The 55,878-nt window shown below is 70.7% G+C and carries 52 protein-coding genes (1 of these 52 running past the window's edge); 34 read left to right on the top strand and 18 right to left on the bottom strand.

The window, feature by feature from the left end:
- Positions 1 to 211, bottom strand: a 211-nt coding sequence (locus tag ABFX55_RS08300; RefSeq protein WP_346119205.1) for a hypothetical protein, incomplete at its 3' end; no start/stop codon positions are given.
- Positions 212 to 2,053: 1,842 nt separating this feature from the next.
- On the opposite strand from ABFX55_RS08300, the gene ABFX55_RS08295 reads away from it, so the two are divergent.
- Both ABFX55_RS08295 and ABFX55_RS08290 read left to right on the top strand, forming a co-directional pair.
- A complete protein-coding gene (locus tag ABFX55_RS08295; RefSeq protein ID WP_346119203.1) occupies positions 2,054 to 2,356 on the top strand; it encodes a hypothetical protein in 303 nt (100 codons plus the stop codon).
- 640 nt (positions 2,357 to 2,996) lie between these two features.
- Positions 2,997 to 3,314, top strand: coding sequence for a hypothetical protein (locus ABFX55_RS08290; protein ID WP_346119201.1), 318 nt, complete (start codon positions 2,997 to 2,999; stop codon positions 3,312 to 3,314).
- Between the two features lie 2,461 nt (positions 3,315 to 5,775).
- On the opposite strand, the gene sepH is transcribed toward ABFX55_RS08290, so the two are convergent.
- Positions 5,776 to 6,453: a septation protein SepH gene (gene sepH, locus ABFX55_RS49725; protein WP_428834757.1), complete on the bottom strand. Its 678-nt coding sequence runs from the start codon at positions 6,451 to 6,453 to the stop codon at positions 5,776 to 5,778.
- A gap of 2,431 nt (positions 6,454 to 8,884) precedes the next feature.
- Here sepH and ABFX55_RS08285 point away from each other — a divergent pair.
- Both ABFX55_RS08285 and ABFX55_RS08280 read left to right on the top strand, forming a co-directional pair.
- Entirely contained in the window at positions 8,885 to 9,052 is a 168-nt protein-coding gene (locus tag ABFX55_RS08285; RefSeq protein WP_346119199.1) for a hypothetical protein, read from the top strand.
- Positions 9,030 to 9,527, top strand: coding sequence for a sigma factor-like helix-turn-helix DNA-binding protein (locus ABFX55_RS08280; protein ID WP_346119197.1), 498 nt, complete (start codon positions 9,030 to 9,032; stop codon positions 9,525 to 9,527). Before ABFX55_RS08285 ends, ABFX55_RS08280 begins: the two co-directional genes overlap by 23 nt.
- A gap of 148 nt (positions 9,528 to 9,675) precedes the next feature.
- Here the strand turns inward: ABFX55_RS08280 and ABFX55_RS08275 are convergent, their stop codons facing one another.
- From ABFX55_RS08275 to ABFX55_RS08265, 3 genes are read right to left on the bottom strand one after another with little or no spacing between them, the layout of a single operon-like run.
- Complete coding sequence (locus ABFX55_RS08275; RefSeq protein WP_346119195.1) at positions 9,676 to 10,968, bottom strand: D-arabinono-1,4-lactone oxidase; 1,293 nt, start codon at positions 10,966 to 10,968, stop codon at positions 9,676 to 9,678.
- Between the two features lie 43 nt (positions 10,969 to 11,011).
- Complete coding sequence (locus ABFX55_RS08270; protein WP_346119194.1) at positions 11,012 to 11,731, bottom strand: polysaccharide deacetylase family protein; 720 nt, start codon at positions 11,729 to 11,731, stop codon at positions 11,012 to 11,014.
- A 55-nt stretch (positions 11,732 to 11,786) separates the two neighbouring features.
- Complete coding sequence (locus ABFX55_RS08265) at positions 11,787 to 12,989, bottom strand: MFS transporter (protein WP_346119192.1); 1,203 nt, start codon at positions 12,987 to 12,989, stop codon at positions 11,787 to 11,789.
- Positions 12,990 to 13,081: 92 nt separating this feature from the next.
- Here ABFX55_RS08265 and ABFX55_RS08260 point away from each other — a divergent pair, with 92 nt between their 5' ends.
- Positions 13,082 to 14,245 (top strand): lytic transglycosylase domain-containing protein, encoded by a 1,164-nt coding sequence (locus ABFX55_RS08260; RefSeq protein ID WP_346119190.1) that lies wholly within the window; start codon positions 13,082 to 13,084, stop codon positions 14,243 to 14,245.
- A gap of 54 nt (positions 14,246 to 14,299) precedes the next feature.
- Here the strand turns inward: ABFX55_RS08260 and ABFX55_RS08255 are convergent, their stop codons facing one another.
- The gene (locus ABFX55_RS08255; RefSeq protein ID WP_346119188.1) at positions 14,300 to 15,247 is read right to left on the bottom strand and encodes a ferrochelatase; all 948 of its coding nucleotides are present in this window, start codon (positions 15,245 to 15,247) and stop codon (positions 14,300 to 14,302) included.
- 39 nt (positions 15,248 to 15,286) lie between these two features.
- Between ABFX55_RS08255 and ABFX55_RS08250 the strand changes: the two genes are divergently transcribed.
- Positions 15,287 to 17,266, top strand: coding sequence for a S9 family peptidase (locus ABFX55_RS08250; RefSeq protein ID WP_346119186.1), 1,980 nt, complete (start codon positions 15,287 to 15,289; stop codon positions 17,264 to 17,266).
- Positions 17,263 to 18,066 carry an inositol monophosphatase family protein gene (locus tag ABFX55_RS08245; protein WP_346119184.1) on the top strand — a complete coding sequence of 268 codons (804 nt, stop codon included), beginning with the start codon at positions 17,263 to 17,265 and terminating at the stop codon, positions 18,064 to 18,066. The genes ABFX55_RS08250 and ABFX55_RS08245 overlap by 4 nt, the downstream gene beginning before the upstream one ends.
- A gap of 73 nt (positions 18,067 to 18,139) precedes the next feature.
- On the opposite strand, the gene ABFX55_RS08240 is transcribed toward ABFX55_RS08245, so the two are convergent.
- Positions 18,140 to 18,304, bottom strand: a complete 165-nt coding sequence (locus tag ABFX55_RS08240) for a hypothetical protein (RefSeq protein WP_183646425.1) — start codon at positions 18,302 to 18,304, stop codon at positions 18,140 to 18,142.
- Positions 18,305 to 18,536: 232 nt separating this feature from the next.
- Between ABFX55_RS08240 and ABFX55_RS08235 the strand changes: the two genes are divergently transcribed.
- From ABFX55_RS08235 to ABFX55_RS08220, 4 genes are all read left to right on the top strand, one after another.
- A complete protein-coding gene (locus ABFX55_RS08235; RefSeq protein ID WP_183646423.1) occupies positions 18,537 to 19,190 on the top strand; it encodes a response regulator transcription factor in 654 nt (217 codons plus the stop codon).
- Between the two features lie 68 nt (positions 19,191 to 19,258).
- Entirely contained in the window at positions 19,259 to 20,497 is a 1,239-nt protein-coding gene (locus tag ABFX55_RS08230) for a sensor histidine kinase (RefSeq protein ID WP_346119182.1), read from the top strand.
- A gap of 284 nt (positions 20,498 to 20,781) precedes the next feature.
- A complete protein-coding gene (locus ABFX55_RS08225; RefSeq protein ID WP_090929286.1) occupies positions 20,782 to 21,081 on the top strand; it encodes a DUF4193 domain-containing protein in 300 nt (99 codons plus the stop codon).
- Positions 21,082 to 21,132: 51 nt separating this feature from the next.
- The gene (locus tag ABFX55_RS08220; protein ID WP_346119180.1) at positions 21,133 to 21,945 is read left to right on the top strand and encodes a hypothetical protein; all 813 of its coding nucleotides are present in this window, start codon (positions 21,133 to 21,135) and stop codon (positions 21,943 to 21,945) included.
- Positions 21,946 to 21,986: 41 nt separating this feature from the next.
- On the opposite strand, the gene ABFX55_RS08215 is transcribed toward ABFX55_RS08220, so the two are convergent.
- Both ABFX55_RS08215 and paaI read right to left on the bottom strand, forming a co-directional pair.
- Entirely contained in the window at positions 21,987 to 22,583 is a 597-nt protein-coding gene (locus ABFX55_RS08215; protein ID WP_346119178.1) for a TetR/AcrR family transcriptional regulator, read from the bottom strand.
- 94 nt (positions 22,584 to 22,677) lie between these two features.
- Positions 22,678 to 23,055 (bottom strand): hydroxyphenylacetyl-CoA thioesterase PaaI, encoded by a 378-nt coding sequence (gene paaI, locus ABFX55_RS08210; RefSeq protein ID WP_346119236.1) that lies wholly within the window; start codon positions 23,053 to 23,055, stop codon positions 22,678 to 22,680.
- A gap of 96 nt (positions 23,056 to 23,151) precedes the next feature.
- On the opposite strand from paaI, the gene paaN reads away from it, so the two are divergent.
- The 3 genes from paaN to ABFX55_RS08195 all read left to right on the top strand — a co-directional run bounded on the left by paaN (position 23,152) and on the right by ABFX55_RS08195 (position 27,112).
- Positions 23,152 to 24,798 carry a phenylacetic acid degradation protein PaaN gene (paaN, locus tag ABFX55_RS08205; RefSeq protein ID WP_346119176.1) on the top strand — a complete coding sequence of 549 codons (1,647 nt, stop codon included), beginning with the start codon at positions 23,152 to 23,154 and terminating at the stop codon, positions 24,796 to 24,798.
- A gap of 21 nt (positions 24,799 to 24,819) precedes the next feature.
- Positions 24,820 to 25,653 carry a 3-hydroxyacyl-CoA dehydrogenase family protein gene (locus tag ABFX55_RS08200; RefSeq protein ID WP_346119174.1) on the top strand — a complete coding sequence of 278 codons (834 nt, stop codon included), beginning with the start codon at positions 24,820 to 24,822 and terminating at the stop codon, positions 25,651 to 25,653.
- 70 nt (positions 25,654 to 25,723) lie between these two features.
- Complete coding sequence (locus ABFX55_RS08195) at positions 25,724 to 27,112, top strand: alpha,alpha-trehalose-phosphate synthase (UDP-forming) (RefSeq protein WP_346119172.1); 1,389 nt, start codon at positions 25,724 to 25,726, stop codon at positions 27,110 to 27,112.
- On the opposite strand, the gene ABFX55_RS08190 is transcribed toward ABFX55_RS08195, so the two are convergent.
- A complete protein-coding gene (locus ABFX55_RS08190) occupies positions 27,093 to 27,374 on the bottom strand; it encodes a DUF4235 domain-containing protein (RefSeq protein WP_346119170.1) in 282 nt (93 codons plus the stop codon). The two genes, ABFX55_RS08195 and ABFX55_RS08190, sit on opposite strands and share 20 nt — an antisense overlap.
- Positions 27,375 to 27,416: 42 nt before the next feature.
- On the opposite strand from ABFX55_RS08190, the gene valS reads away from it, so the two are divergent.
- The 7 genes from valS (at position 27,417) to ABFX55_RS08155 (ending at position 35,681) form a co-directional block, all read left to right on the top strand.
- Positions 27,417 to 29,903: a valine--tRNA ligase gene (gene valS, locus ABFX55_RS08185; RefSeq protein WP_346119169.1), complete on the top strand. Its 2,487-nt coding sequence runs from the start codon at positions 27,417 to 27,419 to the stop codon at positions 29,901 to 29,903.
- Positions 29,904 to 30,001: 98 nt separating this feature from the next.
- On the top strand, positions 30,002 to 31,129 hold the full coding sequence (locus ABFX55_RS08180) for an AI-2E family transporter (RefSeq protein WP_346119168.1): 1,128 nt from the start codon (positions 30,002 to 30,004) through the stop codon (positions 31,127 to 31,129).
- A gap of 46 nt (positions 31,130 to 31,175) precedes the next feature.
- Positions 31,176 to 31,613 (top strand): dUTP diphosphatase, encoded by a 438-nt coding sequence (gene dut / locus ABFX55_RS08175; RefSeq protein WP_346119167.1) that lies wholly within the window; start codon positions 31,176 to 31,178, stop codon positions 31,611 to 31,613.
- A gap of 14 nt (positions 31,614 to 31,627) precedes the next feature.
- Positions 31,628 to 32,281, top strand: a complete 654-nt coding sequence (locus ABFX55_RS08170; protein WP_346119165.1) for a DUF3710 domain-containing protein — start codon at positions 31,628 to 31,630, stop codon at positions 32,279 to 32,281.
- 27 nt (positions 32,282 to 32,308) lie between these two features.
- On the top strand, positions 32,309 to 32,698 hold the full coding sequence (locus tag ABFX55_RS08165) for an OB-fold nucleic acid binding domain-containing protein (protein ID WP_183646395.1): 390 nt from the start codon (positions 32,309 to 32,311) through the stop codon (positions 32,696 to 32,698).
- Positions 32,699 to 32,715: 17 nt separating this feature from the next.
- Positions 32,716 to 33,375, top strand: coding sequence for a DUF3159 domain-containing protein (locus tag ABFX55_RS08160; RefSeq protein WP_346119163.1), 660 nt, complete (start codon positions 32,716 to 32,718; stop codon positions 33,373 to 33,375).
- A gap of 230 nt (positions 33,376 to 33,605) precedes the next feature.
- Complete coding sequence (locus ABFX55_RS08155) at positions 33,606 to 35,681, top strand: serine/threonine protein kinase (protein ID WP_346119161.1); 2,076 nt, start codon at positions 33,606 to 33,608, stop codon at positions 35,679 to 35,681.
- Here the strand turns inward: ABFX55_RS08155 and ABFX55_RS08150 are convergent.
- Complete coding sequence (locus ABFX55_RS08150; RefSeq protein WP_346119159.1) at positions 35,678 to 36,337, bottom strand: potassium channel family protein; 660 nt, start codon at positions 36,335 to 36,337, stop codon at positions 35,678 to 35,680. The two genes, ABFX55_RS08155 and ABFX55_RS08150, sit on opposite strands and share 4 nt — an antisense overlap.
- Positions 36,337 to 37,002, bottom strand: coding sequence for a potassium channel family protein (locus ABFX55_RS08145; protein ID WP_346119157.1), 666 nt, complete (start codon positions 37,000 to 37,002; stop codon positions 36,337 to 36,339). The genes ABFX55_RS08150 and ABFX55_RS08145 overlap by 1 nt, the downstream gene beginning before the upstream one ends.
- Before the next feature lie 92 nt (positions 37,003 to 37,094).
- Here ABFX55_RS08145 and ABFX55_RS08140 point away from each other — a divergent pair, with 92 nt between their 5' ends.
- Together ABFX55_RS08140 and ABFX55_RS08135 are read left to right on the top strand one after the other, a co-directional pair.
- Complete coding sequence (locus tag ABFX55_RS08140; protein WP_346119155.1) at positions 37,095 to 39,131, top strand: APC family permease; 2,037 nt, start codon at positions 37,095 to 37,097, stop codon at positions 39,129 to 39,131.
- 9 nt (positions 39,132 to 39,140) lie between these two features.
- Positions 39,141 to 40,376 (top strand): class I SAM-dependent RNA methyltransferase, encoded by a 1,236-nt coding sequence (locus ABFX55_RS08135; RefSeq protein ID WP_346119153.1) that lies wholly within the window; start codon positions 39,141 to 39,143, stop codon positions 40,374 to 40,376.
- Positions 40,377 to 40,549: 173 nt separating this feature from the next.
- Here the strand turns inward: ABFX55_RS08135 and ABFX55_RS49720 are convergent, their stop codons facing one another.
- Positions 40,550 to 40,888, bottom strand: coding sequence for a GntR family transcriptional regulator (locus ABFX55_RS49720; protein WP_379479004.1), 339 nt, complete (start codon positions 40,886 to 40,888; stop codon positions 40,550 to 40,552).
- A 157-nt stretch (positions 40,889 to 41,045) separates the two neighbouring features.
- Between ABFX55_RS49720 and ABFX55_RS08130 the strand changes: the two genes are divergently transcribed.
- Positions 41,046 to 41,429, top strand: coding sequence for a hypothetical protein (locus tag ABFX55_RS08130; protein ID WP_346119151.1), 384 nt, complete (start codon positions 41,046 to 41,048; stop codon positions 41,427 to 41,429).
- A 459-nt stretch (positions 41,430 to 41,888) separates the two neighbouring features.
- Here the strand turns inward: ABFX55_RS08130 and ABFX55_RS08125 are convergent, their stop codons facing one another.
- Positions 41,889 to 42,095, bottom strand: a complete 207-nt coding sequence (locus ABFX55_RS08125; RefSeq protein ID WP_346119149.1) for a hypothetical protein — start codon at positions 42,093 to 42,095, stop codon at positions 41,889 to 41,891.
- A 108-nt stretch (positions 42,096 to 42,203) separates the two neighbouring features.
- On the opposite strand from ABFX55_RS08125, the gene ABFX55_RS08120 reads away from it, so the two are divergent.
- The 4 genes from ABFX55_RS08120 (at position 42,204) to ABFX55_RS08110 (ending at position 44,591) form a co-directional block, all read left to right on the top strand.
- Positions 42,204 to 42,644 (top strand): alpha/beta fold hydrolase, encoded by a 441-nt coding sequence (locus ABFX55_RS08120; protein WP_346119234.1) that lies wholly within the window; start codon positions 42,204 to 42,206, stop codon positions 42,642 to 42,644.
- Positions 42,645 to 42,709: 65 nt separating this feature from the next.
- Positions 42,710 to 43,120 (top strand): class I SAM-dependent methyltransferase, encoded by a 411-nt coding sequence (locus ABFX55_RS49715; RefSeq protein WP_379479000.1) that lies wholly within the window; start codon positions 42,710 to 42,712, stop codon positions 43,118 to 43,120.
- Entirely contained in the window at positions 43,117 to 43,650 is a 534-nt protein-coding gene (locus tag ABFX55_RS08115) for a peptidase inhibitor family I36 protein (protein WP_346119147.1), read from the top strand. The genes ABFX55_RS49715 and ABFX55_RS08115 overlap by 4 nt, the downstream gene beginning before the upstream one ends.
- A gap of 110 nt (positions 43,651 to 43,760) precedes the next feature.
- Complete coding sequence (locus ABFX55_RS08110; protein ID WP_346119145.1) at positions 43,761 to 44,591, top strand: SDR family NAD(P)-dependent oxidoreductase; 831 nt, start codon at positions 43,761 to 43,763, stop codon at positions 44,589 to 44,591.
- Positions 44,592 to 44,650: 59 nt separating this feature from the next.
- Here the strand turns inward: ABFX55_RS08110 and ABFX55_RS08105 are convergent, their stop codons facing one another.
- On the bottom strand, positions 44,651 to 45,292 hold the full coding sequence (locus ABFX55_RS08105) for a DUF1579 family protein (protein ID WP_346119143.1): 642 nt from the start codon (positions 45,290 to 45,292) through the stop codon (positions 44,651 to 44,653).
- Between the two features lie 218 nt (positions 45,293 to 45,510).
- Positions 45,511 to 46,524: a glycoside hydrolase family 18 protein gene (locus ABFX55_RS08100; protein ID WP_346119141.1), complete on the bottom strand. Its 1,014-nt coding sequence runs from the start codon at positions 46,522 to 46,524 to the stop codon at positions 45,511 to 45,513.
- A gap of 78 nt (positions 46,525 to 46,602) precedes the next feature.
- Here ABFX55_RS08100 and ABFX55_RS08095 point away from each other — a divergent pair, with 78 nt between their 5' ends.
- The 6 genes from ABFX55_RS08095 to ABFX55_RS08070 all read left to right on the top strand — a co-directional run bounded on the left by ABFX55_RS08095 (position 46,603) and on the right by ABFX55_RS08070 (position 54,944).
- Positions 46,603 to 47,508, top strand: coding sequence for an LLM class F420-dependent oxidoreductase (locus ABFX55_RS08095; RefSeq protein ID WP_346119139.1), 906 nt, complete (start codon positions 46,603 to 46,605; stop codon positions 47,506 to 47,508).
- Positions 47,509 to 47,549: 41 nt separating this feature from the next.
- A complete protein-coding gene (locus tag ABFX55_RS08090) occupies positions 47,550 to 48,938 on the top strand; it encodes a 3' terminal RNA ribose 2'-O-methyltransferase Hen1 (RefSeq protein WP_346119137.1) in 1,389 nt (462 codons plus the stop codon).
- A complete protein-coding gene (locus tag ABFX55_RS08085) occupies positions 48,928 to 51,420 on the top strand; it encodes a polynucleotide kinase-phosphatase (RefSeq protein WP_346119135.1) in 2,493 nt (830 codons plus the stop codon). Before ABFX55_RS08090 ends, ABFX55_RS08085 begins: the two co-directional genes overlap by 11 nt.
- Before the next feature lie 57 nt (positions 51,421 to 51,477).
- Positions 51,478 to 52,878, top strand: a complete 1,401-nt coding sequence (locus tag ABFX55_RS08080; protein ID WP_346119133.1) for a sugar porter family MFS transporter — start codon at positions 51,478 to 51,480, stop codon at positions 52,876 to 52,878.
- Positions 52,879 to 52,938: 60 nt separating this feature from the next.
- A complete protein-coding gene (locus tag ABFX55_RS08075) occupies positions 52,939 to 53,427 on the top strand; it encodes a MarR family winged helix-turn-helix transcriptional regulator (protein ID WP_346119132.1) in 489 nt (162 codons plus the stop codon).
- 71 nt (positions 53,428 to 53,498) lie between these two features.
- On the top strand, positions 53,499 to 54,944 hold the full coding sequence (locus ABFX55_RS08070) for an MFS transporter (protein ID WP_346119130.1): 1,446 nt from the start codon (positions 53,499 to 53,501) through the stop codon (positions 54,942 to 54,944).
- A gap of 88 nt (positions 54,945 to 55,032) precedes the next feature.
- Here ABFX55_RS08070 and ABFX55_RS08065 read toward each other — a convergent pair whose 3' ends face one another.
- Complete coding sequence (locus ABFX55_RS08065; RefSeq protein ID WP_346119128.1) at positions 55,033 to 55,518, bottom strand: DUF1707 SHOCT-like domain-containing protein; 486 nt, start codon at positions 55,516 to 55,518, stop codon at positions 55,033 to 55,035.
- Positions 55,519 to 55,527: 9 nt separating this feature from the next.
- Positions 55,528 to 55,878: the 3' portion of a PadR family transcriptional regulator gene (locus tag ABFX55_RS08060; protein WP_346119126.1), read on the bottom strand. Its footprint extends 381 nt past the window's final position; the window shows 351 of its 732 coding nt (coding positions 382-732); its start codon lies off the right edge, out of view; its stop codon occupies positions 55,528 to 55,530.

Below are 55,878 nucleotides of genomic sequence, written 5' to 3'. Positions count from 1 at the left end.
GCCGGCTCGGCTGCTGTGCTCGTCTATGGGGCTGAAGTCGGGGCTGAAGTTGACCATCCTGGCGCTCGTGCGCGGCGAACTCGTCGGTCGACCGAGCCTGGGTCATCTCCCCTTCCTCGGCCATTGCTTTGAGCCGCTCCGGCGGGAGCGAGCTCTCTCGCTTGTTCATCGAACGCATGCCCAGTGCCACGACTACGAGCACGAGGAGCACGACGCGACGAGAACCAGTACGACCGCAGTCATTGCACCACCCTCAAGGGCCATGGCCTGCCAGCGGGCGCCGGGAGATCGCGCGGCCATCGACGCGTCTGCCCCCTGATCACCAACGCACAGCGAAACGGATCTGATGTGTCGGCCACTATGAGCGTTGTCACACCCTAAGTGAAGAATATGTGGTAACCACTACTACCAGCAGCGTTGCGGCCATCACTCGATGTGCACCGCCGTCAGGCGGCCACGCGCGATGGGTCTGGTCGGCGATCATCTTCAGGACGTCGGGGAGGAGGCGCTCGCCCGTGCCCTTGAGCGCCCGCTCAACGCGTAGACGCTGAAACGATAGCTGCCTTCTCTGTCGCAGGGTGGCTCGTAGCCGACCTCGCCGATGGTCACCGCCGCCTGCCCGGCCTCCTTGGGAGGGTCGGAGGCGGCGTCTTCGCCGATCTCGTCGTGCGCGGGTCGATGTTGTAGGACACCACTGCACGGCGGGGTTGGAGGAGCTGGTGTCGTCGACCACGATCGCGATCGACTTGGCACGTGAGAGCACGTCGCTCGACCAGCGCAGCGGCGGGCTCATCTTCGTGCCCGTGACAGGAGTATTCCGACGGAAGGGGGGTCTTGTCGCGCAGACTCGAGCTGCTGACGTTGATCCCCTGATCTCCCTCGCGGGGCGCTCAGGACGCCGCAGCCGGACACGCCGAGCGACAAGCGCGGCCACCGCCGTCAGGACGGTGGCGCGCCGCACGCGCGTGTACGAGTTCGGTGCCATGCCGAGAATGCTACGCGCCTGTCGGTGATGCGCCGACCGGTTCGGGAGGTTCGGTCGCGGGGAAAGCCGTTGAAAACTGGAATAATCGGGCATGAAAGGGTGACGTTGGACACAACCATGACCTTCGTCAGCCCTATTCGGAGTCGTCAGGGGCGATCTTTCTCCCGGTGCGGCCGAGGCGGTCAGAAAGCCGACGCTCCCTTCTAAGCTGGGCACTGTGACTGAGGCGCCCGACCCGGCAGCGGGTCCACTGCGTGACCCCCATCATCGCGTCTCGCCAAGGCCGTCCGCCTGTGGCTGCTGAGGCGGTTGGTCGCCCTCGTGCCTGTCGCCGCGGGGTCGTTCTGCTGCGCCGCCTGGATACCGAGCTGGTCGTGGCTGCCGCTTGGCTGTCGGGCAACTCGTGGCTGGTGCGGTCGTGGTGCTCGTGACCGCCACGCCGTTCCTGTGGTGGAGCCATTCGTGCGCTTCGCCGTCCATCGGTGGGAGCTGTCGGGAGACGTTCGTCTACGCCAGTCGGGCTCCTGACCAGGGAGGGGTTCTTCGTCCCCGTGAGCCGCATCCAACCGTCGACAAGGCCCAGGGCTGGTTCGAGCGCATGTCGCCTGGCCACGCTGGAGATCCGCACCGCCTCGCACGCGGGCTCGTCCACGATCCAGGGCCTCGACCACAACCGTCGCCGCCGGGCTCGCCGAGCACTGGCCAGGCGGGCCGAGGAGCTCAGGGACGACGCACATGAGCGAGCAGGGCGCCACGAAGCTGAGCCCCAAGGGGTGCTCATCGATCCGGTGCGCATGCTGCCGTCCCTGCTGATCCCCCTGTCGGGCGGCTCTGCTGTTCGTGGGCGGGTTCTCGCCGCGCTCCTTCGGCTGGGCCGCCTTCGGCGTCCTCGGCACACGTCGTCTTCGCCGTGGTGCGCTGGGCGACCTTCAGCTACCGCCTCGTCGGGGACCGGCTCGAGATCAAGCGGTTTTTTCGGTTTTTTTTCTTTTATTTTCGCCTCATCAGCAGGTCGGTACGGACCATCCCGCTGGAGCGGGTGCGAGGCGTGGACATCTCACGCCTCCCATGCACCGGCTGCTCGGGATGGCCGTACTCAAGATCGACACAGGTGCCAGCGGGGGAGGCGAGCAGGAGGGCGAGTCGACGGGGGTGAGCGTGGCGGAGGCCGAGCGGCTCAAGGACGTCCTGCTGCGCAGCGTCAGGGCGGCCAGGCCGCCGGAGCCGCCACCGGCCTCGACGGCGGCCCCGAGGGGCACGGGAGCGTCGCAGCGACCCCACTCCCCGAGGGCCAGGCCGTGCACCGGCCAGGGGGAGCCTCCCCTGACGCCTCGCTCGAGCGGCCCTTCGAGGAGCCGCAGGAGCACGTGATCGTGAAGGTGCCGCGCAGGTGGCCCTGTACGGCGCTGTCCGGCGCCTTCCTCTTCACCCCCTTCGCCGTCGCGGGCGGCCGCCATCGGCCTGCTCTTCCAGTGGGCGACCAGCTCGGGCTCGGCCGCGACGCGGCGTGGTGGAACGCGGGCCGCTGGTGGGGACCACCCGATCCTCATCGTGGTGGTGGTCCTCGCGCTGATCGTGGCCATGCCGTTCGTGGCGGCGGTGATGTACGCGGTGTTAACTGGGACTTCACGCTCAAGGAGCGCGAAGGCTACCTCGTCGCCGAACGCGGCCTCGTCACCAGGCGGCGCGTCTCGCTCGAGGCCCGCCGTACCCGGCGGCTACGAGACGTCGACGCGCTGGCCGAGCGGAGGGCCGGAGTCGTCAGGATGTGGGCCATCGTGACCCGGCCTCGGCGATCGGAGACCAGGGGGCAGCTGCTGCCCGACGTCCCGAGGCCCGTCGCTCTGAGGTCCCTCCCAGTCCGTCGGCCCGTCACCGCGCCGCTGCGCCCGCACTCTCCGGTCGCCCGCACCCGCGCCTGTTCAGGGCGATCGTCCGTGGCTCGTGCTGGCGGCGGTGCCCGCCGTCCTCGCGGTGGCGACCGCCACGCCGGCCTGGTGGATCCGGTGCCGTGGCGCTCGTGCTGGCCGGGCTGGGCGTTCCTCCTCGGCAACGACGTTACCGCTCGCTCGGGCACGGCTACGACGGCGTCAGGCTGCTGTCGGTGCGCTCGGGGTCGCTGCGGCGCTCCCAGGCGGTCATCGAACGGCGGGCGGTAGCGTCGGCTGGCCGCTGCGCCAGACGTGGTTCAGCGCAGGGGCGGGGTGCTCACGCTCGTCGCGGGGGTGGCGGCGGCAAGGGCGGCTACGAGGCGATGGACGTCTCCGAGGAACAGGGCGTCGCCTTCCCCGCCGAAGTCACCCCCGAGTGGCTGACGCCCCGTTCCTGACACGCGACTGAGGGACGCTCCCTGTCCGGCAGCGCCCTCGGTCTCCCATGTCCGTCAGCCCCGGCCCGGTGTCCCGGGGTCTGGCCAGTTCTTGCGGCAGCTCCGGTGAGGTAGGTCCTGAGACGGCCTTCCAGACGTGGCCAGCCCTGACGGCGGCCCGCGTGGTCAGAACTGACGGTCTTCCGAGCGGTGTCAGTCCTGACGGCGGGTCGTTCTGACGCGGTCTTTCGGGTGGGCTCAGTCCGGCGGCGGGCGCCGAACATGATCTCGTCCCAGGTCGGCACCGAGGCCCTGCGGCCTCTGGCGTTCTTCTTGGGCTGGCGCGCGGCCGGCGCGCGGCGCGGCGACGGCCGGGCACAGGGGTCGGGTCGGCGGGCGGCTTCTTGGGGACGGGCGGCTTGGGTGCTTCTCCTGCGCGCCGCGTCCTCCTCGGCGCTCGGACGCGCCGCGGGGACCGCGGCGGGCCTCATCCTTTACGGCGGACGCCTTGGCGCCACGGGCTCCTCGGCCTGGCCCCTGCGAGGACACCTCCGGCTCGGATCCCTGCTGCCGCTCCTCGGCCTCCGCTCCTCGCCGGGTCTTCGGGCTTGGGGCTCTTGCGGCCCTCTCGGCGAGGCCGCCTGGGTGGGCGCTCGGTCTTGGTCTGAGTCTCGGGCTTCGAGGGCGTCTCGACCGTGTGTGCCTCGACCGGGGCAGCGCTGCCTTGAGGGCCTCGGCCTTCGGCTCCTCGGGCTTCTCCTGAGGGGCCTCCTTGGGCGCGTCGCTCGCGGTGGCCCGCTCGTCGGCCTTCGCCGGTGGGCGTCGGCGACGGTCGGCGGGGCTTCCGGCGTGGTGGCGGCGGCCGCAGGAGCCTCGGCCGTCTCGATGGACGCTGCTTGGCGGACCCCGTCTCGACGAATACCTGCTTGGCGGACGCCGTCTCGACCATTGCCTGCTCGGACGCGGCCTGCTCCGTGGCGGTCTTTTCCGTGCGACGGGTGATGTGACCGACGTGGGCTCGCGGTGTCAGCCGGCTTGCCGACCTCGCCGCCCTCACCGGTCTGCTGGGCCGCGACCCTGTCGACGGCCTTAGGTGCGGCGTCGGCTTCGGGGGCGGGCGTCGGGTGCGGCGACGGCCTTCGGTGCGGCGCTGGTCTGGGCCTCGGCGGTGGTGCCGGGGCCGGGGGGGCTGTCGGCTCCCGCGCGACGACGGTGTCCGGCGTGGCCACCGATTCGGACTTCGGCGCGGGCCACGACCTCGGGTGCCGCCTCCGGGCGCGGTCACGGCAGCGCGTGCGGCTTCGGGTGCGGATGCGGCACGTCCCGGGCGCGCCCTCGTGCGCTGGCCCGACTGCGCGTTGATGCGGCCCGACTTCCGGGTGCGGCGGCCTGCCGTGACACTGTGCCTCGGTGTGCGGCGGTCTGCTCGGGCGTGGCTGGAGCCTCCGGGACGGTGGCGGCGTCGTGTGGTCGAGGCGACGGCTCGCGAGACGGTGACCGCTCGAGGCGTCGCGTCGCCTCGGATGCCTGGGCAGCCTCGGACGTCTCATGGATGCTTCGGGCGCCCTGGATGCTCAGGTGTGTGCGAGCGCCGGAGGTCGGGCGCGCGATCGTCTCGGATGCTCGCGGCGTCTGGCAGCCTCGGAGGCTGCGAGCGCCTCGGTGAGTCTCGGGCGGCTGCGAAGCGCTCTCAGAGGTCTTCGGGTGGGGCTGCGGGTGCCTTAGGCGGATCGGTTGCGCGATGGCTCGGCGAGACGACGGCTTCGGAGGTGCTTCGGACGCCACGCCGCCGCATGCGGGCGCGGCGACCTCAGGGTGTGGGCGCGCGGCTCGACGGAAGCGGCGGACGCGTAGTGCAGGCAACGAAGGGTGTCACCTCAGGGGCAAGACGCCCTCGCGGTCGAAGGTGTGACGATGACTCATGCGGTGGCGGACGCGACAAAGCTAGGAGCGCAACGTGACGCGCGGGCGTGGCGGACGAGGACGCGGGCGTCGAAAGGCTCAGAGGACGCCGGTGCGGCAGACAGACGTGGGCGCGGATGGCCCGGGCTCACCGGCGAAGGCTCCTGCGACGACGGCGCGGCGAACTGAGGGCGCGGGCCGGCGCGGGCACCGTGGTGAGTCGAGGCGGCGTCGGCGACGAGAGTGCGAACGGCGCGGGCGCGCGCGCTCGGAGGCAGCGCTGGCGGACGGAGTGGGGGCAGGGAGGGAGCGGCGCTGCAGGAGGATGCGGCGTCAGCTCGCGCGACTCGTGGGGCAGCAAAACAAAAACGACGGCTCCACCGCGGGTCGAGGAGGCAGCGGGAGTGCGCTAGATCGACTCGGGCCCGCGCCGCGGCGGCCCGCGCACGGCGGCTCGGCCGATACGGGAGAAGCCTGGACTCAGGCGCGGCTCCGGACGAGGAGGCCGGCGGCTGCGCGTACACGGCGGGTCCTGGCGTCGGCGACCGAGGGGAGGGCACGTGGCGGCTGCAACAACGGCTCAGGGCAGCCAGCGGAGGCACCGGCTGCGAGCTTGGCACCCGCCAGGCGGCGCAACGGCGTGACGATGGTGTCCCTCGACCGGCGGGTTCGGAGTCGAAGTCAGGCCGACGACAAAGCCGCAGCGACTCGTCGTCGTGGCGGGGTCACGTGCCTGCGGCGCGGCGGTTCGAAACAGCCACTCGGCGTGCCGGGTGTGACCGTTCCAGACGTAGCCGAGCTTGACCCGCCACAGGCCGTCGTCGCGCTTGGCGGAGTCCAGTCGATCTCGTCGGCAGCACGCCGCGGCGGGTGAGAGCCGCTCGGCGACCAGCTCGCCGAGCGTCGGACCTATGCGGATCGCGGGCATGCGCACGCGACGCGCTGCGCCTGCTGGGCCACGTACTCTCTCTCTGCGAGCCACGGGGCCCTCGAACCACCGGACCGCTCGACGGGGATTCCCGCGGTCGCGGCGATCTCCTCCGCGGTCTCCCCGGCGCGTATGCGGGCCTGGATCTCCTTGGGGCGCAACGGACTCGCCACTCGATCTCGTACTGGCGAGACGAGGAGAAGTTTCGCGGACGGCAGCGCGGAGCCGGTCGTCCACGGAAGCGTGAAGCGGGTCCCTACTCCCGGCCGTAGCAGCCACGAGATAGGTGCCGTCCTCGCTCACACCGCTGACGAGTCGGAGCTCCTGCATGCGCGTCCCTTCGTCATGCGTCGTGCTCAATCTTCCCCGGACCCTTGAGTCTCTCGCGCTGCTTTTGCGTGCGCGCGTCTAGCCTGCCAGCACCGTACCGGCATGTCCGAACCTCGCCTTCATGCGATGGGCCAGGTCGATGTGACGCCGGTCACATGTGCGATTCATCCGAATACAGCCGCCACGTGCAGCAGCGAGGTTACGTTCCTCGACGCGCACATTCTGGCGAATCGCGTCGTGCGTCGTTGTGAGACTCAGCCAAGACGCGAGAGTCGATGGGGCGGAGGCCGGATGGAGGACTCAGGTGGCGGGCCCCACCGATACCGGCCGCGAGGGGGAGGTCACGACGAGCACACCGACTGGCAGGCGGCGCGCGGCGGCGCCCAGCGTACGACGGCGGGGGATGTCCGCGGCGGAGACGGACGGACGGCCACGGCGGTGACGTCTCGCGTGCCCCGCACCCAGTCGAGCCCCACGCGACACGTCGCGACAGCGGCCCCGAGCGTCGCAGCGAGCCCCTGAGCGAGGCGACCGCGCGACGCGGGCGCGCCGCGCGGACCTCCTGCCCGCGGCGAGCGCGGCGGCTCTCTCGTGCCGTGACTGCGCCACAGGCCCGCCCGCGTAGAGCCGGCGATGCCGGGGCGCGCGCTCACGACGCCGCGTGGCGTCGGGCCCTGCCCGCGACTCCCGGTGGCGGAGCTCCTGCCCGGCTAGACACGCGCCATGGGTGGCGGAGCCCTGTCCGTGATGGCCGGCGTCCGGCCCCTGCCCTGTGACCCCCGGCAGCTGGCGGCAGCCCTAGCACCGCGACCGCCGGTGGTCGTCCGGGCCTGCATCGTGATCGCCGGGCGGCGTCGGAGGGCGCCCATGTAGGCGCCGGTGGCGTCGAAGGCGCGCCACGCCCTGTCGCCGAACTGCTTGCGGGTAGACGATCGACGCGGTGTCAAGGACATAGACGTGACGCCTTGCGACCGTGCGAGCGCATGGTGGACTGGACGGCTCGCCCAGCGGGGTGAAGGTTCAGTCGAGCGCGCGGACCCTCGCGGTCGGGCTCACCGATCGCACCCTCGGGGTCGGTGACGCAGGGCGCGCGCCTCGTGGATCGGTCTCAAGCCAGAGGTCGCGAAACCGGGCAGGGCGAGTGACTGTAGTAGCGGCGACACGGCAGGTGACCGTCGGGTCAGTACCCAGCAGGGCGCGGGCCTCGGCCCTGCCGCGCGGCGCGTCACGAGATAGGGCCGACGGAGGGCAGGTCGGAGACGGGACGCTGGAAAACAGGCGGACGCGATGATACGGAGGCCACCACGGAGCGCGACTGTTTCGATCACACGCGGCCGTCGCCAGGGCCGCGGGGCGTACACGGAGGAAAGGGAGACGAATCGGCGGGGCGCACGGCTGTCACGAATCTGCCTGTCACGCAGGTCACAGGAACATCAAGACACGCGCCGCGCGCGTATATTGTACGAGAAGCTCTTGTACCGAACGCGTGACAAGAGGGAATGATCCGGGGGATGAGCGGCGGAGCAGCCCAGGTTGCGAGCTGAGCGGCCGCAGATCGCAGCAGCACTGGCCGTCGGTGACCGCGGCGGCTGGCGGCGTCGATACCTCGGGTGCGGGCGTTCGTGGGAGCGGCGGTGGCGAGCATCGCCAGCACCATTCGGCGCGCGGTGCTACACGCACTACTGAGCGGGCAACGAGCAGATCAAGCAGCACACGTGATCGCGTGGTAAGGACAGGCGAGGACACGGCGCCGTCACTGTGACGGTAGATAGGGTAGAGCTGGCCACGGCCGTGCAGGCCACACGTCGCCCCGCCCGGACGAGCCCCACTCGACACGCGTGTGATGGCCCCGAGCGAGCTGAGAGCAGGCGCTCCGCGTGGGCGCGGCTGCTGGCGGGCAGTCCGCCCTCGTCTTTCACGATCAGCACCGGCGTGATCCTCGCCTACCAGGGCGTCTCGGGTTCACGGGTGGACGAGCAGACGAGGGGCGCGCGCGGACGTGCCGGCGGTCGAGCACCACAGGGCGCCCCAGACGAGCGGGAGGACGACGCGCCGTCGCGCCGTCCACGTCGAAGAGTCCCGAGTCGCCGAGCGAGACGCCCACTCACGCCGACCCCGACGCCCAGCGGCACGCCGACCCCGGCACCGACCACCGAGGAGCCCACGGCGACCCCCACTCCGGCGAGAGCGCTCCGGGCGAGGAGCCCACGGGGAGCGAGGAGCCCACGCAGGACCAGGGCGACAGGGGCCCCGACCCCGATCAGAGCGCTCCCGCGCAGGACCGGCTCGAGAGCGTCCCCGAAGCTCCCTGACTTCGTAGGATGCCGAACGTGAGCGCACGTGAGGCAGAGGAGTTCGAGAGCTTCAGGCCGCGCCTGTTTCTCGCTGGCCTACCGGCTCCTCGCGGTCGGCCGCCGCGGCCGAGGACGCGGTGCAGGACGCCTACCTGCGATGGCACGCCGCCGACAGGGCCGCGATCGAGATCCCCGCGGCCTGGCTGACCAGGGTCGTCACGAACCTGTGCCTCAACCGCACGGCCCTCGGCCAGAGTCAGGCGCGAGGCCTAACGTGGGCCCGTGGCTGCCCGAGCCCGTCATGACCGAGGGCGCGCGGCTCGGGCCGGCATGGAGAGCGCCGAGCAGCTGCGCGAGGCCGTCTCCATGGCGATGCTGCTGCTCCTCGAACGCCTCACCCCCGCCGAGCGGGCGGCGTTCGTGCTGAGGGAGGCCTTCGGCCACAGCCATCGTGAGATCGCCGCCGTCCTGGGGGTCTCGGAGGCCGGCGCGCAGCAGCTCTGCCATCGCGCCAGGGAGCGGGTCGCCGAGGACCGTCCCCGCTTCCGCGCCACCCGCGCGGAGGGCCGCGCCATCGCCGAACGCTTCCTGCGCGCCGCCGCGGTCGGCGACCTGCGGAGCCTGGAGTCGCTGCTGGCCGCCGACGTGGCGGCATGGGCCGACGGCGGCGGCAGGTCCACCGCCGCCCGCCGCGTCATCGTGGGCGCGGCCAAGGTCGCCCGCTACCTGGGCTCGTTGGGGGAGAAACGGCGCGGCCGAGGTGGGCGTCGCCATCGGTGAGATCAACGGCCAGCCCGCCCTGTACGGCGTGGCCGAGGGCCGTCTGCTCGGCGTCATGGTGCTGGAGATCACCGGACGGCCTGGTCAGCGCGGTCAGGACGGTGGTCAACCCCGACAAGCTCGTCCACATGAGCGCGCGGCTGCGCTCTCAGGGACCGAGCACGGTGTCCAGGTAGGGGTTGGCGAACAGCCTCGCGGGATCGAGCCTGTCGCGAAGCGCCACGAAGTCGGCGAAGCGCGGATAGACCTTGCCCAGGTAGGCGGCGTCGCGGCTGTGGAGCTTGCCCCAGTGAGGCCGCCCGTCCAGGCGGGTCATGATCTCCTCGACGCCCTCGAAGTAGGCGGGGTTCGGGGTCGGCCGGTAGACGTGGCAGGCGATGTAGGCCGACGGCCTGCCGTGCGCGGTCGACAGCCACGCCTCGCTCGGCGGCGTCACCCGCACCTCGATCGGGAAGGTGATCTTCCAGTCCATGCGCTCGACGAGGTCGCGGGTCTCCCTCAGCGCCTGGCCGAGACGCTCGCGGGGGACGGCGTACTCCATCTCGAGGAAGCGCACGTCACGGACCGAGGTGAAGATCTTGTAGGAGGTGTTCACCGACTCCGAGTCGCCGAGGAAGGCCGCGGAGACGGCGTTCAGCCTGGGAATGGCGGCGGGAAAGCGGCCGCCCACCCCGCACAGCGCCCCGAACAGGGTGTTCTCCAGGAAGACGTTGTCGAGCCAGTGCTTCAGCGCGGCCGGCGGCCTGGCCGGGCCAGGATGCCGGTTGTTGGTCTTGACCAGGCAGGCGTCGGTGTGCGGCAGCCAGAAGAAGTCCAGGTGCTCGTTGGCCGAGGTCATCGCGTCGAGCCTGTCGAGGATCTCGCTCAGCGGCATCGCCTGGCGCCTGTTGTGCAGCAGGAAGGAGGGCTCCACCCGCAGCGTGACGGCCGTCAGCACGCCCAGCGCGCCGAGCCCGACCCTGGCCGCGTCGAACAGGTCCTCCCCGGGCGCGGCGGTCACGACCGAGCCGTCGGCGAGCACCATCTCCAGCTTGAGCACCTGGTCGGCCAGGCCGCCTGTGTCGCGCCCCGTGCCGTGCGTGCCGGTCTGGATCGCGCCGGCGACGGTCTGCGCGGTGATGTCGCCCATGTTGGCCAGGGCCAGGCCGCGCCTGTCGAGCTCCTCGTTGAGCACGCTGAGCGGGGTGCCTGCCAGCACGCAGACCGAACTGGAGCCGTTGTCCTTGGTGATGGAGCGGATGCCGGTCAGGCCGTGGGGGCGCAGCATGATCCCGTCGGTGAGGGCCACCCCCGTGAAGGAGTGACCCGTGCCGACCATGCGGACGCGGCGCCCGCTCCCGGCGGCCTCCCGCACGGCCAGCGCCACGTCCTCCACCGAGGTCGGGGTGCGTACCTCGGCAGGGGTGCCCGACTGGTTACGGGCCCAGTTCGTGAAGGCCATGCACCCCTCCTGCGAATGACGTTCGGTTAAACGCGAACGATACTCACTTCTCCCAGCCTTCGGGAACAGGGAAGATGTCGCCGGGCTCGAGCTTCTGGTCCTTGATCAGCTCGGAGACGGTCACCAGATGGTAGCCCTTGTTCTGCAGCGTCTTGATGAGCGAGGGCATCGAGTCGACCGTCTGCTTCACCCAGTCGTGCATGAGGACGATGCTGCCCTGCTTGGCCACCGCGAGCGTCTGCTTCTTGATGGCCTCCTCGTTCTTGGACTCCCAGTCGCGCGAGCCGCCCGTCCACAGGATCATCGGCATCCCGAACTCCGCGGCGATGTCGGAGACCTGCAGGTCGGCCATGCCGTACGGCGGGCGCAGCAGCTTGGGCTCGACGCCCGTGACCTGCTTGACGATGTCCTGCGTCTTCTGGATCTCGCTCCGGATGGCCGCCGGACCGATCGTGGTGAAGTTCGGGTGGCTGTAGCTGTGGTTGCCGAGCTCGTGCCCCTCGACCGCCATGCGCTTGGCGAAGGCGGGGCGCGACTTCACGTACTGACCCTCGAGGAAGAAGGTCGCCTTGGCGTTGTGCTTCTTCAGTGTGTCGAGCAGCACGCCCGCGTACTTGCCCGGCCCGTCGTCGAAGGTCAGGGCGACGCACTTGACCTGCGTGCAGTCGACCTCCTTCTCCTTCGGAGCAGCGGACGCGCCCCCTGGGGTCAGAGTGACGGCAACAACCGCAATAGCCAGAAGTGAAGCAAAATGTCGGGACATAACAGACTTTCCTGTGTGGAGGGTGTGTCTGAGGGGATCTCCCGACCGTAGCGGATCACCCTTTGGCGGGTGAAGGAGCCTCGGGAAGTCTCAGCAAACCCGAACCTCCGATGCCCACGATCGCCGCCAGCAGCGCGCACGCGAGCGAGAAGGCGTAGGCGTTGGAGGCGCCGAAAGCCTCGGTGAGCCGCCCGCCCGCCCACGCGCCGACCGCCACGCCGAACCCGATGGAGGTGGAGATCCACGCCATGCCCTCGGTGAGCAGGGACGCGGGCACCAGGCGCTCGGTGAGCGAGAAGCCGGTGATGAGGGTCGGCGAGATCGCCAGCCCCGCGACGAACAGGCCGATCGCCATGACGGGCGCGCTGCCGATGAAGGCGATCGGCAGCAGTCCCACCGCGAACACGATGATCGCCCTGACGAACCTGGTGCGCAGGGAGAGCTGCCACGCTCGCGAGCCGAACCACAGGCCCGACACCATCGAGCCGCCGGCGAAGGCCGCGAGCAGGAAGCCCGCGGCGCCCTTGACGCCCTGTTCCTCCGCGAAGGCGACGGTGATCAGGTCGACGGAGCCGAAGACCGCGCCGAGCGCGAGGTAGACGCACGACAGCAGGGCGATGGCGGGGATGGTGATCGGGCTGCCGCCGGCGTGCCGTACGCCGGTGATGGGGGGTTCGGTGCCGCGCTGCATCGCGAAGACCAGCGAGCCGCCCAGCATGAACACCAGCGCCACGATCAGACCCGCGTACGGGTTGATGGCCGTCGCCAGCACTGTCACCATCGCGGGGCCTGTGACGAAGATGACCTCGTCGGCCACCGACTCGAAGGCGAAGGCGGTGTGCAGCTTGGCCGAGCCCCCCAGCAGGTTCGACCAGCGGGCGCGCACCATCGAGCCGAGCGAGACGGAGGTGGCGCCCACGACGAACCCGGTGGCGTAGAGGGTCCAGTGCGGCAGGCCCCACAGCGCGCACAGCATGAGCGCGACCAGCGCGGCGCCGTTGACGAGGGCGAGCGGCGTGACGACCCTGGCCTGCCCGAACCTGTCGACCAGGCGGCCCGACAGCGGGGCGGCGACGGCGTAGGAGACGTTCGTGGTGGCGGCGACCGCGCCTGCCGTGGCGTACGAGCCGGTGATCATCGAGATAAGGAGGATGATCCCGATACCGAGCATGGACATCGGCATCCTGCCGATGAATCCCGCGACGACGAATCCCTTAGCCCCAGGCGTGTCGAACAGCCCTCGGTACGGCCCTACCACTGCGTCTCCCCACTCTTCAAGCGCACAACCTTTGCGCACCGTCTGTCCGGACAGCAAGTGATTTTTCCGCGCGATCGTCTAACGTGTGCCGAGTGTCTGCTCTTCCCTCTGTCCGCGGGTTCCTGATCGTCACGGCCGTCGTGGTGTCGGTGGGCGCGGCGGGCGCGTTCGCTCTCGTGCTGAACGAGGAGAAGACCTCCGCCTCCGCCTCCACGCCCACCGTCGAGCTCAAGGACGAGACTCCCCGGCTGGAGACGATCGAGCCGGTGCGGCGGTTCGGGCAGGGCGGCCCGGGGGTCACGGTCACCCCGCCGCGCCTGTTGGCCATCGCCCCGGCCACGGTGCCGAAGAAGACCCGCTACGCGCTGTCGCGGCTCAAGCACGTGCAGAAGGTCATCGTGGTCGACGCGGGCTCGGTCAAGGTGGCGGGCACGGCGGTGAACCTGCTGGCGGTCGAGCCGTCGGAGTACCGCTCGTGGACACCGCAGGCGGTCGCCGACCAGCCCGAGGTGTGGAGCGCGCTGGCCAGGGGCGAACTGGTCGCCGACACCACCGCCGCGCGCAGGTTCGGCATGGTGCTCGGCGCCTCCTACCAGGTCGACGGCGGGCCCAGGCTGCGGGTGGCGGCCTCGGCCACGCTCGGGCTGCCCGGCGTGGACGGCATCGTCAGCGCCGAGGTCGGCCGCTCGCTCGGCCTGATGCAGGGCGTCGCCGTGCTCCTGCACGGCAAGGAGGGCAAGATCCGCGAGGCGGCCGTGCGCAAGCTGCTGGGCAAGCAGGTCCAGGTGCTTTCGGTCGGCGCCCGCGCCGCCGACCCGCAGCCCGTGGCGGGAGAGCAGCAGGCGGGAAACCCGCAGGCCGAGAAGCAGGTCGTACGGCAGGGCAGCTACCTGGAGCTGTACAAGGCCGCCGCCACCCGCTGCCCCGGCCTGTCATGGACGGTGCTGGCAGCGATCGGCCAGGTGGAGAGCTCGCACGGGCGCAACAACGGCCCTTCGAGCGCGGGCGCGCTCGGCCCCATGCAGTTCATGCCCGCCACCTGGAAGGCCTACGGCGTGGACGGCGACGGCGACGGCATCAAGGACATCTGGAGCCCCTACGACGCCGTGCCGGGCGCCGCCAACTATCTGTGCGCCAACGGCGCGGGCCAGGGCGGGCAGAAGCTGCGCAAGGCCGTGTGGTTCTACAACCACTCGTGGGAGTACGTGAACAAGGTCCTCGGGCTCTCGGAGGCCTACGCCCGCACCTACGCCTGACCCCTACGCCCGCACCTACGCCTGACCCCTGCGCCCGATCCCGTAGCCCGGCCCCTAAGCCTGGCGCCGCACGGGGGCGGGGCAGCAGGTCAGGGCGCACGGCACCGGCTCGGGCTCGGCCATCAGCTCGCCCACCATCCGCACGAAGGCCGGGTGCGTGCCCGCCGTGGCCGCCCGCTCCAGCGGCAGGCCCAGCTCGGCGGCCAGCTGCCTGGCCTCCACGTCGAGGTCGAAGACGACCTCCATGTGGTCGGAGACGAACCCGATAGGCACCAGCACCACCGCGGGAGCGCTGGTCTTCCTGAGGTGGTCGAGCACGTCGGGCTCCAGCCACGGCACCTGGGGAGGGCCGCTGCGCGACTGCCAGACCAGCTCCCACGGCTGGTCGCGGCCGAGCGCCCTGCTGACCAGCTCGGCCGACCTGCGCAGCTGCGCCTCGTAGAGCCCGCCGGACGGGCCCGCCGTCTCGGCCATCGACACCGGGATGCTGTGCGCGGTGAACACCAGCCTGGCGTCGTCGCGGCCCAGCCTGTCGAGCGCCTGCCTGGTGTGGTCGGCCATCGCGGCGACGAAGCCCGGATGGTCGCCGAAGTGCCGCATCTTGACCAGCTCGGGCCCGCCCTCGACGGAGATGCGCGCGATGTCCTCGTAGTACTGGCGGCAGCTGGAGTACCCGGCGAAGGCGGAGGTGGCGAAGACCGCCGCCTTCCCGACGCCGTCGGCCTTCATCCGGCGCACGGTGTCCTCGCCGAACGGGTGCCAGTTGCGGTTGCCCCAGTAGATCGGCACGTCCAGCTCGGGCCGCAGCGCCTCGATCAGGTCGCGGTTCTGCCCGTTGATCGGGCTGACCCCGCCGAAGGACTGGTAGTGCTCGGCCACCTCGAGCAGCCGCTCGCGTGGCACCCCTCTGCCCCGCACGACGTTCTCCAGGAACGGCATCACGTCGTCGGGCCCCTCGGGACCGCCGAAGGACAGCAGCAGCAGTGCGTCGTAGTTCCCCACGCTGGTAAGCCTATGGGGGTCAGCATGTAGGTTCGGGACGTGAGCGCATTCAAGGATATTCGTGACTATGTGGCCATCCCTCGAGTCCTTTCGCTGAAGCTGTCACCGGACGGATCCCGGCTCGTCAGCGCCGTTCAGTCGCTCAATCCCGACGGCAAGTCCTACGGCACCGCGCTGTGGTCGCTGCCGCTGGACGCCGAGCCTTACAGGCTGACGAGGAGCGCCAAGGGAGAGACGGGCACCGAGTTCACCGCGGCGGGTGACGTGCTGTTCACCTCCCGCCGTCCCGACCCCACGGTCAAGGACTCCGACGAGGAGGTGCCCGCGCTCTGGTTGCTGCCGCGCGGCGGCGGCGAGGCGCGGCAGGTCGCCACCCGCCCCGGCGGCATCGGCGCGGCGAAGACGGCAGGCGACGTCGTCGTGTTCGCCTCCGAGGTGCTGCCCGGCGACGAGGCCACCGACGAGGAGCGGCGCAAGGCCCGCAAGGACGCGGGCATCAGCGCGATCCTGCACGAGGGTTACCCGGTCCGCTACTGGGACCACGACCTCGGGCCGGGCCGTACCCGCCTGTTCGCGGCCAGGCTGGGCGCCGACCGGCTGGAGGACGTCCGTGACCTGACCCCTGACTCGGGCAGTCACCTCGACGACCACCTGGACTTCGCGCTCACCCCCGACGGCGCCACCGTGGTCACCACGTGGACGGTGCCGCTCGACGCGGGCCGGCAGCGCACCGAGGTCGTCGCCGTCGACGTGGCCACCGGCGAGCGGCGCACGCTCTTCGCCGCCGACGACCACGACTTCGAGGGGCCGCTGCGGATCTCGCCCGACGGTGCCCGCGTGGCCTGCTCACGCAGCCGCCACACCACGCTCGACGTCTCGGCCCGCTCGGAGCTGTGGATCGGCGACCTGGCCACCGGCGAGGGCAGGGCCTACGCCGACGACCTGTTCCCCATGGACCTCGCGTGGGCGCCCGACTCGAGCGCCGTCTACCTCGCGGCCGACCACCAGGGCCGCCGCCCCGTCTTCCGGGTGTCCCCCGACGGCGCCTTCGAAAGGCTCACCACCGACGACGCCGCCTACCTCGCGCTCAACGCCTCGCCCGACGGCCGCTTCGTCTACGCGCTGCGCAGCGGTTACCACGCCCCCGCCACCCCGGCCAGGATCGACGTGGCCACCGGCGAGGTCGCCGAGCTGCCCTCTCCCGCTCCCGCGCTGGAGCTGCCGGGCACGCTCACGGAGATCACCGCGCTGGCCGACGACGGGCAGGAGATCCGCGGCTGGCTGGTGCTGCCGAAGGACGCCTCGGCCGAGAACCCCGCGCCCTTCCTGCTGTGGATCCACGGCGGCCCCGTCTCCTCGTGGAACGACTGGTCCTGGCGCTGGAACCCGTGGATCATGGCGGAGAACGGCTACGCGGTCCTGCTGCCCGACCCCGCGATGTCCACCGGGTACGGCCAGCACATGATCGACCGCGGCTGGGGCGACTGGGGCCCCCGCACGCTGGCCGACCTCGACGCCATCGTCGACCAGACGCTGAAGCTGCCCGAGGTCGACGACACGCGGCTGGCCGCGATGGGCGGCTCCTTCGGCGGCTACATGGCCAACTGGGTGGCCGGCCACTCCGACCGCTACCAGGCGATCGTCACCCACGCCTCGCTGTGGAACCTCGACCAGTTCGCCGGCACCACCGACGCGTCGATGTACTGGCAGCGGGAGTTCGGCGTGCCGGGCTCGGAGCGCTACACCAAGCTCTCGCCGCACGTCGCCCTCGACAAGATCACCACCCCGATGCTGGTCATCCACGGCGACAAGGACTACCGGGTGCCGATCGGCGAGGGCCTGCGCCTGTGGTGGGACCTGCAGCGCAGCAACGTCGACTCCAAGTTCCTCTACTTCCCCGACGAGAACCACTGGGTGCTCAAGCCCGGCAACGCCGTCGCCTGGTACGAGACGGTCCTGGCCTTCCTGGCCCAGCACGTGCTCGGCCAGGAGTGGAAGCGGCCGGAGTCGGTGGCGTGACGGACTTCCTCACTCTCGCCGAGGACATCGCCCGCGAGGCGGGGGACATGCTCCTGGCCAAGCGGCCCTCCAACCCCGAGGTCGTGCAGACCAAGTCCAGCCCCACGGACGTGGTCACCGCGCTCGACCGCGCCTCGGAGGAGCTCATCCGCGCCCGCGTCAGGCAGGCCAGGCCGGATGACATGATCCTCGGCGAGGAAGGCGGCGACACCCCCGGGACCTCGGGGGTGCGCTGGGTGGTCGACCCCATCGACGGCACCGTCAACTTCCTGTACGGCCTGCCCGAGTGGGCGGTCTCCATCGCCGTCGAGGTCGACGGCGAGATCGTCGCGGGCGTGGTCAACGTGGCGCCGCGTGGAGAGTTGTTCAGCGCCTCCCTGGGCGGCGGCGCCGTCCTGCACAAGGACGGCCTCGCGCTCTCGCGCCTGCGCTGCAACAGCGGCGTGCCGCTGGGCCAGGCCCTCGTGGCCACCGGCTTCGGCTACGACGCGACGCGGCGCGCGGTGCAGGGCTCGGTCGTGTCCGCCGTCCTGCCGGCGGTGCGTGACATCAGAAGGGGCGGCTCGTGCGCCATCGACCTGTGCTCGGTGGCGGCGGGCAGGGTGGACGCCTACTACGAGCGCGGGATCAACTACTGGGACTACGCCGCAGCGGGCCTGATCGCCCGCGAGGCGGGGGCCAGGCTCGGGGGGCTCAACGGCAAGGGGCCCAGCAGCGAGTTCACGCTGTGCGCGGCGCAGGGACTGTTCGAGGAGCTGCACGACCTGCTGGTGCCCCTCGGCCCCGAGCGCGACTCCTGAGCGCCCGCGCCTGAGCCACGCGAAGAACGGCCGGAGCCCCCGAGGGCCCCGGCCGTTCTTTCAGTCGTGCGGTTCAGCGCGGCAGGAGGACGCCGTGCTCGTCTGCCAGGCGACGCAGGTCCTCGATCTCGGCGGTGAGGGTGTCGGCGAGGTAGTCGTCGCCGACGGACCTCGCCTCGTCGAGACCCCTCTTGGCCTGGCAGAGGCGGCGTTCGATCGTGGTCGTGAACTCGCCCATCTCACCTTCTCTCTCAGCAACATCACGGGGGGCGCCGAGCGTGCGGTCATAGGGGTTCCAGGGCACGCGGCGATGGGTGTCCCGCGGGTCTACCCACAACGGTGCCGATCCGAAACCTCCGGCTTCGTGTGCCCTGCGTCACGGCCGTGCCGTCGATGGCTTACCGTGCGTTTATCGGGGATGTGGTCAAAATGAGGGCCGGATCCAGAGGTGGGGAGAGGTGCCAGAGGCCGTGCGGGTGCTTGTGGTTGAGGACGAGCGGGTGCTCGCGGACGCCATCGCGACAGGGCTGCGCCGCGAGGCCATGGCCGTGGACGTCGCCTACGACGGCGGAACGGCGCTGGAGAAGACCTCCTACATCGACTACGACGTGATCGTGCTGGACAGGGACCTGCCCGTGGTGCACGGCGACGAGGTGGCGCGCAGGCTGGTCTCCGAGCGCAGCGCCTCGCGCATCCTCATGCTGACGGCCGCGGGCGACGTCGACGACAAGGTCGAGGGGCTCGGCCTCGGCGCCGACGACTACCTGGCCAAGCCGTTCGTCTTCATCGAACTGGTCGCCAGGGTGCGGGCGCTGGGCCGCAGGTCGGCCCCCGCGCTGCCGCCCGTGCTGGAGAGGGCGGGCGTGCGGCTCGACCCCGGCAAGCGGCTGGTGGAGCGCGACGGCAAGGAGATCGTGCTGACCAAGAAGGAGTTCGCGGTCCTCGAGGAGCTGCTGCGCGCCGACGGCGCCGTGGTCAGCCAGGAGGACCTGCTGGACAAGGCGTGGGACGAGAACATCGATCCGTTCACCAACGTCGTGCGCGTCACCATGATGACGCTGCGCAAGAAGCTGGGCGAGCCGCAGGTGATCGAGACCGTTCCGGGAGTGGGATACAAGTTGTGAGCGAGAAGCCGGATCGCCCGGCCGTGCCGACCCATCCGATGATCAGCCCTCACTCGGAGCGGACCAGCATGACGAGGGCGAGGAAGGAACAACTGGACGCAGGGGGAGGCTGGGGCGGGCTGCCTCCCGTCCAGGCCGCGGACGAGGACACGCTCGGCGAGCGGATCAGGGTGATGCGCGACAGGGTGAGCATCAGGTGGCGGCTCACCCTCACCTACGGGGCGCTGTTCTTCATGGCGGGCGCCGTGCTCCTGGTGGCGATGTACCTGATCGTCAGGTCGGTGCTCGACAGCCTCTCCTTCACGCTGAGGCTGCCCGCAGGCTCGCCGCCGTCGCTGGCCGACTGGCTCAACGAGCAGTCGGAGCTGCTGGCCAACAACAACACCAACGCGGTGCTCGAGTACCTCGTCAGGCAGTCGGTGATGGTGTTGATCGGGGTCGGGATCCTGGCGCTGATCCTCGGCTACTTCGTGGCCGACAGGGCGCTGCGCCCCGTCGCGCAGATGACCGCGACGGCGAAGAAGCTCTCCGAGAGCAACCTGGCCCACCAGCGCATCGACCTCAAGGGGCCCCAGGACGAGCTCAAGGAGCTGGCCGACACCTTCGACGCCATGCTGACCAGGCTCAACGTCGCCTTCGACACTCAGCGCAGGTTCGTCGCCAACGCCTCGCACGAGCTGCGCACGCCGCTCACCATCAACAGGACGGTCCTGGAGATCGCCCTGTCCGACCCAGAGGCGTCCGAGGATCTGAAGGCGCTCGGCCGTACCCTCCTCGAGGTCAACGCGCGCAACGAGAAGCTGATCGAGGGCCTGCTGCTGCTGGCCCGCAGCGAGCGCGAGCTCGCCGTGCGCAAGCCCGTGGACGTCAGGGAGGTCGCGCAGACCGCCGTGGAGCAGCTGGCGCCCTTCGCCGCCGAGAGCGGCGTGACCGTCACCACCGACCTGTCGGCGGCGCCCACGGTGGGGGACCCCGTGCTGCTGGAGCGCTCCATCAGCAACCTGCTGGAGAACGCCGTCAAGTACAACGTGCAAGAAAACGGAAAAGTGTGGATCCGCACGGGAATGGCGGACGGGGCACTGGTTGTTCAGGTGGCCAACACGGGACAGCATGTCCCGGCGTACGAGGTGAACAGCCTGTTCGAGCCCTTCAGGCGGCTCCACGCGGACCGTGTGGACTCGGCGAAGGGATCTGGGCTCGGCCTGTCCATCGTTCGCGCGGTCGTGCAGGCGCACGGCGGAAACGTGGCCGCGGTGCCGCGCGACGGCGGTGGACTTGTCGTGACCATTCGACTCCCTGGGCGGTAGTCCGGCGTGTTGATCTGACGGGGGAGTCTCGTTCACGCCGTACATGTGGTTGGATGTGCCGTCGAACACGGTGGTGCATGCCGCCAATGCTGTGTGTTTCGCCATATTTGGCTAACCACGGGCCGTTGGCAGCACGCCCTTCGTGTAGGGAGGTTCAGTGGCCGTTCCCGCGGGGTACCGATGCACAAATCTCCCTGAAGGAATCGGGCACAAGATGGGCCTCTCGGACGTTAGACACGCGCGACGAGCGCGAAACCATAGATGAGGGGGATGGAGCGAGCACCATGGCTACCGACTACGACAGCCCGCGCAAGACCGATGACGACCTGGGGGAGGACAGCCTCCAGGAACTCCAGGCGCGGCGCACGGACAAGTCATCCGGCAGCATCGACATCGACGAGACCGACCTCGCCGAGTCGCTCGAGCTGCCCGGCGCGGACCTGTCGAACGAGGAGCTGTCCCTGAGGGTGATTCCTCGTCAGGCCGACGAGTTCACCTGTTCACGGTGCTTCCTGGTGCACCACCGCAGCCAGCTGGCCTCCGAGAGGAACGGTCAGCAGGTCTGCAGGGAGTGCGCCGCCTGACGGAGAGGGCAACGCATCGTGTCACCGAAGAAAGAGGAGCGGGACGACTTTGTGAACGACTCTGGACCCGCAGAGTCTCCCGCTGCCTCCGCCGAGGAGAAGGACCCGAACGAAGAGGTCGGCGAGCTCGTCGGACGCCTGGTCCAGCCGGACGAGCTCGAGGGCGGCGAGCGGCGCAGGCTGCTCGGCCGCCTGACCAAGGCCCTGGCCGACGGAGGCAGGAAGGCGGGCGCCTCAGGAGTGGGCAGGGGCCGCTGGCTGGCTGACGTCTTCCTCAGCATCGCGCCCAGAATTCCGATCAGGGACCTGGCGACCCTCTCCGAGCACCACCACGGCCTCACCGGCGAGCAGCTCGCCGACGACCTGGTCCGCACCGCGCAGAAGGCCACGATGACGGTCGGCGCGATCGGCGGGGCTCTGGCCGCCGCCGAGTTCGCCGCCCCGCCCCTGCTGCTGTCGGCACCGGCCCAGCTCGTGGCCGAGACCATCGTCGTGGCCGCCGTCGAGGTCAAGCTCCTGGCGGAGCTGCACGCGGTCTACGGCATCGACGTGCCCGGCACGGGAACGCAGCGGGCCGTGGCGTTCGCCGCCGCCTGGTCCAAGCAGCGGGGCATCGATCCGCTGGCGCCCGCCTCGGTCACGCTCGCTCTGGGCGCCGCGACCAAGACCGCGCTGCGCAACAGGCTGATGAGAACCCTCGGACGGCACCTGACGACCCTCGGCCCGTTCCTGACCGGCGCGGTGGCCGGCGGCATGCTCAACAGGGCCGCGACCAGGAAGCTCGGCGAGGCGGTCCGCGCGGACCTGCGCATCAAGCGGCCCGCCGTGCCTCGCCCCGCCGGATCGGCCGAGCTCGAGAGCTGACGTGTCCGGGCGGCGGGCCCTCCCCCGGCCCGCCCCCGGACTCAACGCGTGCGGAGGCCGTCGAAGGCGATCTTGACGATGGCGTCGGCGAGATCCTCCGCCGACCCGCCGCGCGAGGGCTGGTACCACTCGGTGATCGAATTGACGGCGCCGAACAGCAGCCGCGTCACGAGCGCGGGGTCCACGTCGGGCCTGACGTGCCCCTCGGCCGCCGCCTCCTTCACCAGAGCGCTGACGAACCTGTCGAACTCCCTGCGCCGCTCCAGCGCGCGTTGCTCGGTGGCGCTGTTGCCGCGCACCCGCAGCAGCAGCGTCACGTACGGCAGGCGCTCCACGAGGATCGACACGCTGCGCCGTATCACCCACTCCAGCCTGGCGATGGCGGGGCCCGAGGTGGCCATGCTGTCGTCGACCATGCTGAACAATCCGTCGAGCGCCCTGTCCAGGGCCCGCGCCAGCAGCTGCTCCTTGCCAGGAACGTGGTAGTAGATCGCCGACTTGGTCATGCCGAGCGCGCGGGCGAGGTCCTCCATGCTGGTGCCGTCGTACCCGCGCTCGTTGAAGACCGCCACAGCCGTGTGCAGCACGGACTCGGGGTCGTGCCCTCGCCCGCGCTGACGGGCCGGAGTGGTGGTCATGTGGTCGATTATCCCGAAGGTCCACCATGCGCTGGAGCGTGCCCGCCGACCTGGAGCCGCTCCCGCCGGAGGGCGGCGGCCTCGACCGGTGACGTCATGGACCCTCCCTCAAGGTACGGCTGTGCCCGCGGAACTCCGCGACCACCCGCCCGTCCTCTCCCCGCACGGTGACGTCGTAGACGCCGCTGCGCCCGAAGCGGGTGCGCTCCCTGGCCGAGGCCGTCAGCGCCTCGCCCTCCCTCGCGGGGGAGACGAAGGTGATCTCCGCGCCCGCCGCCACGGTGACGGGCCCGTGGCTGTTGCACGCGCACGCGAAGGCGGTGTCGGCCAGGAGGAAGACGTACCCGCCGTGACACAGGCCGTGCCCGTTGACCATCGTCGGGGTCACCGTCATACGGCAGTCGGCGGCCCCTTCGGCCAGCTCGGTCAGCTCGATGCCGAGCGCGGCCGAGGCCGCGTCATCGGCCATCATCCGACGCGCCCCTTCCACGGATGTCTCCCTTGTCAGCTGACCGAATGTTCGGTAAACACATCATCGTCGGCGGGTCCTGTCAAGGGAGGGACAACCATGTTCGACCAGCACGAACAGACGCTGTCGAGGGCCATGGAGGCGATCGCCGAACGCGGCTACTGGAGCGCCTACCCCGAGTCCCCGAGCCCCCGCGTGTACGGCGAGGGCGCGGCCGAACGGGGCAAGGAGGCCTTCGAGTCCTACCTCGGCAAGCCCTTCCCCCTCGACCAGCAGGGCACCGGTCACTGGATCGGCGCCGAACGCTCGCCGTACGGCATCGAGCTCGGGATCACCTACCCCGAGCCCTCGCCCGAGCAGCTCGTGGAGCTGGCCAAGGCGGCCATGCCCGCATGGCGCGACGCGGGCCCGAAGGCGCGGGCGCTGGTCTGCGCGGAGATCCTGCACCGGATCAACCAGCGCAGCTTCGAGATCGCCAACGCCGTCCAGCACACCACGGGACAGGCGTTCGTCATGGCCTTCCAGGCCGGCGGCCCCCACGCGCAGGACCGCGGCCTCGAGGCCGTCGCCTACGGCCTGGCCGCGATGAGCGCCGCCCAGCCCTCGGCGCGCTGGGAGAAGCCCGCCAAGGGCGAGCCGCTGGTGATGTCGAAGAAGTTCACCGTCGTGCCGCGCGGCGTCGGCCTGGTGATCGGCTGCAACACCTTCCCCACCTGGAACGCCTACCCCGGCCTGTTCGCCTCGCTGGTCACGGGCAACCCCGTCGTCGTCAAGCCGCACCCAGGCGCCGTCCTGCCGCTCGCGATCACCGTCGCCATCGCCCGCGAGGTGCTGGCGGAGGCGGGCTTCGACCCCGATCTCGTCACGCTCGCCGCCGAGGAGGGGCAGGGCCTGGCCACACAGCTGGCCACCCACCCCGACGTGCGCATCGTCGACTTCACCGGCTCCACCGAGTACGGCGACTGGCTGGAGCGCAACGCCACCCAGGCGCTCGTGCACACCGAGAAGGCGGGGGTCAACACGATCGTCGTCGACTCCACCGACGCCTACAAGGGCATGCTCGGCAACATCGCCTTCTCGCTGTCGCTCTACAGCGGCCAGATGTGCACCGCGCCGCAGAACATCCTCATCCCCTCCGACGGCATCGCGACCGACGCGGGGCACAAGAGCTTCTCCGAGGTGGCGGCCGACCTGGCCACGGCCGTCGGCAGGCTGCTGGGCGACGACGCGCGGGCGGTCGAGCTGACGGGGGCGATCGTCAACGCCGGCGTGCTCGAGCGGCTCGAGGCCGCCCCCTCTCTCGGCGAGGTCGTGCTCGAGTCCAGGGCGGTGGCGCATCCCTCCTTCCCCGGCGCGACGGTGCGGACCCCGGTGATCGTCGAGCTGCCCGCCGAGCGCGAGGACGTCTACGGGCGCGAGCACTTCGGCCCCATCGCCTTCGTGGTCGCCACGGCCTCGACCGACGACTCGCTCCAGGTGCTCAGGCGGACGATCGCCGGCCGCGGGGCGCTGACCGCCTCGGTCTACTCCACCTCCGAGCAGGTGCTGGAGTCGGCGGAGAGGGCGGCGCTCGAGGCCGGGGTGAACCTGTCGTGCAACCTGACCGGCGGCGTCTTCGTCAACCAGTCGGCCGCCTTCAGCGACTACCACGGCACAGGGGCCAATCCGGCCGCGACCGCCTCGCTCACCGACCCTGGCTTCGTGGCAGGGCGCTTCCACCTCGTCCAGTCGCGCCGTCACGCCTGACGTCCGAGCCCTGAGGAGGCGGTGAGCGTGCGGGTCGCGGTGATCGGCGGCGGGCGGATGGGGGCGGGCATCGCCCAGGTCTTCCTGGCCGAGGGCGCCTGGGTGAGCGTGCAGGAGGCCGACGAGGACGCGGCGAGGGCGGCGGCCGGGCGCATCGCCAAGGGGCTCAGGACGGCCGAGGCAAGGCGGCCCGACGTGCGGGCCGACGAGGCGCTGCGACGGCTCAGCCTGGGGCCTGTGCCGGAGACGGCGGAGCTGGTGATCGAGGCGGTGCCCGAGGACCCCGCGCTCAAGGCCGAGGTGCTGGCTCAGGCCGAGGCGCGCATGGGGCCGCGGGCCGTCCTGGCCACCAACACCAGCTCCCTGTCGATCACCGAGCTGTCGGCGGCCCTGCGCGGCCCGCACCGGCTGATCGGGCTGCACTTCTTCAACCCCGTCCCCGTCCAGCGCCTGGTCGAGATCGTCGTCACCCCGCACACCCCGCCCGAGGTGCTCGGCAGGGCGAGGAGGTACGTCGAGGCGCTGGGCAAGACGGGGGTGGTGGTCAACGACTCGCCAGGCTTCGCCACCAGCCGCCTGGGCGTGCTGGTCGGTCTCGAGGCCATCCGCATGGTGGAGGAGGGCGTGGCCGGCGCCGAGGACATCGACACCGCCATGACCCTCGGCTACGGCCACCCCATGGGCCCGCTCAAGCTCGGCGACCTGGTCGGCCTCGACGTGCGGCTGGCCATCGCCGAGTACCTTCACGCCAGGCTCGGCCCCCGCTTCGAGCCCCCAGGCCTGCTGCGCGAGATGGTCGCGAGAGGGGAGCTGGGCCGTAAGAGCGGTAAGGGATTCTACGTCTGGGATAGCTGACCGGTTTGTGTTTGTTTGCGCACTCCGCGGGTAAATGACAACGGACTTTCGACATCCCTGGAGGACATAGGTGGCCGCCCGCAGCTCGTTCCTGATCGTCGCGAACCGCTTGCCGGTGGACAGGAGCGTGCAACCGGATGGCACCGCCTCCTGGCGCAGGAGTCCGGGCGGGCTCGTCACCGCCATAGCCCCGGTGATGCAGCGCCGCCACGGCGCGTGGCTCGGCTGGCACGGCGCCCCCGAGGAGGAGCTGGGCCCCTTCGAGCAGGACGGCATGAATCTCATCCCCGTCCCGCTGTCGGAGCAGGAGGTGCAGCTCTACTACGAGGGCTTCTCCAACGCCACCCTCTGGCCGCTCTACCACGACGTGGTCGCCCCGCCGGTCTTCGAACGCCACATGTGGGACGCCTACCGCAAGGTCAACGAGCGCTTCGCCGACGCCGCGGCCGAGGCCGCCGACGAGGGCGCCGTGGTCTGGGTGCAGGACTACCAGCTGCAGCTCGTGCCGGCCATGCTCCGCAAACGCCGTCCCGACCTGCGCATCGGCTTCTTCCTGCACATCCCCTTCCCGCCCGTCGAGCTGTTCTGGCGCCTGCCGTGGCGCACGGAACTCGTCGAGGGCCTGCTCGGCGCCGACCTGGTCGGCTTCCAGCGGCCGGGAGGCGCCTCCAACTTCATCAGGCTCTGCCGCCGCCTGCTCGGACTGTCCTACAAGGGCAACGAGGTCTACACCGGCGACGGCCGCTCGGTCACCGCGCAGGCCTTCCCCATCTCCGTCGACTTCTCCGAGCTCGACACCCTGGTACGCGAGCCGCACATCGTGCAGCGCGCCAAGGAGATCCGCTCCGACCTCGGCGACCCCGAGCACGTCCTGCTCGGCGTCGACAGGCTCGACTACACCAAGGGGATCGGCCAGCGCCTGGAGGCCTTCGGCGAGCTGCTGGCCGAGGGAAGGCTGAACGCGAGCGAGGCGGTGTTCATCCAGATCGCCACCCCGAGCAGGGAGCGGGTCGAGGAGTACCGCAGGCTGCGCGACGACATCGAGCTGCAGGTCGGCAGGATCAACGGCGAGCACTCGATGCTCGGGCACCAGCCGATCCAGTACTTCCACCAGTCGTACGACCGCGAGGAGCTGGCCGCGCTCTACCTGGCCGCCGACGTGATGGTCGTGACACCGCTGCGCGACGGCATGAACCTGGTGGCCAAGGAGTACGTCGCCTGCCACAACGACCTGCGAGGCGCCCTGGTGCTCAGCGAGTTCGCCGGGGCCGCCGACGAGCTGCGGCAGTCGTACCTGGTCAACCCCTACGACGTGGAGGGGCTCAAGCGGACGATGCTCGCGGCCATGCGGGCCACGCCGCACGAGGTGGCCAGGCGGATGCGCACGATGCGCCGCCGGGTCTCTACCTACGACGTGGACCGCTGGGCCAGCGAGTTCCTCACCGCGTTGGAGTCTTGAGCGCCTTCCAGGCGAGGTAGCGCTTCTTGGCGGTCTTGTTCACCACGATCTGGGCCACCTGCATGCCCACGCCCATCAGCACCGCGTAGCCGATCGCCTCGGCCATGCCGACCTCGTCGGAGTCGGTGTCGATGGGCGGCTCCTTGCCCGTGACCTTCACCCACGCGATCCCGAGCACCTTCTTGGCAGCCCATGCGGTGCCGAGACCGACCAGGCCGCCGATCACGCGCCAGGCGATGTCCGGCTTCTCCTCTGTCTTCATGTGTGCAACCCTATTCGTCTTCGACGCGTACCATTTAGAGGCATGACTCAGCGATCACGCCGTGCGCCCATGCCCGAGAAACCCTCTCTCGACGGCCTGGAGCAGGTATGGGTAGAGCGCTGGGAAGCCGACGCCGTCTACCGGTTCGACCGGTCGAGGACGCGCGAGCAGATCTACTCGATCGACACCCCACCTCCGACCGTCTCCGGCTCGCTCCACGTCGGCCACGTCTTCTCCTACACCCACACCGACACCATCGCCCGTTTCCAGCGCATGCGGGGGCGCGAGGTCTTCTACCCGATGGGGTGGGACGATAACGGACTGCCGACAGAACGCAGGGTCCAGAACCACTTCGGCGTGCGCGGCGACGCCTCCGTGCCGTACGACCCCGCCTTCGAGCCGCCCGACAAGCCGGGCAAGCAGCAGATCTCGATCTCGCGGCGCAACTTCATCGAGCTGTGCGAACGGCTCACGATCGAGGACGAGAAGGCCTTCGAGCAGCTGTGGCGGCGCCTCGGCCTGTCGGTCGACTGGACACTGACCTACGCCACCATCGACGGCGCCTCGCGGGCCACCTCGCAACGCGCCTTCCTGCGCAACCTGGCCAGGGGCGAGGCCTACCAGGCCGAGGCGCCGACGCTGTGGGACGTCACCTTCCGCACCGCCGTGGCCCAGGCCGAGCTGGAGGACAGGGAGTGGCCGGGCGCCTTCCACCGCGTCTCCTTCTACGGCGACCACGGGCCCGTCTGGATCGAGACCACCAGGCCCGAGCTCATCCCCGCCTGCGTCGCGCTGGTCGCCCACCCCGACGACGAGCGCTACCAGCGCCTGTTCGGCACCACCGTGCTGACGCCGCTGTTCGGCGTCGAGGTGCCGGTCGTGGCCCACCACCTGGCCGAGCCCGACAAGGGCTCGGGCATCGCGATGATCTGCACCTTCGGCGACCTGACCGACGTCACGTGGTGGCGCGAGCTCGGCCTGCCCGCCAGGCCCGTCATGGGCTGGGACGGCAGGCTGCTGCCCGACGCGCCCGAGGGGGTGGAGCCCGAGCCGTACAAGGAGCTGGCGGGCAAGACCGTCCACAGCGCCCGCGAGCGGATCGTGGAGATGCTGCGCGAGTCGGGCGACCTCGACGGTGAGCCGCGCCCCGTGACCAGGCCGGTGAAGTTCTACGAGAAGGGCGACAAGCCCCTCGAGATCGTCACCACCAGGCAGTGGTACCTGCGCAACGGCGGACGCGACGCCGAGCTGCGCGAGCGGCTGCTCCAGCGCGGCGCCGAGCTCGAATGGCACCCCGCCCACATGCGGGTGCGCTACGAGAACTGGGTCAAGGGCCTGGCGGGCGACTGGCTGATCTCCCGCCAGCGCTTCTTCGGCGTGCCGTTCCCCGTCTGGTACGAGGTCGACACCGGGGCGCTCATCCTGCCCACCGACGACATGCTGCCCGTCGACCCCTCCTCCGACGTGCCGCCCGGCTACACCGAGCAGCAGCGCGGGGTGCCAGGCGGCTTCGTCGGCGACACCGACGTCATGGACACCTGGGCCACCTCCTCGCTCTCGCCCGAGATCGTCGGCGGCTGGAGGGACGATCCCGACCTGTTCGGCCGCGTCTTCCCGATGGATCTGCGCCCTCAGGCCCACGAGATCATCCGCACCTGGCTGTTCTCCACCGTGGTCCGCGCCCACCAGGAGTTCGACTCGCTGCCCTTCCGCAACGTGGCGATCTCCGGCTGGATCCTCGACCCCGACCGCAAGAAGATGTCCAAGTCCAAGGGCAACGCCACCACACCGATGGCGATGCTCGAGGAGTACGGCTCCGACGCGGTCCGCTACTGGGCCGCGGGCGGCCGGCCTGGCACCGACACCACCTTCGACACCGGCCAGATGAAGATCGGCCGCCGCCTGGCGATCAAGATCCTCAACGCGTCGAAATTCGTGCTGGGCTTCCCCGAGGGCGAGGGAGAGGTCACCCAGCCGCTCGACCTGTCGATGCTGTCGGCGCTGGCGCAGACGGTGCGCGAGGCGACCGAGGCGTTCGAGAACTACGACTACGCCAGGGCGCTGGAGGTGGCCGAGCGCTTCTTCTGGTCCTTCTGCGACGACTACCTCGAGCTGGTCAAGGCCCGCGCCTACGACAGCGACGCGGCCGCCTCCTCGGCCCACGCGGCGCTGCGGCACGCCCTCGACGTGCAGCTGCGGCTGTTCGCGCCGTTCCTGCCGTTCGTCACCGAAGAGGTGTGGTCGTGGTGGCGCGAGGGCTCGGTGCACCGCGCCGCCTGGCCGTCGGCCGAGGCGGGGCAGGGCGACCCCGCGCTGCTCGCGGTCGTCTCCGAGGTGCTGAGGCAGGTCCGCAAGGCCAAGTCGGAGGCCAAGGTGTCGATGCGCGCCGAGATCGCCAGGCTGACCGTCCGCGGCCCGCATGCCGAGCTGATCCGCCAGGGCGCCGACGACCTGTGCGGGTCGGGCAACGTCGACGAGTTCGTGCTGGAGCAGGGCGAGGAGCTGGCCGTCTCCGTCGAGCTCGCCTGATCGCGGGGGGTACGGCCTGGCCGTACCCCCCGACTCGATCTTTCGTTCACGGCGATAACCGCGCGCGTTCTGCCGCGCGGCGTGCCAGTCTTGAACACGTGATTTCCGACCGCCCCACCAAGCTCGTGCCGCCCGTGCTGGCCAAGATGGCCGCCTGGAGCGTGTGCCTGATCGTCGTCGGCGTGGTCGTCTACATCTTCGCGCTCATCGTGGCCCGGCTCAGCTTCGTGGCGCTGCCCGTGGCCGTCGCGCTGCTGCTGACCGCGCTGCTCTATCCGCTGTCCAGCAGGCTGACAGGCGCCGGCCTGCGGCCCATCTACGCCGCCTGGATCACGCTGCTGGTCGCCCTCGCCATCATCGTGGGCGCGGGCTGGCTGATCGGGGCCAGAGCCAGCGACGAGTTCCCCACCGTGGTCGAGCAGGTCCAGAAGTCGATCAACGAGCTGCGCGACTGGCTGGTGACGGGGCCCATCCACCTCGACACCAAGCAGCTCGACGACTGGGTCAAGACCATAACCAACCAGCTGCAGACCTCCCAGGCCGCGATCACCAACACGGTCCTGACCGCGGGGCAGGTCGCCATCGAGGTGCTGGCCTCGATCGTGCTCATGCTGTTCGTGACGTTCTTCATGCTCAAGGACGGCGACCGCATCTGGGCCTGGTTCCTCAAGGGCTTCGGCGGCATGTCGGGCAGGGTCGACAGGGCAGGCAGGGCCGCCTGGCTCACGGTCTCCCACTACGTGCAGGGCACCGTGGCGGTCGCGGCGGTGCACGGCCTGGTCATGGGCATCGTGCTGGCGGGGCTCGGCGTGCCGCTGTGGGCGCCGCTGGCCATCCTCATCTTCCTGGCCAGCTTCATCCCGATCGTCGGCATCTTCTTCGCGGGCACCGTGGCCACGCTGGTCGTGCTCGGCACCACCAGCCCGATCAAGGCGCTGATCTTCCTGGCCGTGCTCATCGTCGAGCAGCAGCTGGAGAACCACGTGCTGCAGCCTCTGATCGTCGGCAGGGCCCTCAACTTCCACCCGCTGGCGATCATCATCGTCCTGGCCGTGGGCGGCATCATGGGCGGCATCGCGGGGGCGGCCGTGGCCGTACCGGTCGCAGCGGTGATCTACCGTGCGCTACCCGAGCTTCGGCATGAACCGCCAGCATTGCCGCCACCGGCGCCGCCGACACCACCGGAGGGTCCCGTCAAGAGCGAATCCGGGCAGCCCAAGGGGTAGTCTCGTGCCCCATGACGCGTACGTTGGGGTTGAGCGAGGAGACCGCATGACCGTAGAGGTGCTCATCCACCGCCTCGACCCCGATCTGCCGGTGCCCAGCTACGCGCACCCGGGTGACGCGGGGGCCGATCTGGTGGCCGCCGAGGACGTCGAGCTCCTGCCGGGCGAGCGGGCGATGGTCGGCACCGGCGTCGCGATCGCGCTGCCCGACGGCTACGCCGCGTTCGTGCACCCGAGGTCGGGCCTGGCGGTCAAGCACGGCGTCACCATCGTCAACGCGCCGGGCACGGTCGACGCCGGCTACCGCGGCGAGATCAAGGTGACGCTGCTCAACACGGACACCAAGGAGGCCCTCCGGCTACGCCGCGGCGACCGGATAGCCCAGCTGGTCATCCAGCGGGTCGAACGGGCCTCCTTCTACGAGGTGGACCGGCTGCCGGGCTCCGTACGCGGCGCGGGCGGTTTCGGATCCACAGGACGATGAGGGAGTGATCGACAGTGTTCCGACGTCGCAAGCGTGAGCAGCCCGAGCAGGCTGTCGCGGAAGCGGCTCCCCTGCAGGAGGCGCGCGAGTCGGGCCCGTGGGACGCCGACGAGCCCCATCCCGACAGGGACAGGGTCGACCTCGGCGGTCTGCGCATCAGCGTGAGCCCCGACTACGACGTCCAGGTCGCCGTCGCGGGTGACCAGCCGATCGGCGTCGTGGTCATCCACCACGACAGCGCCCTGCAACTGCACGCCTTCGCCGCACCCAAGCGGGGCGGGCTCTGGGACGAGGTCAGGACCAAGCTGGCCGCCAGCGTGAAGGAGGCGGGAGGCACGGTCGAGCGCAAGGACGGCCCCTTCGGCCCCGAGCTCGCGGGGCAGATCCCCGCCGAGGGCGGCACGCAGCCGGTCCGCTACCTCGGCGTCGACGGCCCGCGCTGGTTCCTGCGGGCGGTCATCAGCGGCAAGGCCGCCCTCGACGCCGACGTCGCCCAGCCCCTCGAGGACGTCATCCGCGACGTCGTCGTCGTGCGCGGCGACGACCCGATGGCGCCCGAGGAGCCGATCCTGCTGCGCATTCCCGGTGAGCGCCCAGCGGCCACGGCCGAGCAGAACGTCTCTCTCAACCCGTTCAGGAGAGGCCCCGAGATCAGCGAGCTCCGCTGAGCTTTTCATCGCATAAGCTGGGTCATCATGACTAGTACGGCAGAGCCCCACAAACGTGGGGGATTGCGCGGCTTCTTCAGCAGGCTGGCATCCACGCAGGCCGAACTCGAGGCGGAAGAGCTGCGGGAGGACGCCGATCAGGCGGGCGCCACGCCCATCGTCTCCTGTGGTGGCAGGCGCCGCTTCTGTGTGGCCGGTACGCTACGCACAGTGACGTTGCGGCCACGCGGCGGCGCCCCCGCTCTCGAAGCCGAGCTCTACGACGGCTCCGACGTGATCGACCTGGTCTGGCTGGGCCGACGCAAGATCGCGGGCATCGAGCCTGGCCGCATCGTCAAAGCCGAGGGCCTGGTCAGCATGCAAGACGGGCGCAAGGTGATGTTCAACCCGCGTTACGAACTGCGCCCAAGCGCCTGACAAGGAGCGACCCATCCGTGACTGAGCAGGCTACGGCGCACGAGACCGTCGAGGCGGCCATCAGGTCCCAGCTGTCCAAGGCCCTCGGCGGCATCCGCGGCATCGTCGAGGCGGCGGTGCCCACCATCGCCTTCACCGTGTCGTGGCTGGTGACCGAGCAGTTGCAGCTCTCGCTCATCATCAGCGCCTCCCTGGCGGCGGTGCTGCTGGTGGTGCGCCTGGTGCAGCGCTCGACGCCGCAGTTCGTGATCAACAGCCTGATCGGCATCGGCATCGGCTGGTTCTTCGCCTCGCGCACCGGCGACGCGCGCGACGTCTACCTGCCGGGCATCCTCTACAACGCCGGCTACGCCGCCGCGATGCTGGTCTCCATCGTGTCCAGGTGGCCGGTCGTGGGCTTCCTCATCGGCTCGGTCACCGGCGATCCGACCGCCTGGCACAAGGACGCGGGCATCGTGCGGCTGTGCACGAAGCTGACGTGGCTGCTCATGCTGCCGTGCGTGGTGCGGGTGGCGGTGCAGCTGCCGATCTACCTGTTCGGCGGGGGCGACGAGGCGATCGCGGCCCTGGGCATCGCGAAGGTGCTCATGGGGTGGCCGCTGCAGGTGGCCAGCCTCGCCGCCATGGCCTGGCTCCTCAGCCGCGGCCGCACCCCCATCGCCGCCGCCGCCACCTGACCCTTTTTCATCCTTCACGGCACAGCACGGGAGAGGCCACCGGGGTCACCGGTGGCCTTCTGTCTTTCACGGTGCTCCAGCGGCGTCGGCGACCCCTGCTCTCGGGCCCCTCAACGACCGGTCAGCCGACTCCGGCGACACCGATCGCGCGCTCCGCGTCACCCGTCGACGACTGTGCGAAGGTGGACATTGCGGATGTAGCCGGGTGGATGTGGGGGTAGGGGCTGGCTGTGGGTGATCCTTCCGGAAGCCGGCTGATCGGCGGCAGGTATCTGCTGGCCGAGGAGCTGGGCAGGGGCGGGATGGGGGCGGTCTGGCGCGCCCACGACCAGGTGCTCGACCGGCCCGTGGCGCTCAAGCAGGTGCTGGTGCCCGGCTGGATGAGCGAGCAGGACAGGGAAAGGGCCTTCGAACGGGTGCTGCGCGAGGCCAGGGCCACCGCCAGGCTGCGCAACCCCTACGTCATCACCATCCACGACGTGGTGGTGGACGAGGGCCATCCGTGGATCGTGATGGAGCTGCTGCCCGCCTCGTCGCTGGCCCAGGTGCTGGAGCGGTCGGGGCCGCTGCCCGAGCACGTGGTCGCCGACATCGGCGTCAAGCTCCTCGGGGCGCTCAGGGCCGCTCACGCCGCCGGCATCACCCACAGAGACGTGAAGCCCGCCAACGTGCTGCTCCTCGACGACGGGGGCGTGGTGCTGACCGACTTCGGCATCGCGCACGTGGCCAACTCCCCGACGCTCACCGCGACCGGGATGCTCATGGGCTCGCCCGCGTACATGGCGCCCGAGCGACTCGAGGGGGAGCCGGCGGGCGAGGCCTCCGACCTGTGGGCGCTCGGCGCCACGCTGTACACGGCGGTCGAGGGGGCGCCGCCGTACGCGATGGACAGCCCTGTCGCGGTGATGGCGGCGATCCTGATGCGCGAGCCCCACCCCATGCGGCGCGGCAGGCGGCTGCGTCCCGTGGTGGAGGGGCTCATGCGCAGGTCGCCCGAGGAGCGGTTGACGCTGGAGGCGGCGAGCGCGGCGCTGGCCGTGGTGGCGGGGCGGCGGCACGGCGAGGAGGCGCGCAGACGGGAGGGGTCGAAGGCGCTGGCGCTGCTCGTACGCCAGGACCAGATCGACCCCGACCCTCCCACCGACCCCCTCAGAGCCCAGCCCCGAGAGCCTGGCCCCGCTTCGGCAGCCCCCGACCCGCCCACCCCGCCCGCCCAGGACACCCCCGGGTCACCCGCCCCGTCTGCTCAGAACGCTTCCGGCTGGTCCACCCCGCCGTCTCCTGACGGCCTCGAGTCACCCACCCCACCTGCTCCCGGCACCCCCGGGTCGTCCGCCCCGCCTCCTCAAGACGCCCCCGGGTCGCCTGTCCCGCCTGCACAAGGCGCCCCTGGGTCGCCTGTCCCGCGTGGACAGGACACCCCCGGACCGCTCACCCCAGGGTTGTCCGCTCCTTCTCCCGGCGTGCGGGACGCGCTCTCGCCGGGTGGTCCCGAGGCGTCTGCCCCTGCCGCTCGAGGCGGGCCCGGCGCCGCGTCCTCTCCGAGGGCGCCCGGGACACCGGCCACGTCCACTCCGGTCGTGCCCGGTTCGGCGGCCTCTCGGGCTTCGGGGGGATCCGAGGCGGCGGACCCGCCCCCCGGTCCTGTGCCCCCGCTCTCTCCGGCGGGGACGGCCGGGGCGGAGGTCCTGCGCGAGGCGTCGGCGCAGGCCGCGGGGGAGCGCGGGCCGGCGCGTGAGGGGGGAGGCGCGGCGGCGGTGGTGGTCAGGGGGCTCAGGTTCGGCGCCGTGACCTCGGCGACGCTGGGAGTGCTCGCCTACGCCGTGCCCAGAGTGGCCAGGCGGATGGGGACCGAGCTCACCCTCCTCGCCCCCGGCACCGCCCTGCTGGTGCTGTTCGCCGCTGTCGCGCTGCTGGCCGTCGTGCTCCCGCGCGACCTGCTGCCGGACGGCGGCGTCAACGCCACCCTCACCAGGGCGCTGCCGTTCGTGGCCTTCGCCGGCTACCTGGGCGGCTACCAGACGGGCACCGATGCCCACGTGACGACGAGCCTGGCCTACGCGCTGCTGGCCGCATGGGCCGCCACGACCTCGGCACGGACGTGGCGGCGCTCCCGCGCGGCGGCAGCCGTCGCAGCGGCGGCGACGGCCTGCATGGCCGCCCTGACGGTGGCGCACCTCTGGATCGACCTGGCAGGGCGCAGCGCCCTCACGACCAGGCTGCTGGAGGCGCTGCCCGAGCTCACGGCAGCCGCCTGGGCGCTGCACACCGCATGGGCGTGGTGGGCGGCCCGCCGTCCGGGCTAGTGGGGGGACAGCAGCTGGGCCAGCTCGTCCTCGACCTCCTGGCTGGCGACGAACATCAGCTCGTCGCCCGCCTCCAGCGGGTCGTCGGCCGTGGGCACCAGCACCCTGCCCTCGCGCAGGATCGCCACCAGCGCCGAGTCGACGGGCCACGGCACCGAGCCCGCGCGCTGCCCGACGACGGGCGCATCCTCGGGCAGGGTGAGCTCGACCAGGTTGGCCTGGCCCTGGCGGAAGGTCATCAGCCGGACCAGGTCGCCGACGCTGACCGCCTCCTCCACCAGCGCCGACAGCAGGCGAGGGGTGGAGACCGCGACGTCGACGCCCCACGACTCGTTGAACAGCCACTCGTTGTTGGGGTGGTTGATGCGGGCGACCACGCGCGGCACGCCGTACTCGGTCTTGGCCAGCAGCGAGACCACCAGGTTGACCTTGTCGTCACCGGTGGAGGCGACCACGACGTGGCAGTTGTTGAGCCCGGCCTCGTCGAGCGAGGAGATCTCGCAGGCGTCGGCGAGCAGCCACTCGGCCCGCGGCACCGCGTCGATCTTGATGGCCTTGGGGTCGATGTCGATCAGCAGGATCTCGTGGCCGTTCTCCAGGAGCTCGGAGGCGATGGAGCGGCCGACCGCGCCCGCGCCTGCGATGGCGATGCGCATCAGTGGTCCTCCTCCGGTGCGGCGGCCAGCACCTTGTTGATCCGGTCCATGTCGTTCTCGGCGGCGATGACGTGGAGGATGTCGCCCTCCTGCACCACCGTGTCGGACTTGGTGACCAGCGCCTCGCCCATGCGGTTGACGAAGGCGACCCTGGCTCCGACGGCCTCCTCCAGCTTGGTGGCCTTGGTGCCGATCCATGCCGCGTTGGTGGCGACCTCGGCCAGCACCACGGTGCCCGTGGGGTCGCGCCACAGCGGCTCGGCGCCCTCCGGCAGGATGCGGCGCAGGATCTGGTCGGCCGTCCAGCGCACGGTGGCCACGGTCGGGATGCCGAGTCGCTGGTAGACCTCGGCGCGGCGGGAGTCGTAGATGCGGGCCACGACGTTGTCGACGCCGAAGGTCTCTCGCGCGACGCGCGCGGAGATGATGTTGGAGTTGTCGCCGCTGCTCACGGCGACGTAGGCGGCCGCGGACTCGATGCCGGCCTCCTGCAGCACGTCACGGTCGAAGCCGACGCCGGTGACCCGGCGGCCCCTGAAACCCGCCCGCAGCCGCCTGAACGCCTGCGGATCGCGGTCGATGATCGCGACTGAGTGGCCGTTGTCCTCCAGGATGTGGGCGAGGGTGGACCCCACCCGTCCACATCCCATGATCACGATATGCATGTGCTCCCCACGGGTGTGCCTTCCCCTCAGTATGGCGCGCACGTGGAGTGCCGCGTCGGCAGGGAGGGTGACGAGGACTAGCATCGTCAGACGTGGCGAAGGTGACGGATCTAGTCAAGCGTGTCCTGGTCGGACGCGCGCTGCGCAGCGGGCAGCTCCATGAGCAGCTCCTGCCCAAGCGCGTGGCTCTGCCGGTGTTCGCCAGCGACGCGCTCTCCTCCGTGGCCTACGCACCCCAGGAGATCCTCGTCATCCTGTCGCTGGCGGGGGTGTCGTTCTACAGCTACAGCCCGTGGGTGGCCGTCGCCGTCGTGGTCGTGATGCTGACCGTCGTCGCCTCCTACCGGCAGAACGTGCACGCCTATCCCAGCGGCGGCGGCGACTACGAGGTGGCCACCGTCAACCTCGGCAAGAACGCCGGGCTCACCGTGGCCAGCGCGCTGATGGTCGACTACGTGCTGACCGTGGCGGTCTCCGTCGCCAACGGCGTCGACTACGTGGGCGCCACGGTCCCGTTCGTGGCCCAGCACAAGCCCGCCGTCGCCATCGCCATCGTGGTGCTGCTGACGATCGTGAACCTGCGCGGCCTGCGCGAGTCCGGCGCCGCCTTCGCGATCCCGACCTACGCCTTCATGATCTCGGTGCTCGGACTCATCGCCTGGGGCGGATTCAGGCTGCTGGTGCTCGGCGACGAGCTCAGGGCGCCGACGGCCGGCTTCCAGGTGGTGGCCGAGCAGACCAACCTCACCGCCTTCGCCGCCGCCTTCCTCGTGCTGCGCGCCTTCTCCTCCGGCTGCGCGGCCCTGACCGGCGTCGAGGCGATCAGCAACGGCGTGCCCGCGTTCCGCAAGCCCAAGAGCAAGAACGCGGCCACCACCCTGCTCATGATGGGCCTGGTCGCCGTCACGATGTTCTCGGGCATCATCGCGCTCGGCCTCGCCTCGGGCGTCACGGTGGCCGAGCCGCAGCACGTCGCCGTCGACCTGCTGCGTCCCGACGGCACGCCGGTCGGCCCGCACTACTACCAGCAGCCGATCATCTCCCAGGTGGCCGACGCGGTCTTCGGCAGCGGCTCGCTGATGTTCGTCATCATCTCGGCCGTCACCGCGCTCATCCTGTTCCTGGCCGCCAACACCGCCTTCAACGGCTTCCCCGTCCTCGGCTCGATCCTCGCCCAGGACCGCTACCTGCCCCGCCAGCTGCACACCCGCGGCGACCGCCTGGCCTTCTCCAACGGCATCGTCATCCTGGCGCTGGGCGCCTGCCTGCTGCTGTGGGGCTTCCAGGCCGACGTCAGCCGCCTGCTGAACCTCTACATCGTCGGCGTCTTCGTCTCCTTCACCCTCAGCCAGACCGGCATGGTCATCCACTGGACCCGCCACCTGAAGACCGAGACCGACCTCAGGGTGCGCCACCAGATGCACCGCTCGCGGGCCATCAACTTCTTCGGCGCCGTCATGACCGCGGTCGTGCTGGTGGTCGTGCTGTTCACCAAGTTCCTGGTCGGCGCGTGGATCGTCTGCATCGCGATGCCGATCCTGTTCCTGATGATGAAGGGCATCCGCCGCCACTACGACAACGTGGCCGCCGAGCTCGAGGTCGACGAGCGGATCGACGAGTCGATGCTGCCGGCCCGCAACCACGCGATCGTGCTCGTCTCCAAGATCCACAAGCCGACGCTGCGGGCGCTGGCCTACGCCAGGGCCACCCGTCCCTCCACGATCGAGGCCGTCACGGTCGGCGTCGAGGGGTCGGAGGCCAGGACGCTGCAGGAGGAGTGGGAGCGCAGGGGGATCCCCGTCCCGCTCAAGATGCTCGACTCGCCGTACAGGGAGATCACCCAGCCCATCCTCGACTACGTCAAGGCACTGCGCCGGCGCTCGCCGCGCGACGTGGTCACCGTCTTCATCCCCGAGTACGTCGTCGGCCACTGGTGGGAGCACCTGCTCCACAACCAGAGCGCGCTGCGGCTCAAGGCCAGGCTCTTGTTCAAGCCGGGCGTCATGGTGACCAGCGTGCCGTGGCAGCTGCACTCCTCCGACAGGCTGAGGGGCCGCCGCGACCCGTACGCCGCGGGATCGGTCCGCCGTCCGTGGCACGAGGTCGAGCCCGACAGGCGTGACGAGTAGTCTGGGCAGGTGGTGGAACTCGAGGTAGGGCCCGTGGCCCACGGTGGCTGGTGTGTGGCGCGACACGAAGGACGCGTCGTCTTCGTACGGCACGCGCTCCCAGGAGAGCGGGTCGTCGCCGAGATCACTGAGGAGACCACCCGCTTCCTCCGCGCCGACGCCGTGGAGATCCTCGAAGCCTCACCCGACAGGGTGACCCCGCCCTGTCCCTACGCGGGGCCCGGCATGTGCGGCGGCTGCGACTGGCAGCACGCCACCCTCGAGGCCCAGCGAGCGCTCAAGGCGAGCGTGGTGGCCGAGCAGCTCAGCAGGCTGGCGGGCATCACCAGGGACGTGCTGGTCGAAGAGGTGCCCGGCGCGAAGGACGGCCTCGGCTGGCGCACCCGCGTCCAGTTCGCCGCCACCCGCGAGGGCGTGCTCGGCTTCCGCAAGCACCGCTCCCACGACATCCAGCCCGTCGACGCCTGCCTGATCGCCCACCCCTCCGTGGAGGAGGTCGGCGTCGAGACGCACACCTGGCGCAACTCGATGGGCGTGGAGGTCATCGCCTCCTCCGGCGGCGAGCACGCCGTCGTCATCGCGCCCAAGCCGCGCAGCTCCGTCGCGGTGCCCCCGCTCGAGGCGCCCGCCTCCATCCTGGTCAACCAGGGCAAGGGCCGCACCGAGCCGAGGCACGGCTCCGGCATGCTGCACGAGCAGGTCGGCGACAGGGTCTTCCAGGTGACGGGCAGCGGCTTCTGGCAGGTCCACCCGGGGGCCGCCGAAACCCTCCTCGACGCGGTGCTCAGCTACGCCGCCCCGGAGCCGGGCGAGTGGGCGCTCGACCTCTACTGCGGGGTCGGCCTCTTCGCCGCCGGGCTCGCCGAGGCGGTCGGCCCCTCCGGCGCGGTGTTCGGGGTGGAGAGCGAGGCCGCGGCCGTACGGGACGCCCGCGCGAACCTGCGCGACCTGCCGTGGGCCCAGGTCGAACGCGGACGGGTGGAGGACGCCCTCGACCGCTTCGAGATCGAACGCGCCGACCTCGTCGTCGTCGACCCGCCCAGGTCGGGCCTGGGACGCGAGGTGGTCACGCGCATCGCCTCGCTGGAGGCCTCCCGCGTGGTGTACGTCTCCTGCGACCCTGCCACGCTGGCCCGCGACCTGGCCTGGTTCGCCGAACTCGGGTACGGCCTGACCGACCTGCGCGCCTTCGACGCCTTCCCGATGACGCATCACGTGGAGTGCGTGGCCCTGCTGGCCAGGTAAGCGATCAATGCCTCGAGCAGCGGAAACGCTGGCTATACCCGAGGATGACCGCTTTTCCGGTCGGTGTTCTGCGCACCAGGTGCGCACGATCACGAAATCGCCCCGTGACCGATTCGGCCACGGGGCGTAGTCGTCTTCGCGTTCACTCGGCGGGGGCCACCGATCCCTCGCGCTCACGAAATTGCCCGCCGCGATCCACCCTCGTCAGGGAGTCTGGCCAGCGCCTGCCGAACCGTCTCACGCGCGACACCGTGAATCTGGACCAGATGCGTCTCCGAGGGGATGGTCGTCATCGGTTTCAGCTTCGCCTGAGTGGATCCGCTCGCACACGATGGCGACGATCTAGAGGTCGAAGAAGCGCACCCTCGACCTGCCGACAGTCTCGACGGTCTTGGTCGAGCCGGCGTCGTACGCCTCCAGGTCGGCGGAGTCGTTCGACTCGGGCGCCGGCGGGGTGGCCGGCCATGATCCGGGTCAGGAGGGCGAGGACCGCCTCCAGTTCGCCCGCACATCAAAGCGTCTGACAAAACTCGAGATATTGCCCTCATTTGCTCGCATCCATAACAGTGCTTAGCATCTGTTGTACTTTCAGCATGGCAGCCTGAGCGTGAATGCCCAACACTCCTGGAAGCCTATGAATCCCCTCACCTCACGCGAAGGGTTCAGACCATGAGAATCGCCCCGATCGACAAGTCCAAGCTCGCCAAAAGCGACCAAGAGTACAAGGAGCTGGCTGCGAGCGACGCGGACTGGATCATTCGATCAGTGGAGGATCTGAATTATCTCCGGGAGAACGACAAGGACGGCGTCTTCGCCAAGCTGCCCGAGCCGGACTTCAAGGCCTTCGCCAACAGTCTCATATTCAAGCAGGGCGCCAATGCCGGTGGCACCTACAAGTTTCTTATGCCCTCTCTGACGCTGACCGAGATCTTCGAGGTGTTCGAACACTTCGGGATGGCGCGCGAATACTTCTCGGAAACTCTGGAAGAGAAATGTACGGCAGCGGGTTGCAAGTTCAGTTTCTGGGATTACTGCTCGTCGGCTCTGTGCTGAGCGAGAATTCCGGGAGTCACGTCGGATCGGGGATCGCTGGTCCGGTCCCGGCGATGCACGGCCTTCTCGGAGGACCAGCGGTGTGCGGCGCCGTCCCGGGTGGCGCGCCTCGTGGAGATTCCCCAGCTTTTCGCGGTGGTCCACTGGCGCCCCGCGAACGAGACGGTGAGCCAGACGGCCAGGACTTCTCAATTGCCCCTTGCGGTTGAGCCAGACGCGCGGTGCCATTCGGCCGAACCCTGCCGTACCCCCAGAGCGGACAGCCATGGCCGCCTGGTGCAGGGCCGATCACGAGCGCCTGAGGAACGAGTCGGGGCCGCCACGGCGAGCCGTGGCGGCCCTCAGCAGGTGGATGACCGGCCAGCACGGCCGAGAGGCCGAGAGGCCGAGACAGGCTGCCGGCTACTCCTTAGACGATGGGGACGCGTCGCCTGCTGGTTTCATCAGGCGCGGCGAGCGCTACTCACTCAGACTCGCCTCTCCCTTCTTGCCGGAGCCGTTCGTCTCAGGGCACTTGAAGAGGTTCCCCAAGAAGTTTCCGAGGCTAGAGGTGCCGGCGACGATGGAGCAGACCGTGTCCGGCTCGCCGGCCAGTGGATCGGCGGCAGCAGGGGCCGCAGGGATGAGGATGGTCATGGCGGCGGCAGCCGCGACGATGAAACGCATAGACGGAGAGTAGTGATCCAGCTACTTTCCGGTCGCCGCTGAAGGGCAAACCGCTGTCCATCTCCAGCTGAAGTTCACCCCTACGACCACTGCGCTGGAGTCCTCGCCCTGCGCGGCACGCTGTGCCTGTACGGCAGGCGGCTCGTGGAGGCCATGCTGCGCAGGGGCGACCCCGTGACCGCATCCGGCGGCGGACTCGACCTGGCACGGGGCGACCTGACGCGCGTCTCGTCCGAACTGGTCGCACTCCAGACAGAGGAACGTCAGGAGATGCGTGACCAGCCGGGCAGGACGGCCGACGCCATCGTGGCCTTCGGCTCGCTCGTCTCGGCGATGTACGTCGACAGGCGCCCCGCCCTCGACGCGATCGACCGGGTGCGGGCGCCCACGCGGCTGCTGTGGGGAGACCAGGACCCACTGATCGGGCGTTCAACGGTCGCCCTTCTGCTCGAGCGCCGGCCTGACTGGGGGCTGCGCGTGTACGAGGGCGCGGGACACCTGATGCCGATGGAGCTCCCCGTCGCCTTCGCCGAGGCGGTGGCGGCCTGACCGCCGACCGGGCGCCGGTCGAAATCGCCTTGTCAGCCTGCCCTGCTCCTCGGTCCAATGGCCGCATGGCACTCAGCGAGGATCACGTGGCGAGGAATCGGCGCTACTGGGAGGAGGAGGCGGCGGCGATTCACGGGCCGCTCGCCCGTGCGCACTGGTCGCGGCCCGAGCCGCGCTGGGGACTGTGGGGGACGCCCGAGTCACAGGTCGGCATGTTCCCCGGCGACGTGGCGGGGATGGACGCGATCGAGCTCGGATGCGGGACCGGCTATGTCTCGTCGTGGCTCGCGCGAGCGGGAGCGCGCCCCGTCGGGGTCGACGTCTCGGCGAGCCAGCTGGCCACGGCCGGAGGCGCGGCTGACGGGCTGAACGCCGTTCCGGCAAGGCCGCCCAACCCGCGCCCAACATCGAGCCAACGAGGCGACACTAGCGTCCACCCCACTGACTTTTCGACAGACAGTGGGAGCAGACGATGACGATCAAGCGACTGGCCTCCATCGGGGCGGCCGTCCTTCTCGCGGCGGCCTGTGCGGGCGGAGTCGCCAGCGCCGACCCGGCCCCTTCGAGTCCCGCACCCGCCCCGTCGGCGTCGGCGTCGGCATCGCCGTCAGCGTCGGCGTCGCCTTCCCCTGCCGCGACGCCGTCGCCCGCGGGCGCGGAGGAGAGCGCCGCGTCGGCCAGGAGCGGCGGCCGGTACTGGTTCGGCGACTGCCCCAAGGGCAGCCTGTGCGCCTACAGCGGGGTGAGCGGCGGGGGCAGGCGCTGCAGCTGGTCGGGTGACGACGGCAACTGGGCGGGCGGCGGGCGGCCGTGCTCCTTCAGCGGCAAGGTGAAGTCCCTGTGGAACAACGGGTACGCGGGCAGCCTGGACGACGTGCACCTCGTCACCTGCAGCGGAGGGCACTGGGGGTTGTACAACGGGGAGCAGGAGGCGTGGACCAACCCGTCGCAGGATCCCGGTCGCGGCAGCCTCTGCATCAAGTCGCACAAGTGGGTCAACATGTAGAAGCGAGGACCGTCCGCCGCGGATCGGCCGGGCTCCCATGCGTGGCGGGCATCGCAGGTGTGCGTGATCGTCGTTTGTCACACGAGGCGCCCCCCGCATACCGTGCGGACATGGCCAAGATCGCAGTTGTGACGGGCGCCAACCAGGGGCTCGGTTTCGCGTTGGTGGAGGGGCTCGCGCGACGGCTCGGCCCCGACGACGTCGTCTACCTCACCGGACGCGACGCCGGGCGCGTGACGCGGGCGCGGGAGCAGGTGACGGAGGCCAAGGCCGAGGTCAGGACCTGCCTGCTGGACGTACGCGACGGCCAGGCCGTCGCCGCGCTGGCCGGACGGCTGCGTGACGAGCACGGCGGCGTGGACATCGTCTTCTCCAACCACTACCTCAGGACGGTGCCGGAGGACGTGCCCGCCGAGGTGATCGAGCCCTACGTGGACGCCAACAACCTCGGCACCACGCGGATGCTGCGGGCGTTCCTGCCCGTCCTTCGCCGGGGCGGGCGCTTCGTCGTCGTCTCCAGCAGCCTCGGACGGCTGCGCGAACTGCCCGAGCCGCTGCGTCGCCCGTTCGACGAGGCGGCGACGCTGGACGAGCTCGACGCCACGCTGCTGGCGTGGCGCGATGCCGTGCTCGCGGGGAGGGCGGGCGACGAGGGCTGGCCCGCGTTCATCAACATCCCCTCGAAGGTGGGCCAGGTCGCCGCCGTACGGACGCTCGCGAGACAGCGCCGCACCGAGGATCTCGCGCACGACCGCCTGCTCGTGGCGGTCTGCCCTGGGATGATCGACACGGCGTCGTCGCGGCCGTGGTTCGACATGACGGGGGCGCAGACGCCAGAGGAGGCGGCGGTGGCGCTGGTCGAGCTGGCGCTCGCACCTGAGGCGGACCCGGCCTTCTACGGGGAGCTGGTGCGGTTCGGCCGCGTGCTGTCCTGGCCGTGACCACGCGCCTCCTCTCCGGCTCCTGACCTGCTCGAAGCTGCTCGGACCCGAACGGCCCCCTAGAGCTTGCGGGTGTAGACGACCCGGTCGACGAGACGCTCGGGCTGGCCCGGCGGGGTGAAGTAGAGCTCGAACGTGTGCCGGTTCTTCGACCTGATGGTGATCACGGTCCGCATGGGGATGCTCTGGCCGAGATGGTCGGGGCCGAGGACACCGGGGTCGGTGAACTCGCCGGGAATGGAGAGCACCGAGGTCTTGTCGCTGACCGGGGCGCCGCGGTAGGTCATCGCCGTCGGGGTGACGCTGTCGAAGGTGGTCCACTCGTAGCGCCGGTCGATGGTGGAGAAGCCGAGGACGCCGAGCCGGTAGTACGCCCTGTCGCCGAGGGTCCCCTCGGTCTTCTCCTCAAGGAACCGGCCGCCGGTCTTGCTGATCCAGCGCACCCGCACGGTCATGTCCCGGGAGACGATCGGCTTGCCGCCGGTCCCGAGGATGTAGTTGTACTTGACCGCCTTCCACGTGCCCACCAGGGGGTCCAGCGTGCGGTGGTACGGGCCGGGGGCCAGGTTGTCGGCGGGTGCCGCCGCCTGCGCGACGGCGGCCGGCCTGTCCTTGACCGTGCCCGCGGACGCCCCCGGCGCCCCGAAAGTAGCGAGAACGACGACGGCGGAGGCCGCTGTCAGCGAGATCTTCCTGAGCATGATGACGTCCGTTCCATGAGCGTGTAGCGCGGCAGGCAGGGCGCGGAGAGCGAGCCGCCTTCGCGTGCCGTCAGTCAGGAAGGATGGTCGAGGGTCAGACCCGACAGAAGGTGAACAAGATGCAGAGATCGTGCACGAACCTGCATCCCCGCAACGACACTTGACCGCAATGTGCCCACGCGGACCTGCGTCGTCGTCACGGCCGACGGCCGCAGCCCTCAGGTTCCGCCGCCCCACAGCACCCTGGCGACCTGCGCGGGCGGTGGGACGCCGCGCGCCGACCTCCACGCCATGCCCGCGCGCTCGGCGAAGACCGTGAGCTTGCGCGCGTCGAGCGCGCTCAGGTCGTCGGGCCCCGCCAGCACGGAGGTCAGCGCCATGCGCCGCCACGCCGCGGCCGAGTCGAGCCGGAAGACCTCCGCGACCTGGCGATGCGCGGCCTTCAGCGACGAGGCCACCCTGCGCATCCGCCCCTCGCCCGCCGCCTGCGGCTCGATCGCCGCCAGCAGGTTGACCGTCGTGACGCGCGCTCCCTTCGCCGTGGTCTGCCTGAGCATCTCGAGGTCGGCGGGGGCCAGCCCTTCGGGGCCGAGTGGCACGGTGTAGGTCACCAGGAGGTCGCCCTCGCGCTGCAACGCCGCCACGGCCGTGGCCCTGCGCCGTACGGCGGGCAGGTCGGCGCCGTCGCGCACCTCGAACTCCACGAAGGAGGCGCCGTAGGCGCCGATCACCTCGCGGTAGGCGGAGGTCAGCGCCGCCTGGTCGGCGCAGGCGGCGGCCGCCTCCCGGCCGTCGGGCCCGCCGAACAGCAGCCCGGCCTGACCGCCTGCGGCACGCAGGCCGGAGACGCGGCCCGCGAAGGGGGTGCGGCCGGGGGCGACGCCGCCGGCCCACGTGGGCTCGCAGCCGCGTGGCCCCGCCATGAGCCTGCCGAGGGAGAACCAGCGCACGCCGGTACGGCGCAGGGCCTGGGCCAGGTCGAGCCGTGGCGTGCGCGCGGTGTCGACGAAGGCGACGAATCCCGAAGGCACGGGTTCGGCGGCCGAGGGGGCGGGGGGCGGCGAGGGCGCGGCCGAGACCCTGGCCGCGTGCGAGGGGCCTGGTGCCGACCAGTCGGGGGTGGCCTGGGCGGGCAGGAACCAGATCGCCAGCCCTGTCGCTGCCGCGAGGCCCAGCCCTGCCAGCACCACCAGCGGACGGGGCGGGGTGCCTGGCTCTCTGTGACGCGCCATCATCACCTACCGTGTCAGCCCGATGACCGATGGTGAACGCTAGCAGTCGTTGGGAGGATGTGACCGGATAATGGCCAGATGCAGCTAAGGATCTTCACTGAGCCCCAGCAGGGCGCCACCTACGATGACCTGCTCGCCGTGGCGAAGGCCACCGAACGGCTCGGCTTCGACGCCTTCTTCCGCTCCGACCACTACCAGCGCATCGGATCCGGCGACCAGGGGCCTGGCTCGACCGACGCGTGGATCACCCTGGCGGGCCTGGCCAGGGAGACCTCGCGGATCAGGCTGGGCACGCTGGTCACCCCCGCGACCTTCCGTCTGCCAGGGCCGCTGGCCATCGGCGTCGCGCAGGTGGACCAGATGAGCGGCGGCAGGGTCGAGCTCGGCTTCGGCACCGGTTGGTTCGACGGCGAGCACACCGCCTACGGCATCCCGTTCCCGCCGGTGGGGGAGCGGTTCGCCCGCTGGGAGGAGCAGTTGGAGATCATCACCGGGTTGTGGGAGGCCGAGAAGGACTACTCCTTCGAGGGCACCTACTACCGGCTGGCCGACTCGCCCGCGCTGCCCAAGCCCGTCCAGCGGCCCCGTCCCCCGATCATCATCGGCGGCACGGGCGCCAAGCGGACGCCGAGGATGGCCGCCAGGTACGCCGACGAGTACAACGTCCCCTTCCACTCCGTCGAGCAGACCGGCGAGGCGTTCGAGCGCGTACGGCAGGCCGCGGGCCGTCCGCTGGTCTACTCGGCGGCCCAGGTCGTCTGCGTCGGCGCCGACGAGGCCGAGCTGGAGCGCAGGGCGGCCGTGATCGGCAACAGCGTGGAGCGGCTGCGCGAGGAGGGCCTGGCGGGCACCCCGTCCGAGGTGCTCGACAAGATCGGCAGGTTCGCCGAGCTGGGCGCGGAGCGGATCTACCTCCAGGTGCTCGACCTGTCCGACCTGGACCACCTGGAGCTGATCGCGGCCGAGATCCTGCCGCACGTGTAAAGACATGGCGGTACTAATCGGGCCTACGGCACACTTGACGGGTGCTGCTGACGATCTCGACCACCGCCACGCCCGCCACCGACCTGGGGTTCCTCCTGCACAAGCATCCGGACAGGGTGCAGGAGTTCTCCCAGTCGTTCGGCACGGCCAGGGTGTTCTACCCCGAGGCGGACGAGAGCAGATGCACCGCCGCGCTCATGCTCGAGGTCGACCCCGTGGCGCTGGTCCGCTCGCGGGGCAGGAACTCGCCCGACTTCAGCCTGGGCCAGTACGTCAACGACAGGCCCTACGCGGCCTCCTCGCTGCTGGCCGTGGCGCTCGGCGACGTCTTCCGCACCGCCAGGGCGGGCCGCTGCAACGCCAGGCCCGAGCTGGCGGAGGGCGCGCTGCCGCTGGAGATCGCCATCCCCGCCCTGCCCTGCAGGGGAGGGCCCGACCTGGCGCGCAGGCTCTTCGAGCCGCTCGGCTGGGAGTGCGAGGCGCTGGCCGTCCCGCTCGATGAGAACTTTCCCGAGTGGGGCGACTCGCGGTATGTGAGCCTGAGGCTGCGCGGCAGCCTCAGGCTGGCCGACGCGCTCAACCACCTGTACGTGCTGCTGCCCGTGCTCGACGACGGCAAGCACTACTGGATCGCGCCCGACGAGGTCGACAAGCTGATCCGCGCGGGCGAGGGCTGGCTGGCCGCCCACCCCGAGCGCACCCTGATCACCCGGCGCTACCTCGGGCGGCGCAGGGCCCTCGAGCGTACGGCCTTCGCCAGGCTCGCCGAGGTGGGCGACGAGACCGAGGAGGCGCTCGAGCCCCGGATCGAGGAGGAGAAGGAGAGGTCCGTCCCGCTCAACACGCTGCGCCGCGAGGCGGTCGTGCGCACGCTGGAGGAGCTGGGCGCGGCCTCCGTCATCGACCTGGGCTGCGGGTCGGGGCAGCTGATCGGCGCGCTGCTGGCCGTGCCGAGGTTCGCCAGGATCACCGGCGTGGACGTCTCCACGCTGGCGCTGACCATCGCCGCCCGCAAGCTGCGCCTGGAGCGGATGCCCGACGCCAAGCGGGCCAGGCTCACCCTCTTCCAGGGCGCGCTCACCTACACCGACCCGCGCTTTTCCGGCTACGACGCGGCGGTCCTCATGGAGGTCGTCGAGCACGTCGACCCGCCCAGGCTCGCGGCGCTCGAGCGGGTGGTGTTCGGCCAGGCCAGGCCGGTGCACGTGATCGTGACCACCCCCAACGCCGAGTACAACGTCAACTACGAGTTCCTGACCGGCATGCGCCACCCCGACCACCGCTTCGAGTGGACCCGCGAGGAGTTCACCGCGTGGGCCGCCGCGACCGCCGAGCTGTACGGCTACCGCGTCACCTTCACGCCGATCGGCGAGGAGGACCCCGAGCACGGGGCTCCGACCCAGATGGGAGTCTTCACCCGTGACCATTAGGATCCCGGAGCTGTCGCTCGTGGTGCTCGTCGGCGTCTCCGGCAGCGGGAAGTCGACCTTCGCCGCCAGGCACTTCAAGCCCACCCAGGTCATCTCCTCCGACTTCTGCCGCGGCCTGGTCTCCGACGACGAGAACGACCAGTCGGCCACCCAGGCCGCCTTCGACCTGCTCGACCACATCGTCGAGACCAGGCTCTCGCGCGGCCTGCTGACCGTGGTCGACGCCACCAGCGTGCAGTTCGCCGCGCGCCAGAAGCTCATCGCGCTGGCCAGGAGGCACGACGTCCTGTGCGACGCGATCGTGCTCGACGTGCCCGAGGAGGTGGCGATCGAGCGCAACGCGGGCCGTCCCGACCGCGACTTCGGCGCGGGAGTGGTGATCCGCCAGCGCAAGGACCTGCGCCGCTCCCTCGGCAAGATCAGCAGGGACGGCTTCCGCAGGGTCCACGTGCTGCGCGGCGTCGAGGAGATCGACAACGCCACCGTCTCCTACGAGAAGGCGTGGACCGACAAGAAGGACCTCACCGGCCCCTTCGACCTCATCGGCGACGTCCACGGCTGCAGGTCCGAGCTGGAGACGCTGCTGACCGAGCTGGGCTGGGAGCTGACCCGCGTGGACGGCAGGGCGGTCGGCGCCGTCCACCCCGAGGGCAGGACGGCCGTCTTCGTCGGCGACCTGGTCGACCGAGGGCCCGACTCGCCGGGCGTCGTCAGGCTCGTCATGGGCATGGTCGCCGCGGGCACCGCGGTCTGCGTGCGAGGCAACCACGAGGAGAAGCTGGTCAGGGCGCTCAAGGGCGCCAAGGTCAAGGTCGCGCACGGCCTGGAGCAGTCGCTCGAGCAGTTCGCCGCCGAGCCCGAGGAGTTCACCCGCGAGGCGACCGCCTTCCTCGACGGCCTCATCAGCCACTACCAGCTCGACGCAGGGCGCCTGGTCGTCGCCCACGCGGGACTGAAGGAGGCCTACCACGGCCGCGCCTCCGGCAGGGTGCGCGCCTTCGCCCTCTACGGCGACACCACGGGGGAGACCGACGAGTACGGCCTGCCCGTCCGCTACCCGTGGGCCCAGGAGTACAGGGGCCGCGCCATGGTCGTCTACGGGCACACCCCGACGACCAAGCCGGAGTGGATCAACAACACGATCTGCCTCGACACCGGATGCGTCTTCGGCGGCAGCCTGACCGCCCTGCGCTACCCCTCGCGCGAGATCGTCTCGGTGCCGGCGGAGAAGGTCTGGTACGAGCCGGTCAAGCCGCTGTCGGCGCCCGGCTACCGCGACCCCGTCATGCTCGACATCGGCGACGTGAGCGGCACCAGGCACATCGAGACCCGCTTCGGCACCAGGGTCAAGGTCATGGAGGAGAACGCCGCGGCCGCGCTCGAGGTGATGAGCAGGTTCGCCGTGGATCCCCGCTGGCTGGTCTACCTGCCGCCGACCATGGCCCCGCCGGAGACCTCGAAGCTCGACGGCTACCTGGAGCACCCGCACGAGGCGTTCGAGGAGTTCGCCGCCCATGGCGTGGGCGAGGTCGTGTGCGAGGAGAAGCACATGGGCTCGCGGGCGGTCGCCGTCCTGGCCAGGACGCCCGAGGTGGCCGCCGAGCGGTTCGGCGTCACCGACGGCTCGGCAGGAGCGGTCTACACGCGCACGGGCCGTCCGTTCTTCGACGACCTCGGCCCGCTGGTGGCTCGGCTGCGCGCGGCCTGCGAGCCGCTCTGGGAGGCGCTCGGCTCGGACTGGGTGGCGCTCGACTGCGAGCTGCTGCCCTGGTCGGCCAAGGCGGGGGAGCTGATCCGCGTGCAGTACGCCGCGGTGGGCGCGGCGGCCGGCGCCGCGCTGCCCGCGGCCACGTCGGCGCTGGAGGCGGCGGCAGGACGCGGGCTGGATGTGGGCGAGTTGCTGGACCGCGCCCGCCGCCGTCAGCACAACGCTGCCCGATTCCGCGAGGCGTATGCGCGCTACTGCTGGCCGGTGAACGGCCTCGAAGGAGTACGGCTGGCGCCGTTCCAGATCCTGGCCTGCGAGGGACGCAACACCGCGCTCGAACCGCACGCCTGGCACCTCGACACCCTCTCGCTGCTCGACGACCCGATCATCACGCCGACCAGGCACCTGTTCGTCGACCTCACCTCGGCCGAGTCGCGCGAGAAGGCGGTCGCGTGGTGGGAGGAGCTGACAGGGCAGGGCGGCGAGGGCATGGTCGTCAAGCCCGCCGTCCATCAGCGGGGAAGGGTGCAGCCGGGTGTGAAGGTGCGCGGACGCGAGTACCTGCGCATCATCTACGGCCCGGACTACACCGACTCGCTCGACCTGCTGCGCCGTCGCTTCCTCGGCAAGAAGCGCTCCATGGCGCTGCGCGAGCACGCGCTCGGCCTCGAGGCGCTGGCCAGGCTGGCCGACGGCGACCCGCTCTGGCGGGTCCACGAACCGGTCTTCGCCGTGCTGGCGATGGAGTCGGAGCCGGTCGATCCGCGCCTGTGACGGTCAAGATTGCGTATGCGCCGCCGTACGGGGGGGTTGTCAGGGTAGCCCCAGTAGATGGCGACTACGAAGGGGCACGAGGAGCACCTCGGGCACGTCGTGTTCATCACGGCGGCGGCGGCGATCGGCGGGTTCCTGTTCGGCTACGACAGCTCCGTCATCAACGGGGCGGTCACGGGGATCCAGAAGCACTTCGGCATGGGCCCCGGCCAGACGGGGTTCGTCGTGGCCATCGCGCTGCTCGGCTCGGCGGTCGGCGCCTGGTTCGCCGGAGGGCTGGCCGACCGCTGGGGCCGCACCAGGACCATGCAGGTGGCCGCCGCGCTGTTCGCGGTCAGCTCCATCGGCCAGATGCTGCCCTTCGCCACCTGGGACCTGGCCGCGTGGCGGGTCCTGGCCGGTATGGCGATCGGCATGGCCTCGGTGCTCGGCCCCGCCTACATCGCCGAGGTCGCCCCGCCCGCCTACAGGGGGCGGCTCGGCTCCTTCCAGCAGTTGGCCATCGTGCTCGGCATCGCCGTCTCGCAGCTGGTCAACTACCTGATCGCGCAGGTCGCCGGCGGTGACGTCAACAACACGCTGTGGGGCCTCGAGGCTTGGCAGTGGATGCTCGGGGCCTGTTTCGTGCCCGCCGCGCTCTACTTCGTCTTCGCCTCGGTCATCCCCGAGTCGCCGCGCTTCCTGGTCGGCGTCGGCAGGGACGACAAGGCGCGCACGGTGCTGTCGGAGGTCGAGGGCGACGACATCGACCTCGACGCCAGGATCGCCGAGATCAGGAGCGTGCTGCGGACCGAGCGGCGTCAGACGCTGCGCGACCTGCGCGGGCCCGCCCTCGGCCTGCTGCCCATCGTGTGGATCGGCATCATCCTGTCGGTCTTCCAGCAGCTGGTGGGCATCAACGTCATCTTCTACTACTCGTCGGTGCTGTGGCAGTCGGTGGGCATCGGCCAGAGCAGCTCCCTGCTGATCAGCTTCTCCAGCTCGATCATCAACATCATCGGCACCTTCATCGCCATCGCCCTGGTCGACAAGATCGGACGCAGGCCGCTGCTGCTCATCGGCTCGGCCGGCATGACGATCTCGCTCGCCGTCGCGTCGTGGGCCTTCAGCGCCGCCGTCGAGGCGGGCGGCAGGGTCACCCTGCCCAACCCCGAGGGCGCGATCGCGCTGGTCGCCGCCAACGTCTTCGTCCTGTTCTTCGCCCTGTCCTGGGGCGTGGTGGTCTGGGTCCTGCTGGGCGAGATGTTCCCCAACCGGATCAGGGCCATCGCGCTGTCGGTCGCGGCCGCCGCCCAGTGGCTGGCCAACTGGCTGATCACCGAGACCTTCCCCTCGCTGTCGGAGTGGAACCTGTCGCTGACCTATCTCGGCTACGCCGTCTTCGCCGCGCTGTCGTTCGTCTTCGTCACCAGGTGGGTCAGGGAGACCAGGGGCCGCAAGCTGGAGGAGATGGGGTAGCGGCCCAGGGCTGGGCCGTTGCGGATAATCCGTATGGGGACGATTGAGTAGGCTGGGGACATGACCGCCATGGCACCCGGCCGCACCGCGCCCGACCTGTCGTTCCTGCTCGACCACACCAGTCACGTGCTGCGCACGAGAATGGCGGCCGAACTGGCCGAGATCGGCCTGACGCCGCGAATGCACTGCGTGCTCGTCCACGCGCTGGAGGGCGAGCGCACGCAGATCCAGCTCGCCGAGATCGGCGACATGGACAAGACGACCATGGTGGTCACGGTCGACGCCCTCGAGAAGGCGGGCCTGGCCGAGCGCCGCCCCTCCAGCACCGACCGGCGGGCGCGGATCATCTCGGTCACCGAGAAGGGCGCCGAGGTCGCCAGGCGCAGTCAGCAGATCGTCGACGGCGTGCATCGAGACGCGCTGGAGGCCCTGCCGGAGGATGAGCGAGAGGTGCTGCTCAGGGCGATGAAGCGGCTGGTCGAGGGCCATCTGTCGAACCCGGTGGAGCTCGGCCAGAGCGCCCGCAGGGCCCGGCAGTCCCAAAAATAAGCCCGTCAAGGATCGTCTGTAACGGAACTATCTGCTACGGTCTCTCTTGTCGCATCTGAACAGGAGAGGCCATGTCCCCCACCCCCTCACGCTGGTTCGCGCTGATCGTTCTGTCGGCGGCGAGCCTGATGACCATCCTCGACGGCAGCATCGTCACCGTCGCGATGCCGGCCATCCAGCACGACCTGGGCTTCACGGCCGCCGAGCTGAGCTGGACCGTCAACGCCTACCTGATTCCGTTCGGCGGCCTGCTGCTCCTTGCCGGACGCCTGGGCGACCTGATCGGCCGCAAGTCCGTCTTCCTGGCCGGCAACGTGGTCTTCACCGCCGCGTCGCTGCTCGCCGGCCTGGCCACCACGCCGGGCCTGCTGATCGCCGCCCGCTTCCTCCAGGGTGTGGGCAGCGCGATGGCCTCGGCGGTGGTGCTCGGCATCCTGGTGACGCTGTTCACCGAGCCGAGGGAGCGGGTCAAGGCCATCGGTGTCTTCAGCTTCACCGGCGCCGCCGGAGCCTCCATCGGCCAGGTGCTCGGCGGCGTCCTGACCGACGCGCTGTCCTGGCACTGGATCTTCTTCATCAACCTGCCCATCGGGCTGGCCACCGTCGCGCTGGCCGTACGCGTCCTGCCGGCCGACCGCGGCGCAGGGCTCGCGGCGGGCGCCGACGCGCTCGGCGCCGCGCTGGTCACCGGCGGCCTGATGCTGGGCATCTACACCGTCGTCAAGATCGAGGAGTACGGCTGGCTCGCCGGTCACACGCTGGGCCTCGGCGCGGTGTCGCTGGCCCTGCTGGCCGGCTTCTTCGTCCGGCAGGCCAAGGCCGCCGCCCCGCTCATGCCGCTGCGCATCTTCCGCTCCCGCAACGTCTCCGGCGCGAACCTGGCCCAGATGCTGAGCCTGTCGGCGATGTTCGCCTTCCAGATCCTCGTCGCGCTCTACATGCAGAAGGTCCTGGGCTACACCGCGCTCGAGACCGGCCTGGCGATGCTGCCCGCGGCGGTCGCGATCGGCGGCATCTCGCTGTTCGTCTCCGCCAGGCTCAACAACCGCTTCGGAGCGCGTGCCGTCCTCATCGCGGGCCTGATCCTGCTGCTTGCCGCGATGGGCTGGCTCATCAGGGTGCCGGTGCAGGCGTCGTACGTCCACGACCTGCTGCCGGTCATGCTGCTGATCGCCGGCGGCGGTCTGGTGCTGCCCGCCCTGGCCACGCTCGGCATGTCCGCGGCCAGGGCCGACGACGCGGGGCTCGCCTCGGGGCTGTTCAACACCACGCAGCAGATCGGCATGGCGCTGGGCGTGGCCGTCCTGTCCACCATGGCCGCCTCCCGAACCGGAGAGCTGCTGGCCGGGGGAGCGACCCAGGCCGCGGCCCTGACCGGCGGCTACCGGCTGGCGTTCGGCATCGCGGCGGGCCTGCTGCTGGCGGCCCTCGTGGTCGCGCTGGTCGTGCTCCGCTCCGCCGAACGCGACCCCGCCGCCCAGCAGGCGGCCCCGTCCGAGCCGGTCATCCTCGGCTAGACCCGTTCCCCGCCCGCGGGTGAGAGCCGCGCCGGCCGTCGCCGCCGGTCCCGGGTGATCGGGGCCGGCGATCCGCGCGGGGCGGTGATCAGGGGCGCAGCCGGTGCGGACGCGCGCGGCGGTGGACGAAGCCGAACACCATCGCGGCCACCCACACGAAGAACAGCACCTTGAGCACCGACCATCCGCCGACCGCGATGCCGATGACCAGCGCGAGCAGCAGGAAGGGCGCGATCGGCCCGGGACCCCTGCGGTGGCGCCTGTGGTGGTGCGGGCTCCAGCGGGCATGGGGGAGGTGGTGCGGCCGCCCCCGCAGCTGCGCGAGGTGGTGGCGGTGGGCTGCCATGGCCTCGGGCCAGCCGTAGGCGGACTCCTCGGGGGAGTGGCGAGCGGGACCGGGCAGATCGGCGCAGACGCGGGTCAGCTCGCCCGCCGTCTTCGCCGTCAGGGCCAGGCCGAGACGCTCGTCGAGCTCCTCGCGGGTCAGGCGGCCCTGCGCGTAGTGCTCGCGCAGGGCGGCCATCGTCTCGTCGCGCTCGGCGTCGCCGATGCGCAGCTCTTCACCTGTGGTCATGGCGGGAGGTCACTCCTCGTCGGGGTCGCCGTCGGCCAGGATCTGGTAGAGCTTGCGGCGCGTCTCGACCAGCGCCTTGCGGGCCTCGCGCACCTGTGCCTCCGTGCCGGAGTGCAGGATCTGCATCATCGCGAAAGCCGACTGCTTGGCGATGTCCATCAACTCGGCAGAGTTGTCGTCGATGTCGGGGCGCATGGCGTCCCACGGCGCGCGGACCTCTTCGGGGTGCTCGGCGATGTAGGCCTGCCCCGCGTCGGTGAGACGGAAGGTCTTGCGGCCCTCGTTCTCCTCGGCGATCACCAGACCCTCGTCGGTGAGCTGCTGGAGGGCCGGGTAGACGGCGCCGGGGCTCGGCTTCCA

It is taken from the genome of Nonomuraea roseola (assembly GCF_039535395.1).
Lineage (GTDB): Bacteria > Actinomycetota > Actinomycetes > Streptosporangiales > Streptosporangiaceae > Nonomuraea > Nonomuraea roseola.
The sequence above is the reverse complement of the archived record's forward strand: the minus strand, read 5'-3'. Positions and strand labels throughout refer to the sequence as shown.

Excerpts from the sequence above, each read along its gene's own strand:
- ABFX55_RS08295 (WP_346119203.1), top strand. The coding sequence starts at position 2,054 with ATGCACCGGCTGCTCGGGATGGCCGTACTCAAGATCGACACAGGTGCC.
- sepH (WP_428834757.1), bottom strand. The coding sequence starts at position 6,453 with ATGCAGGAGCTCCGACTCGTCAGCGGTGTGAGCGAGGACGGCACCTAT.
- ABFX55_RS08275 (WP_346119195.1), bottom strand. The coding sequence starts at position 10,968 with ATGGCCTTCACGAACTGGGCCCGTAACCAGTCGGGCACCCCTGCCGAG.
- ABFX55_RS08270 (WP_346119194.1), bottom strand. The coding sequence starts at position 11,731 with ATGTCCCGACATTTTGCTTCACTTCTGGCTATTGCGGTTGTTGCCGTC.
- ABFX55_RS08240 (WP_183646425.1), bottom strand. The coding sequence starts at position 18,304 with ATGGGCGAGTTCACGACCACGATCGAACGCCGCCTCTGCCAGGCCAAG.
- ABFX55_RS08230 (WP_346119182.1), top strand. The coding sequence starts at position 19,259 with ATGACGAGGGCGAGGAAGGAACAACTGGACGCAGGGGGAGGCTGGGGC.
- ABFX55_RS08225 (WP_090929286.1), top strand. The coding sequence starts at position 20,782 with ATGGCTACCGACTACGACAGCCCGCGCAAGACCGATGACGACCTGGGG.
- ABFX55_RS08215 (WP_346119178.1), bottom strand. The coding sequence starts at position 22,583 with ATGACCACCACTCCGGCCCGTCAGCGCGGGCGAGGGCACGACCCCGAG.
- paaI (WP_346119236.1), bottom strand. The coding sequence starts at position 23,055 with ATGATGGCCGATGACGCGGCCTCGGCCGCGCTCGGCATCGAGCTGACC.
- paaN (WP_346119176.1), top strand. The coding sequence starts at position 23,152 with ATGTTCGACCAGCACGAACAGACGCTGTCGAGGGCCATGGAGGCGATC.
- ABFX55_RS08190 (WP_346119170.1), bottom strand. The coding sequence starts at position 27,374 with ATGAAGACAGAGGAGAAGCCGGACATCGCCTGGCGCGTGATCGGCGGC.
- valS (WP_346119169.1), top strand. The coding sequence starts at position 27,417 with ATGACTCAGCGATCACGCCGTGCGCCCATGCCCGAGAAACCCTCTCTC.
- dut (WP_346119167.1), top strand. The coding sequence starts at position 31,176 with ATGACCGTAGAGGTGCTCATCCACCGCCTCGACCCCGATCTGCCGGTG.
- ABFX55_RS08165 (WP_183646395.1), top strand. The coding sequence starts at position 32,309 with ATGACTAGTACGGCAGAGCCCCACAAACGTGGGGGATTGCGCGGCTTC.
- ABFX55_RS08150 (WP_346119159.1), bottom strand. The coding sequence starts at position 36,337 with ATGCGCATCGCCATCGCAGGCGCGGGCGCGGTCGGCCGCTCCATCGCC.
- ABFX55_RS08145 (WP_346119157.1), bottom strand. The coding sequence starts at position 37,002 with ATGCATATCGTGATCATGGGATGTGGACGGGTGGGGTCCACCCTCGCC.
- ABFX55_RS49720 (WP_379479004.1), bottom strand. The coding sequence starts at position 40,888 with ATGTGCGGGCGAACTGGAGGCGGTCCTCGCCCTCCTGACCCGGATCAT.
- ABFX55_RS08130 (WP_346119151.1), top strand. The coding sequence starts at position 41,046 with ATGAGAATCGCCCCGATCGACAAGTCCAAGCTCGCCAAAAGCGACCAA.
- ABFX55_RS08125 (WP_346119149.1), bottom strand. The coding sequence starts at position 42,095 with ATGCGTTTCATCGTCGCGGCTGCCGCCGCCATGACCATCCTCATCCCT.
- ABFX55_RS49715 (WP_379479000.1), top strand. The coding sequence starts at position 42,710 with ATGGCACTCAGCGAGGATCACGTGGCGAGGAATCGGCGCTACTGGGAG.
- ABFX55_RS08115 (WP_346119147.1), top strand. The coding sequence starts at position 43,117 with ATGACGATCAAGCGACTGGCCTCCATCGGGGCGGCCGTCCTTCTCGCG.
- ABFX55_RS08110 (WP_346119145.1), top strand. The coding sequence starts at position 43,761 with ATGGCCAAGATCGCAGTTGTGACGGGCGCCAACCAGGGGCTCGGTTTC.
- ABFX55_RS08105 (WP_346119143.1), bottom strand. The coding sequence starts at position 45,292 with ATGCTCAGGAAGATCTCGCTGACAGCGGCCTCCGCCGTCGTCGTTCTC.
- ABFX55_RS08100 (WP_346119141.1), bottom strand. The coding sequence starts at position 46,524 with ATGGCGCGTCACAGAGAGCCAGGCACCCCGCCCCGTCCGCTGGTGGTG.
- ABFX55_RS08095 (WP_346119139.1), top strand. The coding sequence starts at position 46,603 with ATGCAGCTAAGGATCTTCACTGAGCCCCAGCAGGGCGCCACCTACGAT.
- ABFX55_RS08080 (WP_346119133.1), top strand. The coding sequence starts at position 51,478 with ATGGCGACTACGAAGGGGCACGAGGAGCACCTCGGGCACGTCGTGTTC.
- ABFX55_RS08075 (WP_346119132.1), top strand. The coding sequence starts at position 52,939 with ATGACCGCCATGGCACCCGGCCGCACCGCGCCCGACCTGTCGTTCCTG.
- ABFX55_RS08070 (WP_346119130.1), top strand. The coding sequence starts at position 53,499 with ATGTCCCCCACCCCCTCACGCTGGTTCGCGCTGATCGTTCTGTCGGCG.
- ABFX55_RS08065 (WP_346119128.1), bottom strand. The coding sequence starts at position 55,518 with ATGACCACAGGTGAAGAGCTGCGCATCGGCGACGCCGAGCGCGACGAG.